General features: G+C 59.4%; 58 protein-coding genes (1 of these 58 only partly in view). 32 read left to right on the plus strand and 26 right to left on the minus strand.

The genetic code is table 11. The features are described 5' to 3' along the window. Positions 1 to 179 carry the 3' portion of a C40 family peptidase gene (locus ACN1C3_RS20495; RefSeq protein WP_419117586.1) on the plus strand. The gene continues 445 nt to the left of window position 1, outside the view, so only the last 179 of its 624 coding nucleotides appear in the window; the start codon falls outside the window, past its left edge; it ends in the stop codon at positions 177 to 179. 53 nt (positions 180 to 232) lie between these two features. Here the strand turns inward: ACN1C3_RS20495 and ACN1C3_RS20500 are convergent, their stop codons facing one another. Next, positions 233 to 1,267, minus strand: a complete 1,035-nt coding sequence (locus tag ACN1C3_RS20500) for a type IV pilus twitching motility protein PilT (protein WP_419117587.1) — start codon at positions 1,265 to 1,267, stop codon at positions 233 to 235. Positions 1,268 to 1,324: 57 nt separating this feature from the next. On the opposite strand from ACN1C3_RS20500, the gene ACN1C3_RS20505 reads away from it, so the two are divergent. The 10 genes from ACN1C3_RS20505 to ACN1C3_RS20550 all read left to right on the plus strand — a co-directional run bounded on the left by ACN1C3_RS20505 (position 1,325) and on the right by ACN1C3_RS20550 (position 8,316). Beyond that, positions 1,325 to 2,011: a YggS family pyridoxal phosphate-dependent enzyme gene (locus tag ACN1C3_RS20505; RefSeq protein ID WP_419117588.1), complete on the plus strand. Its 687-nt coding sequence runs from the start codon at positions 1,325 to 1,327 to the stop codon at positions 2,009 to 2,011. Positions 2,012 to 2,045: 34 nt separating this feature from the next. Continuing rightward, the gene (gene proC, locus ACN1C3_RS20510) at positions 2,046 to 2,864 is read left to right on the plus strand and encodes a pyrroline-5-carboxylate reductase (protein WP_419117589.1); all 819 of its coding nucleotides are present in this window, start codon (positions 2,046 to 2,048) and stop codon (positions 2,862 to 2,864) included. Positions 2,865 to 2,874: 10 nt separating this feature from the next. After that, positions 2,875 to 3,465, plus strand: coding sequence for a YggT family protein (locus ACN1C3_RS20515; RefSeq protein WP_419117590.1), 591 nt, complete (start codon positions 2,875 to 2,877; stop codon positions 3,463 to 3,465). After that, positions 3,465 to 3,761: a DUF167 domain-containing protein gene (locus ACN1C3_RS20520; RefSeq protein ID WP_419117591.1), complete on the plus strand. Its 297-nt coding sequence runs from the start codon at positions 3,465 to 3,467 to the stop codon at positions 3,759 to 3,761. Before ACN1C3_RS20515 ends, ACN1C3_RS20520 begins: the two co-directional genes overlap by 1 nt. Before the next feature lie 203 nt (positions 3,762 to 3,964). Continuing rightward, on the plus strand, positions 3,965 to 5,104 hold the full coding sequence (metX, locus tag ACN1C3_RS20525; RefSeq protein ID WP_419117592.1) for a homoserine O-succinyltransferase MetX: 1,140 nt from the start codon (positions 3,965 to 3,967) through the stop codon (positions 5,102 to 5,104). Positions 5,105 to 5,111: 7 nt separating this feature from the next. Next, positions 5,112 to 5,732: a methionine biosynthesis protein MetW gene (gene metW, locus ACN1C3_RS20530; protein WP_419117593.1), complete on the plus strand. Its 621-nt coding sequence runs from the start codon at positions 5,112 to 5,114 to the stop codon at positions 5,730 to 5,732. A 24-nt stretch (positions 5,733 to 5,756) separates the two neighbouring features. Further along, positions 5,757 to 6,191 (plus strand): DUF4426 domain-containing protein, encoded by a 435-nt coding sequence (locus tag ACN1C3_RS20535; protein ID WP_419117594.1) that lies wholly within the window; start codon positions 5,757 to 5,759, stop codon positions 6,189 to 6,191. Beyond that, a complete protein-coding gene (gene rdgB / locus ACN1C3_RS20540; protein ID WP_419117595.1) occupies positions 6,191 to 6,784 on the plus strand; it encodes an RdgB/HAM1 family non-canonical purine NTP pyrophosphatase in 594 nt (197 codons plus the stop codon). Before ACN1C3_RS20535 ends, rdgB begins: the two co-directional genes overlap by 1 nt. Beyond that, positions 6,781 to 7,983, plus strand: coding sequence for a radical SAM family heme chaperone HemW (gene hemW, locus ACN1C3_RS20545; protein ID WP_419117596.1), 1,203 nt, complete (start codon positions 6,781 to 6,783; stop codon positions 7,981 to 7,983). Before rdgB ends, hemW begins: the two co-directional genes overlap by 4 nt. A gap of 9 nt (positions 7,984 to 7,992) precedes the next feature. Next, positions 7,993 to 8,316, plus strand: a complete 324-nt coding sequence (locus tag ACN1C3_RS20550) for a DUF3392 domain-containing protein (protein WP_419117597.1) — start codon at positions 7,993 to 7,995, stop codon at positions 8,314 to 8,316. Between the two features lie 69 nt (positions 8,317 to 8,385). Here ACN1C3_RS20550 and trmB read toward each other — a convergent pair whose 3' ends face one another. From trmB to ACN1C3_RS20570, 4 genes are all read right to left on the minus strand, one after another. Continuing rightward, complete coding sequence (trmB, locus tag ACN1C3_RS20555) at positions 8,386 to 9,111, minus strand: tRNA (guanosine(46)-N7)-methyltransferase TrmB (RefSeq protein ID WP_419117598.1); 726 nt, start codon at positions 9,109 to 9,111, stop codon at positions 8,386 to 8,388. A 9-nt stretch (positions 9,112 to 9,120) separates the two neighbouring features. Further along, positions 9,121 to 9,915, minus strand: a complete 795-nt coding sequence (locus ACN1C3_RS20560; RefSeq protein WP_150642304.1) for a thiazole synthase — start codon at positions 9,913 to 9,915, stop codon at positions 9,121 to 9,123. A 72-nt stretch (positions 9,916 to 9,987) separates the two neighbouring features. After that, complete coding sequence (gene thiS / locus ACN1C3_RS20565) at positions 9,988 to 10,188, minus strand: sulfur carrier protein ThiS (protein ID WP_419117656.1); 201 nt, start codon at positions 10,186 to 10,188, stop codon at positions 9,988 to 9,990. 90 nt (positions 10,189 to 10,278) lie between these two features. Continuing rightward, positions 10,279 to 10,650, minus strand: coding sequence for a DUF423 domain-containing protein (locus tag ACN1C3_RS20570; protein WP_419117599.1), 372 nt, complete (start codon positions 10,648 to 10,650; stop codon positions 10,279 to 10,281). Between the two features lie 74 nt (positions 10,651 to 10,724). Between ACN1C3_RS20570 and mtgA the strand changes: the two genes are divergently transcribed. Then, positions 10,725 to 11,447, plus strand: a complete 723-nt coding sequence (gene mtgA, locus ACN1C3_RS20575) for a monofunctional biosynthetic peptidoglycan transglycosylase (protein WP_419117600.1) — start codon at positions 10,725 to 10,727, stop codon at positions 11,445 to 11,447. Between the two features lie 143 nt (positions 11,448 to 11,590). On the opposite strand, the gene rpoH is transcribed toward mtgA, so the two are convergent. The 4 genes from rpoH to ftsY all read right to left on the minus strand — a co-directional run bounded on the left by rpoH (position 11,591) and on the right by ftsY (position 15,808). Next, positions 11,591 to 12,445, minus strand: coding sequence for an RNA polymerase sigma factor RpoH (gene rpoH / locus ACN1C3_RS20580; RefSeq protein ID WP_123426423.1), 855 nt, complete (start codon positions 12,443 to 12,445; stop codon positions 11,591 to 11,593). Between the two features lie 113 nt (positions 12,446 to 12,558). Next, entirely contained in the window at positions 12,559 to 13,581 is a 1,023-nt protein-coding gene (gene ftsX / locus ACN1C3_RS20585; protein ID WP_419117601.1) for a permease-like cell division protein FtsX, read from the minus strand. After that, positions 13,578 to 14,249, minus strand: coding sequence for a cell division ATP-binding protein FtsE (ftsE, locus tag ACN1C3_RS20590; RefSeq protein ID WP_419117602.1), 672 nt, complete (start codon positions 14,247 to 14,249; stop codon positions 13,578 to 13,580). Before ftsE ends, ftsX begins: the two co-directional genes overlap by 4 nt. After that, on the minus strand, positions 14,249 to 15,808 hold the full coding sequence (gene ftsY / locus ACN1C3_RS20595; protein ID WP_419117603.1) for a signal recognition particle-docking protein FtsY: 1,560 nt from the start codon (positions 15,806 to 15,808) through the stop codon (positions 14,249 to 14,251). Before ftsY ends, ftsE begins: the two co-directional genes overlap by 1 nt. On the opposite strand from ftsY, the gene ACN1C3_RS20600 reads away from it, so the two are divergent. The 8 genes from ACN1C3_RS20600 to ACN1C3_RS20635 all read left to right on the plus strand — a co-directional run bounded on the left by ACN1C3_RS20600 (position 15,807) and on the right by ACN1C3_RS20635 (position 22,861). Beyond that, positions 15,807 to 15,953, plus strand: a complete 147-nt coding sequence (locus ACN1C3_RS20600) for a hypothetical protein (RefSeq protein ID WP_419117604.1) — start codon at positions 15,807 to 15,809, stop codon at positions 15,951 to 15,953. The two genes, ftsY and ACN1C3_RS20600, sit on opposite strands and share 2 nt — an antisense overlap. 466 nt (positions 15,954 to 16,419) lie before the next feature. Further along, on the plus strand, positions 16,420 to 17,775 hold the full coding sequence (locus tag ACN1C3_RS20605; protein ID WP_419117605.1) for a M16 family metallopeptidase: 1,356 nt from the start codon (positions 16,420 to 16,422) through the stop codon (positions 17,773 to 17,775). After that, positions 17,768 to 19,258, plus strand: a complete 1,491-nt coding sequence (locus tag ACN1C3_RS20610; RefSeq protein ID WP_419117606.1) for a M16 family metallopeptidase — start codon at positions 17,768 to 17,770, stop codon at positions 19,256 to 19,258. The genes ACN1C3_RS20605 and ACN1C3_RS20610 overlap by 8 nt, the downstream gene beginning before the upstream one ends. Then, entirely contained in the window at positions 19,258 to 19,878 is a 621-nt protein-coding gene (rsmD, locus tag ACN1C3_RS20615) for a 16S rRNA (guanine(966)-N(2))-methyltransferase RsmD (RefSeq protein WP_419117607.1), read from the plus strand. The genes ACN1C3_RS20610 and rsmD overlap by 1 nt, the downstream gene beginning before the upstream one ends. 53 nt (positions 19,879 to 19,931) lie before the next feature. Then, positions 19,932 to 20,936: a hydrolase gene (locus ACN1C3_RS20620; protein ID WP_419117608.1), complete on the plus strand. Its 1,005-nt coding sequence runs from the start codon at positions 19,932 to 19,934 to the stop codon at positions 20,934 to 20,936. After that, positions 20,933 to 21,781, plus strand: a complete 849-nt coding sequence (locus tag ACN1C3_RS20625) for an AraC family ligand binding domain-containing protein (RefSeq protein WP_419117609.1) — start codon at positions 20,933 to 20,935, stop codon at positions 21,779 to 21,781. Before ACN1C3_RS20620 ends, ACN1C3_RS20625 begins: the two co-directional genes overlap by 4 nt. 34 nt (positions 21,782 to 21,815) lie before the next feature. Then, the gene (locus ACN1C3_RS20630; RefSeq protein WP_419117610.1) at positions 21,816 to 22,535 is read left to right on the plus strand and encodes an AzlC family ABC transporter permease; all 720 of its coding nucleotides are present in this window, start codon (positions 21,816 to 21,818) and stop codon (positions 22,533 to 22,535) included. Continuing rightward, positions 22,532 to 22,861: an AzlD domain-containing protein gene (locus tag ACN1C3_RS20635; RefSeq protein WP_419117611.1), complete on the plus strand. Its 330-nt coding sequence runs from the start codon at positions 22,532 to 22,534 to the stop codon at positions 22,859 to 22,861. The genes ACN1C3_RS20630 and ACN1C3_RS20635 overlap by 4 nt, the downstream gene beginning before the upstream one ends. Positions 22,862 to 22,912: 51 nt before the next feature. On the opposite strand, the gene ACN1C3_RS20640 is transcribed toward ACN1C3_RS20635, so the two are convergent. Both ACN1C3_RS20640 and ACN1C3_RS20645 read right to left on the minus strand, forming a co-directional pair. Further along, complete coding sequence (locus ACN1C3_RS20640) at positions 22,913 to 23,767, minus strand: sulfurtransferase (RefSeq protein WP_419117612.1); 855 nt, start codon at positions 23,765 to 23,767, stop codon at positions 22,913 to 22,915. Positions 23,768 to 23,800: 33 nt separating this feature from the next. Continuing rightward, a complete protein-coding gene (locus ACN1C3_RS20645) occupies positions 23,801 to 24,472 on the minus strand; it encodes a TetR/AcrR family transcriptional regulator (protein ID WP_419117613.1) in 672 nt (223 codons plus the stop codon). Positions 24,473 to 24,618: 146 nt separating this feature from the next. Between ACN1C3_RS20645 and ACN1C3_RS20650 the strand changes: the two genes are divergently transcribed. The 5 genes from ACN1C3_RS20650 to ACN1C3_RS20670 all read left to right on the plus strand — a co-directional run bounded on the left by ACN1C3_RS20650 (position 24,619) and on the right by ACN1C3_RS20670 (position 29,262). Beyond that, a complete protein-coding gene (locus ACN1C3_RS20650) occupies positions 24,619 to 26,049 on the plus strand; it encodes a coniferyl aldehyde dehydrogenase (RefSeq protein WP_419117614.1) in 1,431 nt (476 codons plus the stop codon). 27 nt (positions 26,050 to 26,076) lie between these two features. Beyond that, a complete protein-coding gene (locus ACN1C3_RS20655) occupies positions 26,077 to 26,622 on the plus strand; it encodes a twin-arginine translocation pathway signal protein (protein WP_419117615.1) in 546 nt (181 codons plus the stop codon). A gap of 94 nt (positions 26,623 to 26,716) precedes the next feature. After that, the gene (locus ACN1C3_RS20660; protein WP_419117616.1) at positions 26,717 to 28,312 is read left to right on the plus strand and encodes a GMC family oxidoreductase N-terminal domain-containing protein; all 1,596 of its coding nucleotides are present in this window, start codon (positions 26,717 to 26,719) and stop codon (positions 28,310 to 28,312) included. Positions 28,313 to 28,427: 115 nt separating this feature from the next. After that, the gene (gene coaD, locus ACN1C3_RS20665; protein ID WP_419117617.1) at positions 28,428 to 28,907 is read left to right on the plus strand and encodes a pantetheine-phosphate adenylyltransferase; all 480 of its coding nucleotides are present in this window, start codon (positions 28,428 to 28,430) and stop codon (positions 28,905 to 28,907) included. 103 nt (positions 28,908 to 29,010) lie between these two features. Then, the gene (locus ACN1C3_RS20670; RefSeq protein WP_150642285.1) at positions 29,011 to 29,262 is read left to right on the plus strand and encodes a YfhL family 4Fe-4S dicluster ferredoxin; all 252 of its coding nucleotides are present in this window, start codon (positions 29,011 to 29,013) and stop codon (positions 29,260 to 29,262) included. Positions 29,263 to 29,410: 148 nt separating this feature from the next. Here the strand turns inward: ACN1C3_RS20670 and ACN1C3_RS20675 are convergent, their stop codons facing one another. From ACN1C3_RS20675 to ACN1C3_RS20685, 3 genes are read right to left on the minus strand one after another with little or no spacing between them, the layout of a single operon-like run. Further along, the gene (locus tag ACN1C3_RS20675) at positions 29,411 to 29,743 is read right to left on the minus strand and encodes a multidrug transporter (protein WP_419117618.1); all 333 of its coding nucleotides are present in this window, start codon (positions 29,741 to 29,743) and stop codon (positions 29,411 to 29,413) included. Between the two features lie 53 nt (positions 29,744 to 29,796). Next, on the minus strand, positions 29,797 to 30,609 hold the full coding sequence (gene mutM, locus ACN1C3_RS20680; protein ID WP_419117619.1) for a bifunctional DNA-formamidopyrimidine glycosylase/DNA-(apurinic or apyrimidinic site) lyase: 813 nt from the start codon (positions 30,607 to 30,609) through the stop codon (positions 29,797 to 29,799). 30 nt (positions 30,610 to 30,639) lie between these two features. Continuing rightward, positions 30,640 to 31,455: an HDOD domain-containing protein gene (locus ACN1C3_RS20685; RefSeq protein ID WP_419117657.1), complete on the minus strand. Its 816-nt coding sequence runs from the start codon at positions 31,453 to 31,455 to the stop codon at positions 30,640 to 30,642. Between the two features lie 180 nt (positions 31,456 to 31,635). Between ACN1C3_RS20685 and ACN1C3_RS20690 the strand changes: the two genes are divergently transcribed. From ACN1C3_RS20690 to ilvD, 3 genes are all read left to right on the plus strand, one after another. Beyond that, positions 31,636 to 32,832 carry a class I SAM-dependent rRNA methyltransferase gene (locus ACN1C3_RS20690; protein WP_419117620.1) on the plus strand — a complete coding sequence of 399 codons (1,197 nt, stop codon included), beginning with the start codon at positions 31,636 to 31,638 and terminating at the stop codon, positions 32,830 to 32,832. Between the two features lie 133 nt (positions 32,833 to 32,965). Further along, entirely contained in the window at positions 32,966 to 34,168 is a 1,203-nt protein-coding gene (locus ACN1C3_RS20695; RefSeq protein ID WP_419117621.1) for an MFS transporter, read from the plus strand. Between the two features lie 258 nt (positions 34,169 to 34,426). Then, positions 34,427 to 36,268, plus strand: coding sequence for a dihydroxy-acid dehydratase (gene ilvD, locus ACN1C3_RS20700; protein WP_419117622.1), 1,842 nt, complete (start codon positions 34,427 to 34,429; stop codon positions 36,266 to 36,268). Between the two features lie 217 nt (positions 36,269 to 36,485). On the opposite strand, the gene ACN1C3_RS20705 is transcribed toward ilvD, so the two are convergent. Beyond that, complete coding sequence (locus ACN1C3_RS20705; RefSeq protein ID WP_419117623.1) at positions 36,486 to 37,541, minus strand: haloacid dehalogenase-like hydrolase; 1,056 nt, start codon at positions 37,539 to 37,541, stop codon at positions 36,486 to 36,488. Between the two features lie 241 nt (positions 37,542 to 37,782). Between ACN1C3_RS20705 and ACN1C3_RS20710 the strand changes: the two genes are divergently transcribed. Continuing rightward, positions 37,783 to 39,174 carry an L-cystine transporter gene (locus tag ACN1C3_RS20710; RefSeq protein WP_419117624.1) on the plus strand — a complete coding sequence of 464 codons (1,392 nt, stop codon included), beginning with the start codon at positions 37,783 to 37,785 and terminating at the stop codon, positions 39,172 to 39,174. Positions 39,175 to 39,291: 117 nt separating this feature from the next. Here ACN1C3_RS20710 and ACN1C3_RS20715 read toward each other — a convergent pair whose 3' ends face one another. Then, a complete protein-coding gene (locus ACN1C3_RS20715; RefSeq protein WP_419117625.1) occupies positions 39,292 to 39,804 on the minus strand; it encodes a dihydrofolate reductase in 513 nt (170 codons plus the stop codon). Between the two features lie 95 nt (positions 39,805 to 39,899). On the opposite strand from ACN1C3_RS20715, the gene ACN1C3_RS20720 reads away from it, so the two are divergent. Both ACN1C3_RS20720 and ACN1C3_RS20725 read left to right on the plus strand, forming a co-directional pair. After that, entirely contained in the window at positions 39,900 to 41,279 is a 1,380-nt protein-coding gene (locus ACN1C3_RS20720) for a DUF2868 domain-containing protein (protein WP_419117626.1), read from the plus strand. Beyond that, the gene (locus ACN1C3_RS20725; protein WP_419117627.1) at positions 41,272 to 42,648 is read left to right on the plus strand and encodes a GTPase/DUF3482 domain-containing protein; all 1,377 of its coding nucleotides are present in this window, start codon (positions 41,272 to 41,274) and stop codon (positions 42,646 to 42,648) included. The genes ACN1C3_RS20720 and ACN1C3_RS20725 overlap by 8 nt, the downstream gene beginning before the upstream one ends. A 125-nt stretch (positions 42,649 to 42,773) precedes the next feature. Here ACN1C3_RS20725 and ACN1C3_RS20730 read toward each other — a convergent pair whose 3' ends face one another. The 8 genes from ACN1C3_RS20730 to ACN1C3_RS20765 all read right to left on the minus strand — a co-directional run bounded on the left by ACN1C3_RS20730 (position 42,774) and on the right by ACN1C3_RS20765 (position 52,619). Continuing rightward, positions 42,774 to 43,304: a hypothetical protein gene (locus tag ACN1C3_RS20730; RefSeq protein WP_419117628.1), complete on the minus strand. Its 531-nt coding sequence runs from the start codon at positions 43,302 to 43,304 to the stop codon at positions 42,774 to 42,776. A 140-nt stretch (positions 43,305 to 43,444) separates the two neighbouring features. Next, positions 43,445 to 44,002 (minus strand): phosphonate degradation HD-domain oxygenase, encoded by a 558-nt coding sequence (locus tag ACN1C3_RS20735; RefSeq protein ID WP_419117629.1) that lies wholly within the window; start codon positions 44,000 to 44,002, stop codon positions 43,445 to 43,447. After that, positions 44,002 to 45,135, minus strand: coding sequence for a TIGR03364 family FAD-dependent oxidoreductase (locus ACN1C3_RS20740; RefSeq protein ID WP_419117630.1), 1,134 nt, complete (start codon positions 45,133 to 45,135; stop codon positions 44,002 to 44,004). Before ACN1C3_RS20740 ends, ACN1C3_RS20735 begins: the two co-directional genes overlap by 1 nt. Before the next feature lie 187 nt (positions 45,136 to 45,322). Beyond that, complete coding sequence (locus ACN1C3_RS20745; protein ID WP_419117631.1) at positions 45,323 to 46,348, minus strand: putative 2-aminoethylphosphonate ABC transporter substrate-binding protein; 1,026 nt, start codon at positions 46,346 to 46,348, stop codon at positions 45,323 to 45,325. A 47-nt stretch (positions 46,349 to 46,395) separates the two neighbouring features. After that, the gene (locus ACN1C3_RS20750; protein WP_419117632.1) at positions 46,396 to 48,120 is read right to left on the minus strand and encodes a putative 2-aminoethylphosphonate ABC transporter permease subunit; all 1,725 of its coding nucleotides are present in this window, start codon (positions 48,118 to 48,120) and stop codon (positions 46,396 to 46,398) included. Then, on the minus strand, positions 48,120 to 49,196 hold the full coding sequence (locus ACN1C3_RS20755; protein WP_419117633.1) for a putative 2-aminoethylphosphonate ABC transporter ATP-binding protein: 1,077 nt from the start codon (positions 49,194 to 49,196) through the stop codon (positions 48,120 to 48,122). The genes ACN1C3_RS20750 and ACN1C3_RS20755 overlap by 1 nt, the downstream gene beginning before the upstream one ends. 263 nt (positions 49,197 to 49,459) lie before the next feature. Beyond that, positions 49,460 to 50,323 carry a LysR family transcriptional regulator gene (locus tag ACN1C3_RS20760; protein ID WP_419117634.1) on the minus strand — a complete coding sequence of 288 codons (864 nt, stop codon included), beginning with the start codon at positions 50,321 to 50,323 and terminating at the stop codon, positions 49,460 to 49,462. A 16-nt stretch (positions 50,324 to 50,339) separates the two neighbouring features. Further along, entirely contained in the window at positions 50,340 to 52,619 is a 2,280-nt protein-coding gene (locus ACN1C3_RS20765) for a heavy metal translocating P-type ATPase (protein ID WP_419117635.1), read from the minus strand. Positions 52,620 to 52,704: 85 nt separating this feature from the next. Between ACN1C3_RS20765 and cadR the strand changes: the two genes are divergently transcribed. Beyond that, complete coding sequence (gene cadR / locus ACN1C3_RS20770; RefSeq protein ID WP_419117636.1) at positions 52,705 to 53,154, plus strand: Cd(II)/Pb(II)-responsive transcriptional regulator; 450 nt, start codon at positions 52,705 to 52,707, stop codon at positions 53,152 to 53,154. Positions 53,155 to 53,279: 125 nt separating this feature from the next. On the opposite strand, the gene ACN1C3_RS20775 is transcribed toward cadR, so the two are convergent. Together ACN1C3_RS20775 and lgt are read right to left on the minus strand one after the other, a co-directional pair. Further along, positions 53,280 to 54,251: a thymidylate synthase gene (locus tag ACN1C3_RS20775; protein WP_419117637.1), complete on the minus strand. Its 972-nt coding sequence runs from the start codon at positions 54,249 to 54,251 to the stop codon at positions 53,280 to 53,282. A gap of 48 nt (positions 54,252 to 54,299) precedes the next feature. Further along, on the minus strand, positions 54,300 to 55,121 hold the full coding sequence (lgt, locus tag ACN1C3_RS20780; protein WP_419117638.1) for a prolipoprotein diacylglyceryl transferase: 822 nt from the start codon (positions 55,119 to 55,121) through the stop codon (positions 54,300 to 54,302). Positions 55,122 to 55,188 lie beyond the last annotated feature (67 nt).

Below are 55,188 nucleotides of genomic sequence, written 5' to 3' on the forward strand. Positions count from 1 at the left end.
GCCACAAGGTCAACCACGTTGCCATCTATCTGGGCAATGACCGGTTCATCCATGCGCCACGTCGCGGCAAAGCGGTGTCCATCGATACGCTGAAGAAGCCGTACTGGGAAAGCCACTACGTCGTCGCCAAACGGGTTCTGCCGAAAGATCCGAACGCCATGCGGATTGTTCAGCGTTGATTTGACTATGGCGAGGGAGCAAGCTCCCTCGCCACACAGCCCCTCACTCCCCCTCAAAAACTATCCGGCATCCTGGCCTTCTCACGGGCGTGCTCGCGGCTGATCAAGCCCTTGGCCACCAGGTCCTTGAGGCACATGTCCAGGGTTTGCATCCCCACCATGCCACCGGTCTGAATCGACGAGTACATCTGCGCGACCTTGTCTTCGCGAATCAAATTCCGGATTGCCGACGTACCAATCATGATTTCGTGTGCCGCGATTCTGCCGCCGCCGACTTTTTTGATCAGACTCTGAGAAATCACTGCCTGCAAAGACTCGGAAAGCATCGAACGGACCATCGACTTCTCATCAGCCGGAAACACGTCCACTACCCTGTCGATGGTTTTCGCCGCAGAAGTGGTATGCAACGTGCCGAACACCAGGTGTCCGGTCTCTGCAGCCGTCAGCGCCAGGCGGATGGTCTCCAGGTCGCGCATTTCCCCCACCAGGATCACGTCTGGGTCTTCGCGCAAGGCCGAGCGCAGGGCAGAGGAGAAACTTCGGGTATCGCGATGCACTTCACGCTGATTGATGAGGCACTTCTTCGATTCGTGGACGAACTCGATGGGGTCTTCGATGGTGAGGATATGGTGATGCCGATGGTTGTTCAGGTAATCGATCATCGCCGCCAGGGTGGTCGACTTGCCTGAGCCGGTTGGTCCGGTGACCAACACCAGCCCACGGGGCACGTCGGTAATCTTGCGAAACACTTCACCCATACCCAGATCGTCCAGGCTCAGGATTCTCGACGGGATAGTCCGGAACACCGCACCAACGCCCCGACTCTGGTTGAACGCGTTGACCCGAAAGCGCGCCACACGAGGTACTTCGAACGAAAAGTCGAGTTCCAGAAGCGCCTCGAAATCCGCCCGTTGCTTGTCGTTCATGATGCCGTAGATCAGTTCATGAACCTGCTTGTGATCCAGCGCTGGCAAGTTGATCCGCCGTACATCACCGTCAACGCGAATCATCGGTGGCAAACCTGCGGAAAGGTGCAAGTCGGACGCACCCTGTTTGGCGCTGAAGGCCAGCAGTTCAGTGATATCCATAGCGCTCCCCAATTCCAGTAGAATGCCGCGAACCTCAGACCCGCTGGCGCACATTGAATGTCCACGATAGCAGACAACATAGCCCTGGTTCAGACACGGATCCACGCGGCAGCGCTCGCCGCGCAGCGTGACGAAAACAGCGTCCACCTGATGGCCGTGAGCAAAACCAAGCCCGCCGAGGCACTGCGCGAGGCTTACGCCGCCGGGATCCGCGACTTCGGCGAGAACTATCTGCAGGAAGCCTTGGGCAAACAGCTCGAATTGGCCGACCTGCCCTTGAGTTGGCACTTTATTGGCCCCATTCAGTCGAACAAGACTCGCGCTATCGCCGAGAACTTCGCTTGGGTGCATTCAGTGGATCGTTTGAAAATCGCACAACGCCTCTCCGAACAACGCCCTGCCGAACTGCCACCGCTGAATATCTGCATTCAGGTCAATGTCAGTGGCGAAGCCAGCAAATCCGGCTGCACTCCAATCGATTTACCCGCCCTGGCCAGCGCCATCAGCGCTTTGCCGCGCCTGAAACTGCGCGGGTTGATGGCGATCCCCGAGCCGACTGAAGATCGTGCCGCCCAGGACGCTGCTTTTGCTGCCGTACAAACCTTGCAAGCCAGCCTGAATCTGCCACTCGACACACTTTCCATGGGCATGAGCCACGATCTCGAATCGGCCATCGCCCAAGGCGCCACCTGGGTACGAATAGGTACCGCATTGTTTGGTGCCCGCGATTACCGCCAGCCCTGAACGTGGCTGACTCACCTCTCTATAAGGACCTCTCATGAGCAAGACTCGTATTGCCTTTATCGGTGCCGGCAACATGGCCGCCAGTCTGATCGGCGGCCTGCGCGCCAAGGGACTGGAAGCGGCGCAGATCTGCGCCAGTGACCCGGGTGCCGAAACCCGGGCCAAGGTCCATGCCGAACACGGCATCGAACTGTTCGCCGACAACGCCCAAGCCATTGAAGGCGCCGACGTCGTCGTACTGGCGGTCAAACCCCAGGCGATGAAGGCCGTTTGCCAAGCCCTGCGCCCAAGTCTCAAATCGAACCAACTGGTGGTGTCCATCGCCGCCGGCATCACCTGCGCCAGCATGAACAACTGGCTCGGCGCTCAGCCAATCGTGCGTTGCATGCCCAACACCCCGGCGCTGCTGCGTCAGGGCGTGAGCGGTTTGTACGCCACGGCTGAAGTCACCGCCGAGCAGCGTCAGCAAGCCGAAGACCTGCTCTCGGCGGTCGGCATCGCCCTGTGGCTGGATCAGGAACAGCAACTGGACGCCGTCACCGCCGTCTCCGGCAGTGGCCCGGCGTACTTCTTCCTGCTGATCGAAGCCATGACCGCCGCCGGCGAGAAGCTCGGCCTGCCACGGGAAACCGCCGCACAACTGACCCTGCAAACCGCCCTGGGCGCAGCGCACATGGCCGTCGCCAGCGATGTCGACGCTGCTGAGCTGCGTCGCCGCGTGACCTCTCCTGCAGGCACGACCGAAGCGGCCATCAAGTCGTTCCAGGCGGGTGGTTTCGAAGCCCTGGTAGAAAAAGCACTTGGCGCCGCTGCGCATCGCTCGGCCGAGATGGCCGAACAACTGGGTCAATAAGGAGCTATTCATGATTGGATTGAACACTGCAGCGGTTTACGTGCTGCAAACCCTCGGCAGTTTGTATCTGCTGATCGTGCTGTTGCGCTTTGTGCTGCAACTGGTGCGGGCGAATTTCTATAACCCGCTCTGCCAGTTCGCGGTGAAAGCGACCCAACCTCTGCTCAAGCCGCTGCGCCGGATCATTCCGAGCATGTTCGGCCTGGACATGTCTTCGCTGGTACTGGCGATCCTCGTACAGCTGGCCTTGATGGCCCTGACCCTGCTGCTGACCTACGGCACCACCGGCAATCCGCTGCAACTGCTGGTCTGGTCGCTGATCGGCGTGACTGCGCTGTTCCTGAAGATCTTCTTCTTCGCTCTGATCATCAGCGTGATCCTCTCCTGGGTCGCTCCGGGCAGCCATAACCCTGGCGCCGAACTGGTCAATCAAATCTGCGAACCGGCTCTGGCACCCTTCCGCAAGATCCTGCCAAACCTCGGCGGTCTGGATATTTCGCCAATCCTGGCGTTCATGGTGCTCAAGCTGCTGGACATGCTGGTGATCAACAACCTTGCCGCTATGACCATGATGCCGGAAATCCTGCGCCTGCTGATCTAATGAGCTATTTCCGCTGGGACGGTGACGACCTGATCCTGGAGTGTCACCTGCAACCTGCGGCCCGCAGCGACGAGTTCGCGGGGCTGCACGGTGAGCGCCTGAAGATCCGCCTCACCGCGCCGCCAGTGGAGGGCAAGGCCAACGCCTACCTGATGGCGTTTCTGGCCAAGGCGTTTGGGGTTTCCAAGAGCCAGGTGAGTCTGATCAGCGGTGAACTGAATCGGCAAAAACGGGTTCGGGTGAACTCGCCGAAGAAGCTGCCGGACTTGCCGGGGCTGGTGCGACAGTCTGAATAACCGCGTCATCTTCTTCGCGGGCAAGCCCGCTCCCACAAGGTCCGCACACAACCTGTGGGAGCGGGCTTGCCCGCGAATGAAGCGACTCGATTTACCGGAAAAAAAACTTCACCCCAATCTCAGCGAAATCACCTCCGACCTTCGCTTGCCGCTAGGGGCAGCGGTCTTTAGACTTACGCCTCATTTAAGCGAGAGCAGGGTCGATGTCCACTGTCTTTCCCCACGATTCTGTTGGTCTGGTGACGCCGCAAATGGCGCACTTCAGCGAGCCCCTGGCCCTTGCCTGCGGTCGCTCCCTGCCTGCCTACGATCTGATCTACGAAACCTATGGCGAGCTGAACGCCACGGCCAGCAACGCCGTGCTGATCTGTCACGCCCTGTCCGGCCACCATCATGCGGCGGGCTTTCACAGTCCCGATGACCGCAAACCCGGTTGGTGGGACAGCTGCATCGGCCCCGGCAAACCGATTGATACCCGTAAGTTCTTCGTCGTCAGCCTGAACAACCTCGGCGGCTGCAACGGTTCCACCGGCCCGAGCAGCATCAACCCGGAAAGCGGCAAGCCATTTGGCGCCGACTTCCCGGTACTGACCGTGGAAGACTGGGTCCACAGCCAGGCGCGCCTTGCCGACTTGCTGGGCATCAGTCAGTGGGCCGCGGTGATCGGTGGCAGCCTGGGCGGCATGCAGGCCTTGCAGTGGAGCATCAGCTACCCCGAGCGCATTCGTCACTGCCTGGCGATTGCCTCGGCGCCCAAACTGTCGGCGCAGAACATCGCCTTCAACGAAGTGGCCCGTCAGGCGATCCTGACCGACCCCGAGTTCCATGGCGGTTCGTTCCAGGAACAGGGCGTGATCCCCAAGCGTGGGCTGATGCTGGCACGAATGGTCGGGCACATCACCTACCTGTCGGATGACTCCATGGGCGAGAAATTCGGCCGTGGTCTGAAGAGCGAAAAGCTCAACTACGACTTCCACAGCGTCGAGTTCCAGGTCGAAAGTTACCTGCGCTATCAGGGCGAAGAGTTTTCCGGACGTTTCGACGCCAACACTTACCTGCTGATGACCAAAGCGCTGGACTACTTCGATCCGGCGGCGAACTTCGACGATAACCTGGCGAAAACCTTCGCTGGCGCCAAGGCAAAATTCTGCGTGATGTCGTTCACCACCGACTGGCGCTTCTCTCCGGCCCGCTCGCGGGAACTGGTGGACGCACTGATGGCGGCCAAGAAGGACGTTTGCTACCTGGAGATCGATGCTCCGCAAGGCCACGACGCCTTCCTGATCCCGATCCCGCGCTACTTGCAGGCCTTCAGCAATTACATGAATCGAATTTCGCTTTGAGGACGCCATGAGAGCCGATCTGGAAATCATCCAAGAATGGATCCCCGCCGGCAGCCGCGTGCTCGATCTCGGCTGCGGTGATGGCGAACTGCTGACCTGGCTGCGGGACCACAAGCAAGTCACCGGCTATGGCCTGGAAAACGACCCGGACAACATCGCCGAGTGCGTCGCCAAAGGCATCAACGTCATCGAACAGGATCTCGACAAAGGACTGGGCAACTTCGCCAGCAATAGTTTCGATGTCGTCGTAATGACTCAGGCCCTGCAGGCCGTGCACTACCCCGACCGGATCCTCGACGAAATGCTGCGTGTCGGCCGTCAGTGCATCATCACCTTCCCCAATTTCGGTCACTGGCGCTGCCGCTGGTACCTGGCCAGCAAAGGCCGGATGCCTGTTTCGGACTTCCTGCCTTACACCTGGTACAACACGCCGAACATCCACTTCTGCACCTTCGCAGACTTCGAAGCACTGTGCCGTGAGCGCGAAGCGCGCGTCATCGATCGGCTTGCCGTCGATCAACAACATCGACATGGGTGGGCCAGTAAGCTATGGCCTAATCTATTAGGTGAGATCGGCATCTACCACGTCAGCAGTCCGGGCCTTGCGGATCACAAGATCGCGGTATAACCACGTATTTCGAGGAGAACGATCATGGGTCGTCTAGCTCTATTTCTGCTCACCGCCTGCTTGAGCGTTACGGCCATGGCGGCCGATGAAATCAAAAGCGAACGCAAGGAAGTGTTTGGTGATGTTACCGTGCATTACAACACCTTCAACTCCACGTACCTGCAGCCGGACATTGCCAAAGCCGCCGAGCTGACCCGCAGCAAGAATCAGGGCGTGATCAACGTGGCCGTGCTCAAGGCCGATAAACCGGCGATAGCCCAGGTCAGTGGTTCGGTGAAGGATCTGACCAGTAAGGTCGTCCCGCTGAAGTTCAAACAGATCACCGAACAAGGCGCGATCTACTACATTGCGCAATATCCTGTGGAACAGCAGGAAACACGAACTTTCACGATCAACGTTCAAACTGGCAGCGATACCAACAGCTTCAGTTTCAACCAAGAGCTTTTCCCGGGCGAATAATGAACTTCACGCAACTCGTACTGGCCAGCCATAACGCCGGCAAACTCAAAGAACTCCAGGCAATGCTCGGCGAGTCGGTGCACTTACGCTCGATCGGCGAGTTCAGCAGCGTCGAACCGGAAGAAACCGGTCTGTCGTTCGTCGAAAACGCCATTCTCAAGGCCCGCAATGCTGCGCGCATTTCTGGTCTGCCTGCTTTGGCCGACGATTCAGGGCTGGCGGTGGACTTTCTCGGCGGCGCACCTGGCATCTACTCGGCGCGCTATGCCGACGGCCAAGGTGATGCGGCCAACAATGCCAAACTGCTGGACGTCTTGAAGGATGTGCCTGAGGCCGAACGCGGCGCGCAGTTCGTTTGCGTGCTGGCACTGGTTCGACACGCCGATGACCCGCTGCCGATTCTCTGCGAAGGGCTGTGGCACGGCCGCATCCTGACCCAAGCCAGCGGCGCACACGGTTTTGGCTACGACCCACTGTTCTGGGTCCCCGAGCGCGATTGCTCCAGCGCCGAACTGAGCCCGAGCGAAAAGAACCTCATCAGCCACCGCGCCCGTGCAATGGATCTGCTGCGCCAGCGTCTGGGCCTGAAATGACCCTGCAATCCCCTGCGCAGCCGCTGATTTTCGGCGGTTCGCAAACGCCCCGCGCGGCCCTGCCCCAACTGCCGCCCCTGGCGCTGTACATCCACATCCCGTGGTGTGTGCGCAAATGCCCTTATTGCGACTTCAACTCCCACACCGCCAGCCCGGTGCTGCCCGAGGAGGAATACGTCGACGCGCTGCTGGCCGACCTCGATCAGGACCTGCATGCGGTCTATGGCCGTGAGCTGAGCTCGATCTTCTTCGGCGGCGGCACGCCCAGCCTGTTCAGCGCAGAAGCCTTGGGCCGCTTGCTCAAAGGTGTGGAACAACGCATACCGTTCGCCAGCGACATCGAAATCACCCTGGAAGCCAATCCGGGAACATTCGAGCAGGAAAAGTTTGTCGCTTACCGCGCGCTGGGCATCAATCGCTTGTCGATCGGTATCCAGAGCTTCCAGGAAGAGAAACTCAAGGCGCTGGGCCGGATCCACAACGGCGACGAAGCCGTACGTGCCGCCGGCATGGCCCGTCAGGCGGGTTTCGACAACTTCAACCTGGACCTGATGCACGGCTTGCCCGATCAGTCCCTGGACGACGCCCTGAGCGACCTGCGCCAGGCCATCGCCCTGAAGCCGACCCATCTGTCTTGGTATCAGCTGACCCTGGAACCGAACACGGTGTTCTGGAACCAGCCCCCGACCCTGCCTGAAGACGACACTCTGTGGGACATTCAGGAAGCCGGTCAGGCGCTGTTGGCCGAGCACGGTTACGCCCAGTACGAAGTGTCGGCCTATGCCCAACCTGGCAGACCCGCACGGCACAACCTCAATTACTGGAGCTTTGGCGACTTCATCGGCATCGGCGCGGGCGCCCACGGCAAGCTCAGCCATCCAGACGGGCGAATCGTCCGTACCTGGAAAACCCGGCTGCCCAAGGACTACCTCAACCCAGCCAAAAGCTTTCAGGCCGGTGAGAAAGCCCTGACCAATGAAGAGTTGCCGTTCGAGTTCCTGATGAATGCCTTGCGCCTGACTGAAGGTGTCGAGGCGCGGCTGTATCCAGAGCGCACCGGTCTGACGCTGGAAAGCCTTGCCGAAGGCCGTCGTGAGGCCGAACAAAGTGGCCTGTTGCAGGTCGAACCGTCACGTCTGGCGGCAACTGAGCGCGGACAGTTGTTCCTCAATGACTTGCTGCAGAATTTTCTGACATAAGGAAATCGAATGGATTTGGTACTCGATCTGCTTGCCACCGTGTCCCGCTGGAGCCGCAGTAACCTATCGGAAATCGCTCTGGCGCTTGTCGGCTGCCTGCTGGTGCTGTTCGGCGCGGACATCAAAGGTTGGGTCGAACAACGCCTGGGCGGCATCGCCGGCGCCTTGCGCGTCCCGCTGATGGCCCTGCTGTGCTTGATCGGCAGCGGCCTGGCATTGATCTACGCAACGCCGTGGATCATCAAAGGCTTGAGCCAGTTCAACAACTACAGCCTGGCGCCAGTGTTGGTGGTGGTGTTGGTATTGATCGGGGTGGTTGCGGACCGCCGCTGACCTCAAACACACCACAAAACAAATGTGGGAGCAGCCGGTCGACGCTCCCACATTGGATTGCGTTATAGCTTAAGCCAGCTTCTCGAACTTCAAATCCCAAACCCCATGCCCCAGGCGTTCGCCACGGCGCTCGAACTTGGTGATCGGGCGTTCGGTCGGGCGCGGCACGCAGCGGCCGTCTTCGGCGAGGTTGCGGTAGCCTGGCGCAACGTCCATGACTTCCAGCATGTACTCGGCATAGGGTTCCCAATCGGTGGCCATATGCAGCACGCCGCCCACTTTCAACTTGCTGCGAACCAGCTCAGCGAAGGACGCCTGAACGATACGGCGCTTGTGGTGACGACTCTTGTGCCAAGGATCCGGGAAGAACAGCAGCAGGCGATCGAGGCTGTTATCCGCAATACAACGATTGAGCACTTCGATCGCGTCGCAATCGTAAACCCGCAAGTTGGTCAGGCCCTGAGTCAGCACGCCATTGAGCAGCGCGCCAACACCCGGCCGGTGCACTTCAACGCCGATGAAATCCTGCTCAGGCGAAGCCGCCGCCATTTCCAGCAGCGAATGCCCCATGCCAAAACCGATTTCCAGGGTGCGCGGTGCAGAACGGCCGAACACCTGGTCGAAGTCCACTGGCGCCTCGGCCAGCGGCAGAACGAACAGCGGCGTACCTTGCTCCAGACCTTTCTGCTGGCCTTCGGTCATACGCCCGGCGCGCATCACGAAACTCTTGATGCGGCGGTGTTGGCGTTCGTCGCCTTCTGCAGGCGCGATAGGCGTGTCGTTTGATTCAGTCATCAATGGCTCTTACTTGATCAGACCATCCAGCGGCGAGGAGGCGCTGGCATAAAGTTTTTTCGGCATACGACCGGCGAGATAAGCCAGACGACCTGCAACAATGGCGTGCTTCATGGCTTCAGCCATCATGATCGGCTGTTGCGCGTTGGCAATAGCCGAGTTCATCAGCACGGCCTCGCAACCCAGCTCCATGGCGATGGTCGCGTCGGAAGCGGTACCGACACCGGCATCCACCAGCACCGGAATATTGGCTTCTTCGAGGATGATCCGCAGGTTGTACGGGTTGCAGATCCCCAGACCCGTACCAATCAGGCCGGCCAGCGGCATCACGGCGATGCAACCGATTTGCTCCAGTTGCCGGGCAATGATCGGGTCATCGCTGGTGTAGACCATTACGTCGAAACCATCTTTGACCAGTATTTCGGCGGCCTTGAGGGTTTCGATCACATTAGGGAACAGGGTTTTCTGATCAGCGAGGACTTCCAGCTTGACCAGGTTGTGACCATCCAGCAGTTCACGGGCCAGACGGCAGGTGCGCACAGCTTCGATCGCGTCGTAGCAACCGGCAGTGTTCGGCAGGATGGTGTAACGATCCGGCGGCAGGATATCGAGCAGGTTCGGTTCACCCGGATTCTGGCCGATGTTGGTCCGGCGCACGGCAACGGTGACGATTTGCGCGCCTGAGGCTTCAATGGCCAGGCGGGTTTCTTCCATGTCACGGTACTTGCCGGTGCCTACCAGCAAACGCGACTGGTAAGTACGACCGGCCAGGACGAAGGGCTTATCGCTACGAACGTTGCTCATGGGAAATCCTCTGATGGGGTGAGGTTCTTGCAGGTTCTTGTAGATAGTTTTGGTGCGCGATGACCAAGAGGCCTAGCCGCCGCCGATGGCGTGTACCACTTCGACCTGATCGCCTTCACTCAGGGAAGTCTCGGCGTGCTGACTGCGCGGGACGATATCCAGATTGAGTTCGACCGCCACCCGGCGTCCAGTCAGATCCAGACGGGTCAGCAGGGCCGCAACGGTTTCGCCGTCGGGCAGTTCAAAGGATTCACCGTTCAACTGAATGCGCATGCCGGATGCCGTCATCATTTTTAGGGGCCAGCATTCTAGCCCGATCAGTCAGGCCGACCCAAGCCATTCGTCTCGAAATGGACTTCTCAGTCAGCTCAACCGCCAGGCGGCCAACCCCAGGCAGACCCAGCCGACCAGAAAGGCCAGACCGCCGAATGGGGTGACAATACCCAGTTTGCTGACACCGGTCAGGGTCAACAGGTACAGGCTACCGGAGAACAGCAAAATGCCGACGGCGAATGAAACACCCGCCCATGTCATCAATCGCCCGGGAATCTGTGTGGCCAGTAGCGCTACCACCAGTAATGCCAGGGTATGCACCAACTGATAGGTGACCCCTGTGTGAAAAATCGCCAGATATTCCGCGCTCAAGCGATTTTTCAGGCCATGGGCGGCAAACGCGCCGAGGGCAACACCGGTAAACCCAAAGAAGGCAGCCAGCATCAGAAAGCCACGCAGCATGAGGAACTCCAGTCAGAATCATTCAACAGGGTCTGTATAATGGCCGGCTCAACGGGTTCGGCCAAGCCATCTCTATGCTGCGTTTACTTTTTCGTCGTTTCACCAAAGCCCTGCTCTGGTTCGCTGTCGGCAGCGTTGTGCTGGTGCTGGTGTTTCGCTTCGTGCCGCCACCCGGGACGGCATTAATGGTCGAACGCAAAGTCGAATCCTGGTTCGACGGCGAGCCTATTGACCTGCAACGCAGCTGGCGGCCATGGAACGAGATTTCCGACGACCTGAAAGTTGCGGTGATTGCCGGTGAGGATCAGAAGTTCGCCGAGCATTGGGGTTTTGATTTCAGCGCGATTCAGGCGGCATTTGCCCATAACGAACGCGGCGGATCGATCCGAGGTGCCAGTACGCTAAGCCAGCAGGTGTCGAAGAATCTGTTTTTATGGTCCGGCCGCAGTTGGCTGCGCAAAGGACTCGAGGCCTGGTTTACCGGACTGATTGAAATCCTTTGGCCGAAACAACGGATTCTTGAGGTGTACCTCAACAGCGTGGAATGGGATGACGGCGTATTCGGCGCCGAAGCCGCCGCGCGCCATCACTTCGGAACCGGTGCAGCCTCGCTGTCGCGCCAGCAAGCCAGTTTGTTGGCGGCAGTCCTGCCTAACCCGCGAGTGTGGAGCGCCAGCCATCCGAGCAGCTATGTTGCACGCCGCGCTGGCTGGATTCGCCAGCAGATGGGTCAGTTGGGTGGGGACAGTTATCTGGCTGGGTTGAACGATTCGCGCAGAGCGCCTTGGGCGCAATAGCCGAGTGCTATCCTGTGAACACAGAAGATTCAGTGTGGGAACGGGCTTGCTCGCGATAGCGGACTGACAGTCACTTAATTGTCGACTGTTATGCCCTCATCGCGAGCAAGCCCGCTCCCACATTAGATCGGTGTCACCCCGCGTTAAGCGGCGATCGACAGTTTGAGCTTGTTCATCGCGCTCTTTTCAAGCTGACGAATACGCTCGGCTGACACGTTGTACTTCTGCGCCAGGTCATGCAGCGTGGCTTTCTCTTCTGCCAGCCAGCGCTGGTAGAGAATGTCGCGGCTGCGGTCGTCGAGCACTTCCAGCGCTTCATGCAGATTGCTGGTGGAATTGTCGGTCCAGTCGGCATCTTCCAGTTGACGCGCCGGATCGTACCGGTGGTCTTCCAGATAGTTGGCCGGCGACTGAAAGGCGCTGTCGTCGTCTGCTTCCGCAGCCGGGTCGAAGGCCATGTCATGGCCGGTCAGGCGACTTTCCATCTCGCGCACTTCGCGCGGCTCTACGCCGAGGCTTTCAGCCACACGATGGACTTCTTCGTTGTTCAGCCAGGCCAAACGCTTTTTCTGGCTACGCAGATTGAAGAACAGTTTGCGCTGAGCTTTAGTGGTCGCGACCTTGACGATGCGCCAGTTGCGCAGGATGAATTCGTGAATTTCAGCCTTGATCCAGTGCACGGCGAACGACACCAGACGCACACCCATTTCCGGGTTGAAGCGCTTTACCGCTTTCATCAGGCCGACGTTGCCTTCCTGGATCAGGTCAGCCTGAGCCAGGCCATAGCCGGAATAGCTGCGGGCAATATGTACAACAAAACGCAGGTGGGCGAGCACCATCTGCCGAGCCGCCCCCAAATCCTGCTCATAGTAGAGACTCTCGGCCAGTTCACGCTCCTGCTCCGGTGTCAGCAATGGAATGCTGTTCACCGTGTGCACATAAGCCTCCAGGTTTGCGCCTGGGACTAAAGCATATGCAGGTTGCAAAGAAGTGGTCATACGAAAAAACCTCCGACTCACATAACTCGTGCAGTTCAGCACTGCGAAAATTGACCGGGAACCGTAGGACAAGTTCCCTAGAAAGCTGAAAGGTCAATACAAGCAAAAAGACACTACTTCGGTGCAAGCTCCCGTAGGTGGCGTGCTACCGCAATCCATGCACCGATATACCCTAACAGCACCGCGCCAAGCAAGAGCGACAGACCATCGGCGGGTGGCACACCGGCCAGCGCAAAATCACTGCCGTACAAACCGGCCAGCCCGACAACCGCATCGTTCAGCCAGTCGAGGCCGAACGCCAATACACCCCAGGAAAAAATCCCTGCACCGAAGCCATAAAGCGCACCCATATATAGAAAGGGCCTACGCACATAGCTGTCAGTGCCGCCGACGAGTTTAATCACTTCTATCTCTGTGCGGCGGTTTTCAATATGAAGACGAATGGTATTGCCTATCACCAAAAGTAATGCAGAAACCAAAAGCACGGTCAGACCGAACACAAAACGGTCGCCCAGCTTGAGAATCGCTGCCAAACGCTCGACCCAGACTAGATCAAGTTGCGCCTGTTGCACCTTCGGCAGCTCGGAAAGTCTTTGTCTTAATGCTTCAAGGGTTGGCTTGTCGACTTCATTCGGAGTCACCAGAACCACGCCCGGCAATGGGTTCTGCGGCAGCTCTTTGAGCGCCTCGCCCAGCCCGGACTGCTTTTGAAACTCTTCCAGCGCCTGGTCACGGCTGATGTATTCGGCATCTGCCACACCCGGCAGGCCTTTGATCTGCTCGCGCAGTTGCTCGCCTTCGTTGGCGCTGGCATCGAGTTGCAGATACAGGGAAATCTGCGCCGCACGCTGCCAGGAGCCGCCGAGACGCTCGACGTTGTTCAGCAGCAGCGACAGGCCCATAGGCAAGCTGAGGGCAACCGCCATCACCAGACAGGTAAAGAAGCTACCAATCGGCTGTTTGCCCAGGCGACGCAGGCTGTCCAGCAGGCTGGCACGATGACTTTCGATCCAGGCACGCAGCAGCGTACTGAAATCCGGGCCGTCATCATCGTCGCGTTTTTTCTTCTGTGGTTGCGGGTCGGCGGCTTTCGGCGCCACGCGCTCGGAAACTTTTGGACTGCGTGTCGCACTCATTCCCCAGCCTCCCCGTCGCCGATCAGACGGCCGCGTTGCAGGGTCAGCATGCGGTGGCGCATACGGGCGATCAACGCCAAGTCGTGGCTGGCGATCAGCACGCTGGTGCCCAGCCGGTTGATGTCTTCAAATACACCCATGATTTCCGCCGCCAGACGCGGGTCGAGGTTACCGGTCGGTTCGTCCGCCAATAGCAGGGCCGGACGGTGAACGATGGCGCGGGCAATGCCGACGCGCTGTTGCTGACCAGTGGACAAGTCGCCCGGGTACAGATCGGTCTTGTCCGAAAGCGCCACTCGCTCCAGGGCCGAGTCCACGCGCTTGGCGATTTCAGCCTTGGACAGGCCAAGAATCTGCAACGGCAAGGCGATGTTGTTGAATACCGTGCGATCGAACAGCAACTGGTGGTTCTGGAACACCACGCCAATCTGCCGACGCAGGAAAGGAATCTGTGCGTTGCTGATCTGACCCAGATCCTGACCGGCGAGCAATAGTTTGCCGGTGGTCGGGCGCTCCATGGCCAGTAACAGCCGCAACAAGGTGCTTTTACCGGCACCGGAATGGCCGGTGACAAACAAGAATTCGCCCCGACGGACTCGAAAGCTCAGCTCATGCAAGCCGACGTGTCCGTTCGGATAGCGTTTACCGACCTGTTCGAAACGAATCATTAACGCTCCCGCTCGGCAAAAAGTGCCTGGACAAAGGGTTCAGCTTCAAAAGTACGCAGATCATCGATGCCTTCACCGACACCGATGTAGCGAATAGGCAGACCAAATTGCTTGGCCAGAGCGAAAATCACCCCGCCTTTGGCCGTGCCGTCGAGCTTAGTCAACGCCAGACCGGTCAGCTCGACCGTCTGATGGAATTGTTTGGCCTGGCTGATCGCGTTCTGACCCGTACCGGCGTCGAGCACCAGCAGCACTTCGTGCGGCGCATCGGCGTCGAGCTTACTAATGACCCGGCGAACCTTCTTCAGCTCTTCCATCAGGTTATCTTTGGTGTGCAGGCGACCAGCGGTGTCGGCGATCAACACATCAATACCACGGGCTTTGGCGGCCTGTACCGCATCGAAGATCACCGAAGCGGAATCGGCGCCCGTATGCTGGGCGATCACCGGAATCTTGTTGCGCTCGCCCCAGACCTGCAATTGCTCGACCGCAGCAGCACGGAAGGTATCACCCGCCGCGAGCATGACTTTTTTGCCTTCGAGTTGCAGTTTCTTCGCCAGTTTACCGATGGTCGTGGTTTTGCCGGCGCCGTTGACGCCGACCACCAGAATCACGAACGGCTTGTTCTGTGAGGTGATTTTCAGTGGCTGCTCGACGGGCTTGAGCATGTTCGCAAGCTCGGTCTGCAGGGACTTGTAGAGCGCATCGGCGTCGGCCAGCTGTTTACGTGCGACCTTCTGGGTCAGGCTCTGGATAATCACCGAAGTCGCTTCAACGCCAACATCGGCGGTCAGCAGACGGGTTTCGATGTCTTCCAGCAGTTCGTCATCGATCAGCTTCTTGCCGAGAAACAGGCTGGCCATGCCCTCGCCGATGCTGGCGCTGGTCTTGGACAGGCCTTGCTTGAGGCGGGCAAAGAAGCCGATTTTGCTTTCTTCACTGCTGGCGCGGGTCGGTTCGGCGACGACAGGCGATTCGATCGGTGCGGCAGTTACTGGCGCAACAGGTGCAGCAACAATCGGTGCTGCGACTGGCACAGGTGCTGGAGCCGGAACAGGGACAGAGACAGGTTCCGGAGCAACAAATGCGGCAATCACAACCTCTGGAACATCGGGCTCAACAACCAACTCAGCAATAACCGGCTCAACAACCGAAACCGGCTCGACAACCAGCAGCTCTACCGCTTGTTGAGCAGCTGTCGGTGCAGGAATCGCCGGTGTGACATGCGGCGCCAGCTCATTCTCGACCAGGCTCACAGGCTCTTCCGCCACCGGCAAGACCAGCCAGGGCTTGTGCTCAGCGTCCGGGGTCTTCGGCGTTTCTGCAACCGGCGCAGGTTCGGCTACTGACTGAAGGACAGGCTCGGCAATCGGCAACATCATCGGTGCCGGCGCTTGTACTACTGATGCAGCTTCTATTACCGGCTCAGGAACGGCCTCAGGAAGTTGCTGTGGTTGTTCGACGACGGTTTCCTGCGGCTTTTTGCGCAACCATCCGAACAGGCTTTTTTTCTCGCCAGCCGCAGCTGGGGTCTTCTTGTCGTCGTTGGAACCAAACATGGATGACGGCTATCTCAAAGTAGCGACGCGCCAATGTGGCGCCTCGGCAAATGAATATTCGATGCAGAACAGACTGCTTTTTACCCAGCTTGTTCACGCGCAACATTTTGTCGAGGAGCCTATCGGCACCTCAAAGGTCGACTAATACGAAGGACTGGAACGGCATCGTCGGCGAAAACGCAGAGTTTAGCTGACAAACTCAAAGCTTCTGCCGGAAACCCAAACAACCTGCTGACCGATCAAAGGCCTGATAGGCGTGGCCGCCAGTAAAACGGATCAGTATCCTAGGGCGTGTCATCACTCATTACCAGTACCGCGTGGCCGCCTGAAAACGGGCCAGGCAAGGCGCAGTCCGCAGGTAATGTGCTTTCCTTGCCAAGGACTGCAACGCAGCATGGCCCGTTTTCAGGCGCCACCCGGAGGGCCGGGCCTGATAGTGTGCAGGGCTGCGTTGCTCGGAGTTTATTTGGAATGACCAAACTGCACTCCTCGCGCCTTGCCCTGCGCACTATCAGGCTCCGGCGCGGTACTGGTAATGAGTGATGACACGCCCCAACCTCTCGCCCGCCGACGCTAAGATCAAGCGGGCAGCCCAACAGGTTTAAAAACGAATGAATGCTCTAGCCCGCCGCGCCGCAGGCCTGCTGCTCAGCACAGTTTGTCTGCCCCTTTCAGCCTTGGCTGCCGATCCACAGCCCACCCACGAGTTCACCCTCGACAACGGCCTGAAAGTGGTCGTGCGCGAAGACCATCGCGCTCCCGTGGTGGTTTCGCAGGTTTGGTACAAGGTCGGCTCCAGCTATGAAACCCCGGGCCAGACCGGTTTGTCCCACGCTCTGGAACACATGATGTTCAAGGGCACCGAGAAAGTCGGCCCCGGCGAAGCCTCGTTGATCCTGCGCGATCTGGGTGCAGAAGAAAACGCCTTCACCAGCGACGACTTCACCGCTTATTACCAGGTTCTGGCCCGCGATCGCCTGGGCGTGGCCTTCGAGCTGGAAGCCGACCGCATGGCCGGCCTGCTCTTGCCGGCTGACGAATTCAGCCGCGAAATCGAAGTAATCAAGGAAGAGCGCCGCCTGCGCACCGACGATAAGCCTATGTCCAAGGCCTACGAGCGCTTCAAGGCCATGGCTTACCCGGCGAGCGGTTACCACACGCCGACCATCGGCTGGATGGCAGATCTGAACCGGATGAAGGTCGAGGAACTGCGCCACTGGTATAAGTCCTGGTATGTGCCGAACAACGCTACGCTGGTGGTGGTCGGCGACGTGACCCCGGACGAAGTCAAAGCCCTGGCTCAGCGCTACTTCGGGCCGGTCGCCAAACGTGACGTCCCGCCAGCGAAGATACCGCTGGAACTGCCCGAGCCCGGCGAACGCCAGATCACCCTGCATGTGAAGACCCAACTGCCGAGTCTGATGCTGGGCTTCAACGTGCCAAGCATCGCCACTGCTGTGGACAAGCGCTCGGTGAATGCCCTGCGGCTGATCTCCGCCCTGCTCGACGGTGGTTACAGTGCTCGCCTTTCGACACAACTGGAGCGCGGCGAAGAGCTGATCTCCGGTGGTTCGTCGAGCTACGACGCTTATACCCGCGGCGACAGCTTGTTCACGCTCTCTGCGTCGCCCAACACCCAGAAAAAGAAAACCATGGCCCAAGCCGAAGCCGGTCTGTGGCGTCTGCTCGACCAGTTGAAAACCACTGCCCCCACTGCTGATGAGCTGGAGCGCGTCCGCGCCCAAGTGATTGCCGGTCTGGTCTATGAACGCGATTCGATTACCAGCCAGGCCACCGCCATCGGCCAACTGGAAAGCGTCGGTCTTTCCTGGAAGCTGATGGATACCGAGCTCGACGAGCTGAAAAGCGTGACTCCAGAAGACATCCAGAACGCCGCCCGCACCTATTTCACCCGCGAACGTCTCAGCGTTGCGCATGTACTGCCCGAGGAGACAGCTCATGAGTGAGCGCAAAAAATCACGCCTGGCCTTGATCGGCCTGGTGGTCGTCGCGCTGGTCGGCTCGCTGGGTTTCTACTTCAGCCGCCCGAGCGAATCCGATGCCAGCCAGGCACTCGATCAGGCCAAGGCCAGTAAGAAACTGCAATCGCTGGCCGAACTCGACGGCAAGGCGCCTAGCCACCGCGCACTGGATGTACACACCTGGAAAACCGCCGAAGGTGCCAAGGTACTGTTCGTCGAAGCCCGCGAACTGCCGATGTTCGACATGCGCCTGACTTTTGCCGCGGGTAGCAGTCAGGATGGCAGCGCACCCGGTCTGGCACTGCTGACCAACGCCATGCTCAACGAAGGCATTGCAGGTAAAGACGTCGGCGGGATCGCCGAAGGTTTCGAAGGCCTGGGTGCCGATTTTGGCAACGGCGCTTATAAAGACATGGCCATCGCCTCACTGCGTAGCCTGAGCGCTGTGGATAAACGCACGCCTGCCTTGAAGCTGTTTGCCGAAGTCGTGGGTAAACCCACATTCCCGGCCGACTCGCTGGCGCGAATCAAAAACCAGATGCTCTCCGGTTTCGAATACCAGAAGCAGAGCCCCGGCAAACTGGCGAGCCTTGAGCTGATGAATCGCTTGTACGGCAATCATCCTTACGCCCACGCCAGCGATGGCACGGCAAAAAGTGTTCCGCTGATCACCCTTGCGCAACTGCGGGCGTTCCATGAAAAGGCTTATGCCGCCGGCAATGTGGTGATCGCGTTGGTCGGCGACCTGTCACGCACGGAAGCCGAAGCCGTTGCCGCACAAGTTTCCGCCTCGCTACCGAAAGGCCCGGCGTTAGCCAAAATCGAGCAACCGGCTGAGCCACAGGCCAGCATCGGCCATATCGAGTTCCCGTCCAATCAGACCAATCTGATGCTCGCACAACTGGGCATTGACCGTGATGATCCGGACTATGCGGCGCTGTCCCTGGGTAACCAGATCCTCGGCGGTGGTGGTTTCGGTACACGGCTCATGGACGAAGTCCGCGAGAAACGCGGCCTGACCTATGGCGTATACTCCGGCTTCACTCCGATGCAGGCCCGCGGGCCGTTCATGATCAACCTGCAAACCCGTGCCGAGATGAGCGAAGGTACGCTGAAACTGGTCCAGGACGTTCTCGCCGATTACCTGAAAACCGGTCCGACCCAGAAAGAACTGGACGACGCCAAACGTGAACTGGCCGGCAGCTTCCCGCTGACCACCGCCAGCAACGCCGATATCGTCGGGCAGCTAGGCGCCATGGGTTTCTACGACCTGCCGCTGAGCTACCTTGAAGACTTCATGCAGCAGTCCCAAAGCTTGACCGTCGACCAGGTCAAGACAGCACTGAACAAACATTTGAGCGCTGACAAGATGGTCATCGTCAGCGCCGGGCCAACCGTTCCACAAAAGCCGTTACCGGCCCCTACTGACAAACCTGCCGAGCAACCGCTCGGGGTTCCGGAGCATTAATGGCCAGCCCATCGCGTCCCAGCAAAAAACCTACTCACAACGTCCATAACGGCGTTGGTCAGCTGCGCATCATCGGGGGCGAATGGCGTAGCCGTCGCCTGAGCTTCCCGGACGCTCCGGGCCTGCGCCCGACGCCGGACCGCGTCCGCGAAACCCTGTTCAACTGGCTCGCACCGTACGTCGCCGGGGCCAAAGTACTCGACCCATTCGCCGGCAGCGGCGCGCTGTTCCTCGAAGCGCTGTCCCGTGGCGCCGCCATGGGCCAGGCGCTGGACAGCAGCAACCTCGCCGTTTCCAGTCTGCGCGAGCACCTGGGAACTCTGCGTTGCACCACCGGCCACGTGCAGACCGCCGACGCCTTGCGCTATCTGGAAACGCAGCCAGCGACAGCGTTCGACCTGGTATTTCTCGATCCGCCGTTCAACCAGAACCTGCTGCCTACCGCCTGTGCATTACTGGAAGAGCGTCAGTGGCTGGCTGACGACGCGTGGATCTATACTGAAAGCGAAACGGCGCCATCGACCCTCGGTCTTCCGACTAGCTGGCGCCTCCACCGTGAACAAAAATCCGGGCGGGTCCACTACGCGTTATGGCAACGGATGGCAGAGACAGTGGGTTAATCGACTGCCCTGAAAGGTGCGTACCGATACGCACCTTTGCACCGAGAACGACCGTGCCCACACTGCCAGATCATTTCACCCCCGCCTTGGGCCTAGGCAATCCGCACCTGCAAACCTTGTGGGGCCCGCTGTGGCGCAAAACTACCCATCTCGACCGGCAACGTGAGCGACTCTGGCTTGAAGATGGCGACTTTCTCGACCTCGACTGGCACGGTCCCCACAGCTCAGGTGCACCTTTGGTGCTGGTGTTGCACGGGCTGACGGGTTCCTCGAATTCGCCCTATGTGGCCGGGCTGCAAAAAGCACTGGCAACTCAAGGCTGGGCCAGCGTGGCGCTGAACTGGCGCGGCTGCTCAGGCGAACCGAACCTGTTGCCACGCAGCTATCACTCCGGCGTCAGCGAAGACCTTGCGGCAGCGATCAAACATTTACGCGCCCAGCGGCCATCGGCGCCGTTATATGCGGTCGGCTATTCACTGGGCGGCAATGTGTTGCTCAAGCATTTGGGGGAAACCGGTCACGACAGTGAGTTGCTAGGTGCAGTGGCAGTGTCGGTACCCTTTCGTCTCGACCAGTGCGCCGACCGTATCAGTCAGGGTTTTTCCAAGGTCTATCAGGCGCATTTTATGCGCGAGATGGTGGCCTACATCAAAAACAAACGACGGCAGTTCCATCATGATGGCCGCCATGAAGGCCTGGCGACTCTGGACGGGCTCGGCTCGCTGGACAATATGCGGACTTTCTGGGATTTCGACGGTCGGGTCACCGCACCGCTGAATGGATTTCTGAATGCCCAAGACTATTACCGTCGCGCCTCCAGTCGCTATTTTCTCGGGGCCATTCGCACGCCGACCTTGATCATTCACGCTGCTGACGATCCTTTCGTGTCCCACCATAGCCTCCCGGAGGCCAATGAACTGTCGCCAAGCACACAGTTTGAGTTGCAGTCCAAGGGTGGGCATGTCGGCTTTGTCGACGGAACCCTGCGCACCCCCGGCTATTATCTGGAACGTCGCATCCCGCAATGGTTGACGGGTGCGGGCAGAGGTAGCGTTTGAACCCTGAAGGCGAGTCGATTCGTTTCTGGCAAGCCGCGCCGTTGGCTGGCGTCGAGCTATTGGCCGCCCGTTACATCGAACACCGTTTTGTGCCCCATGTGCATGACGGCTATGTCATTGGTTTGATCATGGCCGGCGCCCAGCGCTATCGTTATCGCGGCGCGGAACATCTGGCGGGCACCGGAACATTGGTGCTGATCAACCCGGACGAATTGCACACCGGCCACAAAGGCACCGATGACGGTTGGCTCTACCGGGCCTTCTATCCAGACAACGAACAGATTCTTTCACTATTGGCCGAGCTCGAACTCCCGGCCAACAGTCTTCCGGCGTTCGGCGCCACGCTCTATCGCGATCCCGATCTGGTAAGCGGCTTCCGCCAACTGCACCGGTTACTGGAAAGTCCGGCCACGGCCCTGCAGCAGCAAACCGTCTGGCGAGAAATGATGTTGTCGTTACTGCAACGTCACGCTGGGGTGCCGACGCCTGACAAGCCCGGGCGAGAGCATCGCGCCATCGCCCAGGCCAAAGAGCTGCTGCAATCACAACTGGCCTCACCCCCCTCCCTCGAAGAGCTGGCCACGGCGGTTAGCCTGTCACCCTTTCATTTCGCCAGAGTGTTTCGTCGGGCGACCGGCATGCCGCCGCATACCTGGCTGATGCAGCAACGGATTGCCCAGGCGCGGGCAATGTTGCGCGACGGCTGCCTGCCGCTGGAAGTGGCGACGCAATTGGGCTTCGCCGACCAGAGCCATCTGAGCCGGCAGTTCAAGCAGGTTTATGGCGTCGGGCCGGGGGCTTATCGGGCCGCAAGCGCAAGATCGTTCAAGACAGGCTTTTCCTGAGCCGCCTAAGATGCGGGCAACAAGGAGAGTCTTGATGACCCGCAAACAGCTTTACTCCCGAGGTATCCGCGACAGTTTTGCCATGGCCGTGGGCATTCTGCCGTTCGGGCTGATCTTCGGCACGTTGGCCGGAGCCGCTGGCCTGACGTTATGGCAGGCAGTCGGCATGTCGCTGTTCGTCTATGCCGGTTCCGCGCAATTCATCGTCATCAGTCTGTTCGGCGCGGGCGCCAGTACCGTGGTGATTCTGTTGACGACCTTTATCGTCAACCTGCGTCATGTGCTTTACAGCGCCACCTTGCAGCCTCATGTCAGCCAGTTGCCGCAGCGGTGGCGGGTGTTGTTGGCGTTTTGGCTGACAGATGAAACCTTCGCGGTGGTTCAACGTTTTTATTTGCTGCACGGCGATCGGCCGCTGGCGCACTGGTATTGGCTGGGCGTGACCAGTTCGCTGTATGTGTGCTGGGTATCGAGTTCACTGCTGGGTGTGCTGTTCGGTCAGGCCGTGCCGGATCTGGCCAGTTGGGGTCTTGAGTTCGCCATGTTGGCGACCTTTATCGGCATCGTCGTGCCGTTGCTGCGCAATAAACCGCAAGTGGCGGCTGCGCTGGCAGCGAGTGCCGTGGCGTTGGCGACTTATAGCTGGCCTTACAAACTCGGGCTAATGGCCGCCGCATTCAGCGGAATTGCCGTGGGCGTAGTGCTGGAGCGTCGACAGCTGGCGACCCGGACGGGCAAGGAGTTGCACTCATGAATTACTGGTGGCTGATTTTCGGCATGACCGCAATTACCTTTGTGCTGCGCTACAGCTTGTTCGCCTGGCCAAACCTGACTTTCCCGCCGCTAGTGCGTCAGGGTTTGCACTATGTGCCGACATCGGTACTCACGGCCATTGTGGTACCGGGAATGCTGTTACCTGACGGTGAGCATTGGGCGCTGAGCCTGAGTAATGCGTATTTGTTGGCGGGGCTGGTCGCGATTGGCATTGCCGCGTTGATCCGGCATTTGCTGGCGACCATAGGCGGCGGGCTGCTGGTGTTCTTTTTGTTGCGCTGGATGATGGGACAATTGCCGGCTTGATCCGCAGTGATCGTTCCCACGCGGGGTGGAGCGTGGGAACGATCGTTTTCTTCAATCGCCCTTCGCAACCGCCCGCTTTGGATCAGTAATCCACTCACTCCACGATCCTGCGTACAAACTGGCCAGCGGATACCCTGCCAAGCACAACGCAAACAGATTATGGCAAGCCGTCACGCCGGAACCGCAGTAGGCCACCAGCTCTGTGGGTGAGCGATCACCCAGCTTCGCAGCGAAACGTTGCTTGAGCTGGTCAGCCGGCAGGAAACACCCGTCACTGCCCAGGTTTTCGCTGAACGCCGCGCATTGAGCACCGGGGATATGCCCGGCCACTGGGTCGATCGGCTCCACTTCGCCACGGAATCGCGGCTGGGCACGAGCATCGAGCAAGGTCAGGGTCGGCCGACCGAGGCGCTTTTGCAGCTGTTCGGCGCTCAATAGCAGCGAGTTATCTGGAGTTCCGACAAAGCTGCCCTGCGCATTGCCAGGCGCGTCCAGACTCAGCGGCAAACCGGCCGCGTGCCAGGCCTTCAAACCGCCGTCGAGGATGAACACACCGTCGCGCTTGCCCAGCCAGGCCAGCAGCCACCACGCCCGCGCGGCGAATGCGCCGGGGCCATCGTCATACAGCACGATGTCGCTATCAGCATTGATACCCCAGGCCTGCAAGCGTTCAACCAGCCGCTCAGGATCCGGCAACGGATGGCGTCCGGTCACACCCTTGATCACCGGGCCGCTGAGGTCACGCTCCAAATCGGCGAACGATGCACCAGCGATATGCCCTTCGGCGTAACTGCGCTGGCCATAGTCCGGGTCTTCCAGGGCAAAACGACAATCCAGAATCACCAGCCCGGCCTGTTCCTTTTTCAGGTCCAGAGCTTGAGGGCTGATCAGTTGCGCAATCGGCATAGCGAACTCCAGTGATGATGTCTGAGGTTGATCCTACTGCACTTCTTCCAGTGCCTGCGCCAGCGGCACATAAAACTCGTCGAACAGTGCTTTCACGGCTTCCCGAGCCTGATCCGTGACAAATCCAGCTTCCAGTACCAGCACCTGATAGACCCCACGCTTAATGGCTTCTTCACTCAGGTGCGTGGAATTTTCCCGCGTGGTGCACAGAAAGCGCACCCAGGAGGTGAGGATGATCCAGGCGTTGAGGGTCAGGGATTCGATCTGGACCTTGTCCATGCAGAGAATACCGGCCTCAACGAAGCCCTCATAAATAGCTCCGCCCTGAATCAAGCAACGCTGGGAAAAACGTCGATAACGGTCGGCCAGTTCCGCATCGCTGTCGAGCAGATGTTCGAGGTCTCGGTGCAGGAATCGGTAGCGCCACATGGCGGCGAGCAGCGCCTGTAAGTAATAACGCTTGTCTTCAACCGTGGCAGCGCGCCCTTGGGGTGGGCGCAAGAAACTGTCCACCAGGCTTTCGTACTCACTGAACAGCACGGCGATGATCGCCTGCTTGTTAGGGAAGTGGTAGTACAGGTTGCCCGGGGAAATCTCCATGTGGGCCGCGATATGGTTGGTGCTGACGCTGCGCTCGCCCTGTTGATTGAACAGCTCCAGGCTGTTCTGGACGATGCGCTCGCTGGTTTTTATCCGTGGGGCCATGGGCTTGGGCTTTAATTCAGAGTGCGTTGCCGAACATCTTACGACCTATCCCGGATCGGATAAATCAAAGCTGTTGAGTGATGTCATTTGACATTTTAGAGCATAGACTCTAAAAACAAGCCACTCGAATAAAAACCGGAGCCTCCATGCCCGCCGACATTGCCTACCTGCAAGATTCTCAACCGCAACTGGATGAGCTCCACAGACTGTTTACCGTCCAACGCCAAGCCTATGCAGCCAATCCAATGCCACCGGCGGCGCAACGCCAGCAATGGCTCAAGGTCCTGCGTGAGGTATTGAGCGACGAGCGCCAGGCATTGATCGACGCCATCAGCCAGGACTTCAGCCACCGCAGTGCGGATGAAACCTTGCTCGCCGAATTGATGCCCAGCCTGCACGGCATTCATTACGCCAGCAAACACCTCAAAGGCTGGATGAAACCATCCCGACGCAAAGTAGGTGCAGCTTTCCAGCCCGCCTCGGCCAAGGTCATCTATCAGCCGCTAGGCGTGGTTGGGGTGATCGTGCCGTGGAACTACCCGCTTTACCTCGCCATCGGCCCCTTGGTCGGCGCGTTGTCCGCCGGCAATCGGGTGATGCTCAAACTCAGCGAGTCGACGCCGGCCACCGGACAACTGCTCAAGGAATTGTTGGCGCGGGTCTTCCCAGAAGACCTGGTCTGCGTGGTATTGGGGGAAGCCGAGATCGGCATGGCCTTTTCCAAGCTGCGCTTCGATCACCTGCTGTTCACCGGCGCCACCAGCATTGGCAAACACGTGATGCGCGCCGCGGCGGAACACCTGACCCCTGTGACCCTTGAACTGGGCGGCAAGTCCCCGGCGATTGTTTCCGCCGACGTGCCGCTCAAGGATGCCGCCGAGCGCATCGCCTTTGGCAAAACCCTGAACGCCGGACAAACCTGTGTCGCGCCGGATTACGTGCTGGTGCCGGAGGACCGCGTTGGCGCCTTCGTCGAAGCCTATCGCAAGGCCGTTCGCGGGTTTTATCCCAAGCTTGCGGATAACCCGGACTACACCGCGATCATCAATGATCGACAAATGGCACGGCTCAACGGTTACCTCGGCGACGCCACCAGCAAAGGCGCGCTGCTGATCCCGCTGTTCGACCAGGGCCAAGGCCGGCGCATGGGCCATAGCTTGTTGCTGAACGTCAACGACGAGATGACCGTAATGCAGGACGAAATCTTCGGTCCGGTGCTGCCCATCGTTCCCTACACCGGCCTGGATCAGGCGTTTGCCTACATCAACCAACGGCCGCGTCCGCTGGCGCTCTACTTCTTTGGCTACGACAAAGGCGAGCAAAGTCGCGTGCTCAACGAGACCCACTCCGGTGGCGTATGCATCAACGACACACTGCTGCACGTCGCTCAGGACGATATGCCGTTCGGCGGTATCGGCGCGTCGGGAATGGGTCATTACCACGGCCATGAAGGCTTCCTGACGTTCAGCAAGGCCAAGGGCGTGCTGACCAAGCAGCGGCTGAATGCGGCGAAGTTGATTTATCCACCTTACGGAAAATCCATCCAGAAGCTGATTCAGAAGCTGTTTATCCGCTAACCATACTGCCGCCGGGTAATAACAATAATGAACCCAAGCCTGTCTGAATCACCTGAGTTGTCACGGCGTGGTCTATTGAAATTCAGCCTGTGCGCCAGCGCCTTTCTGGCCACTGCCGGGCTTGGCGCCAGCCTCAGCGGCTGCTCGGCCAGCACCCCGGCCAGCGGTTTCGCGACTCTGCGCAGCAGCGACCTGCCATTTCTACGGGCACTGCTCCCAGTGATGCTCGAGGGTACGGTGGCCGTCGAGAAAATCCCTGCAGCCATCGACAGTACCTTGCAAAGCCTGGATCGCGGCCTTGATCACCTGTCGCCGGAAATGCTCAAGCTGACCCAGCAGCTGTTCGATGTACTCGGCATGGCCATCACCCGTGGACCGTTGACCGGGATCTGGGGCAGTTGGGAGAACGCCAGCGGCGATGCGATCCGGCACTTTCTCAAGCGCTGGGAAAACAGCTCACTCAGCCTGTTGCGTATGGGCCACAGCTCGCTTGTGCAATTGGCGATGATGGCCTGGTATGGCCGAGCGGAGTCGTGGGCGCACTGCGGGTATCCGGGGCCGCCGAAGGTTTGAAATTTGCGGCGCCCCATTCGCGGGCAAGCGAACGTCGCCCGGCCCTTCCCACACGGCCACCTGCGCTTAACCCATAACAACAAGAGAACCTGAGATGCCCGTACCTGATCTGTTTCGCGAGGGCCTGGCCCGTGGCTGGAAAACCTATGACGGCTCGCAACTCGAGCAGGACCTGACGCTAGAAGCGGATGTGGCGATCATCGGCAGCGGTGCCGGCGGCGGTACCACGGCGGAGATTCTCAGTGCTGCCGGCTACAAGGTACTGCTGATCGAAGAAGGCCCGCTCAAGACCAGCAGCGACTTCAAGATGCTGGAAGATCAGGCCTACACCAGTCTCTACCAGGAAGGCATCGGGCGCATGAGCAAAGACGGCGCGATCACCATCCTGCAAGGCCGTGCGGTCGGCGGCACCACGCTGATCAACTGGACCTCAAGCTTTCGCACCCCGGAACCTACTCTGGAGCACTGGGCCAAGGAACACGACGTCAAAGGCCACAGCCCCGCCGAGATGGCGCCCTGGTTCGAAAAAATGGAGCAGCGCCTCGGCATCGCGCCCTGGATCATGCCGCCCAATGCCAACAACGATGTGATCAAGACTGGCTGCGAAAAGCTTGGTTACAGCTGGCATGTGATCCCGCGTAATGTTCGCGGTTGCTGGAACCTCGGTTACTGCGGCATGGGTTGCCCGACCAACGCCAAACAATCGATGCTGGTCACCACCATTCCGGCGACCCTGGAAAAAGGCGGCGAATTGCTTTATTTGGCCCGCGCCGAACGCCTGTTGATCAAGGACGACAAAGTCACCGGCCTGCAATGCGTGGCCATGGATGCGCGCTGCGTCGCGCCAACCGGGCGCAGCATCACCGTCAAAGCACGGCACTATGTGCTGGCCGGCGGCGGGATCAACAGCCCGGCCTTGCTGCTGCGCTCCAAGGCCCCCGATCCTCACAAACGACTCGGCGAACGCACCTTCCTGCATTTGGTAAATATGTCCGCCGGGCATTTCGACGAGGTGATCAACCCGTTCTACGGCGCGCCCCAATCGATTTATTCCGACCATTTTCAATGGCAGGACGGCACCACCGGCAAGATGTCCTACAAACTGGAAGTACCACCACTGCACCCGGCGCTGGCTACCACCTTGTTCGGCGGTTTCGGTTCCGACAACGCATTGCGCATGGAACAACTGCCCCACACCCACGCCATGCTCGCGCTACTGCGCGACGGATTTCACCCGGACAGCCCCGGCGGCAGTGTTGAGCTCCGTGGTGACGGCACGCCAGTGCTCGACTATCAGGTTTCACCTTATGCCTGGGATGGTCTGCGCCGGGCCTTCCACAGCATGGCGCAAATCCAGTTCGCTGGCGGCGCCAAAGAAGTCATGCCTCTGCACAGCGATGCCCGTTATGTAAAAAACCTGGCCGAAGCCCGCACGCTGATCGACGGTCTGAGCCTTGAGTTGTATCGCACGCGCCTGGGCAGCGCTCACGTGATGGGCGGTTGCGCCATGGGCGAAGACCCGAAAAATGCCGTCTGCGACAGCCTCGGCCGGCATCATCAGTTGAGGAACCTGTCGATCCACGACGGTTCGCTGTTCCCCACCAGCATTGGCGCCAACCCACAATTGTCGGTCTACGGACTGACGGCGCAACTGGCAACTTCTCTGGCCGAACGTTTAAAAAGTTCGTAAAAAAGCACATCATTCGTACTGTCTATAGTGCTTTCTTCCCCTAAAGGCGACTTGGCCGACCGGGAAGGCTGCGATACCATCCGACTCCCCAACGGACTCCCGCCAGGACGACGCGATGAACCGAGTGTTGTACCCAGGTACCTTCGACCCTATTACCAAGGGCCATGGCGATCTGGTCGAACGCGCCGCGCGCCTGTTCGACCATGTGATCATTGCCGTCGCCGCCAGCCCGAAGAAAAACCCGCTGTTTCCCTTGGAACAGCGTGTGGCGCTGGCTCGCGAGGTCACCCAACATTTGCCGAACGTCGAAGTCGTCGGCTTCTCCACGTTGCTTGCGCACTTCGCCAAGGAAAAGAACGCCAATGTGTTCCTGCGCGGCCTGCGAGCGGTATCGGACTTCGAATACGAATTCCAGCTGGCCAACATGAACCGCCAGTTGGCGCCGGATGTGGAAAGCCTGTTCCTCACCCCGTCGGAGCGTTATTCGTACATTTCCTCGACCCTGGTTCGTGAAATCGCGGCCCTGGGCGGCGATATCACCAAGTTCGTCCATCCGGCCGTCGCTGACGCCCTGCACGAGCGCTTCAAGAAGTAGCCAGACAGTCCATCGCGCCCGCGTGCACTGCGGGCGCCAATGCGGCACAATTGCAGCATTAGTTTTCATATGCCTGGGCCAGCCGCCCCGGCAGGAGTGCCCCATGTCCCTGATCATCACCGACGATTGCATCAATTGCGACGTCTGCGAACCCGAGTGCCCGAACGCCGCCATCTCCCAAGGCGAGGAGATCTACGTGATCGACCCGAACCTGTGCACCCAGTGCGTCGGCCATTACGACGAACCGCAGTGCCAACAGGTCTGTCCGGTCGATTGCATCCCGCTGGATGAAGCCCATCCGGAAACCGAAGAACAACTGATGGCCAAGTACAAGATTATTACTGGCAAGGTGTAAGGCTGAAGTTATTGGGTGTCCTCCAGAACCCCATCGCGAGCAAGCCCGCTCCCACATTAGATCTTCAGCGAACACGGATTTTGTGTACGCCCGAGATCGAGTGTGGGAGCGAGCTTGCTCGCGATGGGGCCAACAGCCACACCATCAATCACTCCCGCTGGTCATCCCCTTCCCCGGTACACCCCAGGCAACGCGCAAACGCCGCTTTGCCCGGGTCGAGCACCAACGCCTGGCCCGCCTCGCCGATCCCGCCACCAAAAGCGGTAAACGGCAACGACACCACAAACACCCCCGCGCCGATAACCGTCGCCACAACCAGCAACGGTCGGGCGATCAGCAGGTCGCCGATCATGGCGAAGGCCGGTGGGTTCTGAATGGTATAGCTCGGGTCGCCGCTGCTGCCGTCAGACGCCAGGACCGGCAGTGTTTGCAGGCCAACACTCAAGACCAGCGCAACGGTGAGGGGACGAATCGGGTTCATGGCACGGTCCTTCAGCAAGCAAACAAAAACTCACTATAGACCGTGCGGTTTCTTCAGCTCTGGCAACGTGGGCAATAGACGCTGGTGCGCTGCCCCAAACGAACCTCTCGCAGGCCCGTGCCACACACTTTGCAGTGCTCATTGCCACGGCCGTACACGAACAATTCCTGTTGGAAGTAGCCCGGCTGACCGTCACCGCCGATGAAGTCACGCAATGTGGTGCCGCCGCGCTCGATGGCGTGAGTCAGAATGCGTTTGATCTCGATGGCCAGTTTCAGATAGCGCGTCCGGGAAATGCCCTTGGCTTCGCGTCGCGGATCGATGCCGGCAGCGAATAACGCTTCAGTCGCATAGATATTGCCCACGCCCACCACCACCGCGTTGTCCATGATGAATGGCTTGACCGCCATGGAGCGCCCGCGGGACAGCTGGAACAATCGCTCACCGTCAAACAGGTCGGTCAACGGCTCCGGCCCCAGGCGAATCAACAACTCGTGATTGAGCGGATCGAGGCTCCAGAGCATTGCACCGAAACGCCGAGGATCGGTGTAGCGCAAGGCCAGGCCCGACTCCAGTTCGATATCCACATGTTCATGCTTGGCGGCCGGCATGCCGGCTTCCACCAGCCGCAAATTCCCCGACATACCCAAATGACTGATCAGCGTCCCGACCTCGGCGTTGATCAACAGATACTTGGCACGCCGATCGACCGTCACGATGCGCTGCCCGGACAGACGCACATCGAGATCTTCCGGAATCGGCCAACGCAATCGGCGATCACGGACGATCACGCGACTGACGCGCTGGCCTTCCAGATGCGGTGCGATACCGCGCCGGGTGGTTTCGACTTCAGGTAATTCAGGCATGGGGCTCTCAGATCAAAAAATAGCCGACGCTCAACGATGAGCGCCCAACTCGCGAATCGACTCTTTCAGGTTTTCGAAGTCGTAGTCCGAGAGTCCAACATAATCGAGTACCAGGTGGCCGATGCTGTTCCACTCGTGGTCATCAATCTGATTACCCAGTACCCGGTACGAGGCACAGATGTGTTCAGCCATCTTCAAAATCGCCAACAGGTTTTTCAACTGGCTATTACGCGAAGACTCATCGCTGAAAATCGCCAGTGCATTATGGTGATTGGCGATGGCGTTGGTCACGTATTCCGGCAGGCGCCAGGACTTCGCGGTGTAATAACCGACCACGGCATGGTTAGTGTTGAACACGCGGTTCTCCGTGTCCACCACACGGCATTGCGCGTTGGCACTGGCATAAGACTCTTCGAGCACCGCCATGTAGTTGGGGAAACGCTTGAGCATCAACGGCACGCCGCAGTCGTGGAACAAACCCAATGCATAAGCCTCATCCCCCGCCTGCGAGCCGATGCGCTTGGCCAGGTTCAGGCAGGTCATCGCCACATCCTGAGCGGTGTCCCAAAAACGGTTCAGGGTAACGATGGTTTCGTCATTCATCTCGCCCTTGATCGACTGCGCGTTGATCAGGTTAATGATCGAGCGACTGCCCAACAGGTTTACCGCGCGCTGGATCGAGGCAATCTTGTTGCTCAACCCGTAATACGGCGAGTTGACGATCTTCAGCAGTGCACCAGAGAGGCCAGGATCCTGGGAGATCAACCGGGCGATCACTTCCAGATCCGAGTCAGGCATGTACTGCTCCATCTGCAAATCCACCATGATTTGCGGCTGAGGCGGCACGCTGATGCCTTGCAGGGCCTGTTGAATCTGTTCGGCAGAAAGCTCTTGGGACATAAGTACGCACTCTAGGCTAGGCGGCAATTCTAACCCTTTTAGAAGCAGCTCCTGCAGTACATCGCCCCGCGCGGCCATCTCCTACACAACGCGCTATACTCCCGCTCTTTTTTCCGGAGCGACGTCATGTCCCTGCCAAGCCTGCGTCTCAAAGCCAACGCCGACCGTCGCCTGCGCAACGGTCACCTGTGGGTCTACAGCAACGAAATCGATGTAGCCGCCACCCCACTGCACGGCTTCAAGGCGGGCGATCAAGCTATTCTGGAAGCCGCTGGTGGCAAGCCATTGGGCATCGTCGCCATGAGCCCGAACAACCTGATCTGCGCACGTTTGCTGTCTCGGGACATCAAGTTGCCGCTGGACAAGTCGCTGCTGGTACACCGCATTAATGTGGCCCTGTCCCTGCGCGATCGTTTGTTCGACAAGCCGTTCTATCGTCTGGTTTACGGTGATTCTGACCTGCTGCCGGGCCTGGTGGTCGACCGTTTCGGCGATATCCTGGTGGTCCAGATCGCTTCGGCGACCATGGAAGCCCATAAAGACGACGTGATCGCGGCCCTGACTCAAGTGCTCAAGCCCAGCGGCATTCTGTTCAAGAATGACTCCGCCGCCCGTGATGCCGAAGGCCTCAACCGCTACGTCGAAACCGTCTTCGGCCTGGTGCCAGAGTGGGTTGCCCTGGAAGAAAACGGTGTGAAATTCGAAGCGCCAGTCATCCAGGGACAGAAAACCGGCTGGTTCTACGATCACCGTATGAACCGCGCGCGTCTGGCACCTTATGCCAAAGGCAAACGCGTACTGGACCTGTATAGCTACATCGGCGGTTGGGGCGTGCAAGCGGCCGCGTTCGGCGCCAGTGAAGTGTTCTGCGTCGACGCTTCGGCCTTCGCCCTCGACGGTGTCGAGCGCAACGCCGCGCTGAACGGCTTTGCAGAGAAAATGACCTGCATCGAAGGCGACGTTTTCGAAGCCCTGAAAGAACTGAAAGCCAGCGAAGAGCGCTTCGACGTGATCGTCGCCGACCCACCGGCCTTCATCAAACGCAAGAAAGACCTGAAGAACGGCGAAGGCGCCTATCGCCGCCTGAACGAGCAAGCCATGCGCCTGCTCAGCAAGGACGGCATCCTGGTCAGTGCGTCGTGCTCCATGCACTTGCCGGAAGACGACCTACAAAACATCTTGCTGACCAGCGCCCGCCACCTGGACCGCAACATCCAAGTGCTCGAACGCGGCGGCCAGGGCCCGGACCATCCGGTACACCCGGCAATTGCCGAAACGCGTTACATCAAGAGCATTACTTGCCGGTTGTTGCCTAACAGCTAACAGCTCCCTGTCGGTAGGAGCGAGTCAGCTCGCTCCTACCGCAGTTTCAGAATGCTCCCGCGCCACGCGCATTGACTTGCCCCCTCATCAAATCAATCCTCGTCTCCCCCTCACGGATCGAGCGCATTGTTTGATGACTTACATCACACACTCCAGAGAAAAGTCATCGATCATCCTGCTGCTGATGACCATGACACTGCTGGCTGTTTTCCCTCTTGACGTAGTCCTGCCCTCCTTCCCTGCCCTCTCCAGCCACTTCCAGATCTCGCCGCCGGACGCTGCCTTATCCGTCAGCCTGTTCGCCGTCAGCCTGGCGGTGTCCGTGATGCTGGTCGGGCCTCTGTCGGACATGTGGGGCCGCAAGAAACTGCTGCTGGGAGGCATTGCTATCGCGGCAATTGGAGCGGCTGGCTGCGTGGTCGCCAGCGACTACCGCTGGTTTCTGGTGTTTCGCATGGTTCAGGCGATTGGTTGCGGGGCATTTTCGTTGTCACAGGCGCTGATACAGGACCTATTCGCCGGTCGTGAACGGGAGCGCCTCAGGATCTGGATGGTGACGTGGGGCGGAGTGTTTATTTCAATTTCGCCACTGCTGGGAACCTGGCTGCAATCGCACCTTGGCTGGCAAGGCAGTTTTTATGTATTCATCACACTGGCGGTTATTGTCTGGCTCGGCGCCTACCAGTTGCTCAAGGAAATCCCACCTGCCCACATGGCACCACACAGGGGGTTCTTCAGTGCTTATTGGCGCTTATGTTCGGATGTACGCTTCATGGGTTACTGGTTGATTTCGGCCTTGGCCTTCGCCTGTCATTTTTCGTTCATTGTTTCTTCGCCCATCATTTTCATGGAGCGTCTGGCGCTCTCGCCGTATGAATTCGCCTGGGCGTTGTTGCTGTATGGCGTGGCGTATGTATTCGGCGGAATATTAGCCAGTGTGCTGCATCGATACCTGCAAGCCAGTACCCAGATCATTATCGGCTTGGGCCTGATCGCCGTTTCAGGCGGGCTCATGCTGTGGCTGACTCACCAGTTCGGTCTCTCAGCGGCTACGGTGTTGATCTCCATGCTGGTTTGCACCATTGGAACCACCATTGCCAGGCCAATCGTCAATTCCAAAGCCATGAGTCTCTACCCGGAGAATGCCGGGGCCTCCACCTCGGTCGGGGCCATGCTGATTTTCATGTTCGGCGGTGTGATCAGCTCGGTGATCAACCTGGCGCCCGAGGACCTGACCACGACTCTGGCCCTTGGCTTCCTGACGCTGAGCGTTGCAGGACTTGGAGTGAACGCATTGATCTGCCACAAGACTCAACAGGCACTCAATACAGGGTGATACCTGCCAGTCGTCATCCCGCACGCCCCGTCACCTCTGCTTCAACACTTCCCGCCATTCCTTCCTGGCGCCAGCGGTGTAGAATCGAGAGATTCATCGCCAGTCATCCCCCGGCGGGTTTATGAGCTCAGGCTGAAACGTGCGGCGATCCCGCAGCGTTATCGGCATCTTCCGGGCACACGGCCATTTCTGTGTGTTCCAGACGTCAATAGAAGCTCACTTCCCTTTTGATACCTGATTAACCGCCCGGAGTGCTCCATGCCTGATTACCGCTCGAAAACATCCACCCACGGCCGCAACATGGCCGGTGCTCGCGCATTGTGGCGCGCCACGGGGATGAAGGATGACGACTTCAAAAAGCCGATCATCGCCATTGCCAACTCGTTTACCCAATTCGTACCGGGCCACGTCCACCTCAAGGACATGGGCCAACTGGTCGCCCGCGAGATCGAACGTGCCGGCGGCGTCGCCAAAGAATTCAACACTATTGCGGTGGATGACGGCATCGCCATGGGCCACGATGGCATGCTCTATTCGCTGCCAAGTCGCGAGATCATCGCCGACTCCGTCGAGTACATGGTCAACGCCCACTGCGCCGACGCGATCGTCTGCATCTCCAACTGCGACAAGATCACTCCCGGCATGCTGATGGCTGCTTTGCGCCTGAACATCCCGGTGATCTTCGTTTCTGGTGGGCCGATGGAAGCGGGTAAAACCAAGCTCGCCAGCCACGGTCTGGACCTGGTTGACGCCATGGTCATCGCCGCCGATTCCAGCGCTTCTGACGAGAAAGTCGCTGAATACGAGCGCAGCGCCTGCCCGACCTGCGGTTCGTGCTCCGGCATGTTCACCGCTAACTCGATGAACTGCCTGACTGAAGCGTTGGGTCTGGCCTTGCCGGGCAACGGTTCGGCACTCGCCACTCACAGCGATCGCGAGCAGTTGTTCCTGCAAGCGGGCCGCACCATCGTCGATCTGTGCCGTCAGTACTACAACGAGAATGATGAGTCGGTATTGCCGCGTAACATCGCCAACTTCAAAGCGTTCGAAAACGCCATGACGCTGGACATTGCCATGGGCGGTTCGACCAACACCATCCTGCACTTGCTGGCCTCGGCTCAAGAAGCCGAGATCGACTTCAACCTGCAGGACATCGACCGTCTTTCGCGCAAAGTTCCGCAGCTGTGCAAGGTCGCGCCGAACATCCAGAAATACCACATGGAAGACGTGCACCGTGCGGGCGGGATTTTCAGCATCCTCGGCGAACTGGCCCGTGGCGGCTTGTTGCACACCGACCTGCCGACCGTTCACAGCAAGACCCTGGCTGACGGCATCGCCAAATGGGATATCACCCAGACTGACGATGAAGCCGTTCACACCTTCTTTAGAGCAGGCCCGGCCGGTATCCCGACCCAGACCGCATTCAGTCAGTCGACCCGTTGGGAAACTCTGGATGACGACCGTGAAAACGGCTGTATCCGCAGTGTCGAGCACGCTTACTCGCAAGAAGGCGGCCTGGCCGTGCTCTACGGCAACATTGCTCTGGATGGCTGCGTGGTGAAAACCGCCGGCGTCGACGAGTCGGTTCATGTGTTCGAAGGCAACGCAAAAATCTTCGAAAGCCAGGACAGCGCCGTACGCGGCATCCTCGCCGACGAAGTGAAAGCCGGCGACATCGTGATCATCCGTTACGAAGGCCCGAAAGGCGGCCCGGGCATGCAGGAAATGCTCTATCCGACTTCCTATCTGAAGTCCAAAGGCCTGGGTAAAGCCTGCGCCTTGCTCACCGACGGGCGCTTCTCCGGCGGCACCTCGGGTCTGTCCATCGGTCACGCTTCGCCTGAAGCGGCTGCGGGCGGTGCGATTGGCCTGGTACGCGACGGCGACAAAGTGCTGATCGACATTCCAAACCGCTCGATCAACCTGTTGATCAGCGACGACGAAATGGCCACGCGCCGTGCCGAGCAGGACAAGAAAGGCTGGAAACCGGTCGAAGTGCGTCCACGTAAAGTGACCACCGCACTGAAGGCCTACGCCTTGCTGGCCACCAGTGCCGACAAAGGTGCTGTGCGTAACAAGGCAATGCTCGACGGTCTGTGATCACGGGTAGCTGAACAAAAAATGCCCCGCCAAGTGCGGGGCATTTTTTTGCGTTGACCTCGGTTAAATGTGGGAAGGGCCGGGCGACGTTCGCTTGCTCGCGAAGAGGCCATCAAATTCAACATCGAAGGTGAATGACACACCGCTTTCGCGAGCAAGCCCGCTCCCACATTTGTTCTGTGTTGCCTTTGAGAGTGAGCTAGGCCGCGACTCGGTCTTACTGGATGTCTTCAGGCTTCACGATCACCCAGTTCTTGTCCGCCGTGACCCCTAGGCCTTCTTTGGCTTGAGCCGCAGCGTGCTTGGCCATCATGCCGTTGAGCTGGGCCATGTATTTGTCTTTACGGTTGACCCACAGGTGCACGCCACCCTTGGCCACGTCGACGCTGTGGAACAACATGTAACCATCGCTGGATGGCGTATCGCCGCCGACCAGAACCGGTTTTTTCCACTCATCGATGTAGGTCAGGATCGCTGCCTGCTTGCCGGCCATCCAGGTCGCTGGAGTCCACAGGTACGGCGTCAACTCGAGGCCCAGGTTGGCTTTTTCGTCATACTTGCCAGCGGTGATCTGTTTGCGTGCAGTGGTCAGCTCGCCGGTCTTGCGATCCTTGAGCATCGTGGTCACGCCGATCACGTTTTGCGGTTTAACGTTGTAGCCATACTTCGGATCGGACGCGACCATCCGCACCAGCTCTTCGGAAGCGGCGGTCATCACATAGACGTCGATACCGTTTTCCATCAGCTTGTTGTACAGCTCGGCCTGGCCGGTGTAGACCTTCGGCGGCTGGACGTCGATGGTCTTGACCACATCGCCATCGTAATAGGTGCTCGGCACCGGTTTACCGGAGGCCATCAGCTCATCGACGTAGCCTTTGAGTTCTTTGAGGGTGAAGCCCGAAAACACTTGCGCAACCCATGGATAGCAGACCATGTCATCGATTTCGCAGAGGCGGTAATAGTAGCTGAACAGGCTTTCCTTATGGTCGGCGGTGTCCTTGAACGGGATCAGCTTCAGGGAGGGATCGAGGGTCTCGCGGGTGATCAGGCCCTTGTTCTCCATGAACGGCAACAAGGACTCTTCCAGGTCATAGCGGTAACTGGTGTTGTCCATGTCGAACACCGCGAAGTTACCCTTGTTGGCGTTGGCCGCGATCATCGCGTCCAGTTGTTTGGCCTGAGCTTCTGGCCAGTGCTTCAACTCGGTGGCAAACCCTTGACCGGCAAGGCCCAGACACAGCGCGGCGGCAAACAATCTCGGAGCGAGCTTCATGTGCGTTTTCTCCCTGAATGAAAGTCATCGACGCTAACAAATCCGTATGACAGTCCTCACCTCTGCGCGACTGCTTGCGTTCTGATCACGTCACCGACATTCGCCTAAGCGTCAGCGGCTTATTCCAAAAACGACAGTTGCCATTCCATCCAGGTATTAATTCATTAGATATCAAGCTGTTAGGCTTGCCGGTTCGCAATCGCAGACACAGGCGATTGGCACAAGTCTTTATGGAGCTTCAATGAATCTGCCGCTGATCCTCAATCTGCTGGTATTCCTCGCCTTGCTGCTGGGCCTGGCACAAACCCGTCACACTTCGTGGAGCCTGGCCAAGAAGGTCCTGTTCGCACTGGTATTGGGTGTGATCTTCGGTGTCTCACTGCACTCGATTTATGGTTCGGACAGCCCGACCCTGAAAGCCTCGATCGGCTGGTTCGATCTGGTGGGCAACGGTTACGTGCAATTGCTGCAGATGATCGTGATCCCGCTGGTGTTCGCCTCGATCCTCAGCGCCGTGGCCCGTCTGCACAATGCTTCGTCGCTGGGCAAGATCAGCTTCCTGACAATTGGCACGCTACTGTTCACCACCGCGATTGCGGCACTGATCGGCATCGGCCTGACCAACCTGTTCGGCCTGACCGCTGAAGGTCTGGTGGCTGGCACCCAGGAACTGGCGCGCCTGCAAACCATTCAGAGCGATTACGCGGGCAAGGTCGCTGACCTGAATATCCCGCAACTGCTGCTGTCGTTCATCCCGCAGAACCCGTTCGCTGATTTGGCCCGGGCCAAGCCGACGTCGATTATCAGCGTGGTGATCTTCGCTGCGTTCCTTGGAGTCGCTGCGCTGCAATTGCTCAAGGATGATGTCGAGAAAGGCCAGAAAGTGGTGAACGCCATCGACACCCTGCAAGCCTGGGTGATGCGTCTGGTGCGACTGGTGATGAAGCTGACGCCATACGGTGTACTGGCGCTTATGACCAAAGTGGTCGCCGGCTCCAACCTGCAAGACATCATCAAGCTCGGCAGTTTCGTGGTGGTGTCGTACATCGGCCTGGGGCTGATGTTCGTGGTTCACGGCCTGCTGGTATCGCTGGCCGGGATCAACCCGCTGCGCTTCTTCCGTAAAGTCTGGCCGGTGCTGACCTTTGCCTTCACCAGCCGTTCGAGCGCCGCCAGCATTCCGCTGAGCATCGAAGCGCAGACTCGCCGTTTGGGCATTCCGCAGTCGATCGCCAGCTTCGCCGCTTCGTTCGGCGCGACCATTGGCCAGAACGGCTGTGCAGGACTGTATCCGGCGATGTTGGCGGTGATGGTCGCGCCGACCGTGGGCATCAACCCGCTGGATCCGTTGTGGATTGCGACGCTGGTGGCGATTGTGACCTTGAGTTCGGCCGGAGTTGCCGGGGTCGGCGGTGGTGCAACCTTTGCCGCGCTGATCGTGCTGCCGGCCATGGGTTTGCCGGTGTCACTGGTGGCGCTGCTGATCTCGGTCGAACCGCTGATCGATATGGGCCGCACCGCATTGAACGTCAGCGGATCGATGGCTGCCGGCGCGATCACCAGCCAGATCATGCAGCAGACCGACAAAAGCCTGCTGGATGCGGATGAACATGCCGAGTTGGCTCAGGCTTAAGCGGCGCCTGATAGACCGCTTTCGCGAGCAAGCCCGCTCCCACACTGGATCGCAGTCGTACACAAACTAAGTGTTCACTGAAGATCTAATGTGGGAGCGGGCTTGCTCGCGAAGCTTCTAAGCCTTTTCCCAAACCTCGAAGTTGTACGCTGGCTTGTCATCCACTGCCGGGTTTTCGGTACTGGACACCAGTTTCCACTGCGCCAGATCAAACGCCGGAAACCACGCATCACCTTCCGGGCTTAGCGCCACGCGGGTCAGGTACAGGCGATCGGCGTGTTCCATTCCTTGCGCATACAATTGCGCGCCGCCAATCAACATCACCTCATCGACACCCTGCTCGAGCGCCCATTCTTGAGCCCGGACCACGGCGGCCTCAAGCGAGGGATAGACTTCGGCACCTTCCAGGCGCAGATCCGCCTGACGGCTGACCACGATATTCAATCGACCAGGCAGCGGGCGACCAAGGGAATCCCAGGTCTTGCGACCCATGATGATCGGCTTGCCGAGGGTGGTAGCTTTGAAGTATTTGAAATCCCCGGGCAAGTGCCAGGGCATGCTGTTGTCGACGCCGATCACGCGGTTTTCACCGAGGGCTGCGATCAGGCTGAGGGGGAGAGTTTTTTTCATGTCGGCGAGGATACCAGAGGCTCACGCGCTCGCAACGTACCCCGATCAGCGCACAGCGGTTATGCTCATGGCGAACTTGAGCAATGGGATGCCGCGTGACTGCACTCACCCCGCTGGAAAACCTCTGGCTGACTGAAACCGTGCGCCTGCGCGAAGAACATGCAGGCCCTCTGGAAGACCTCGAAGCCAATCGCCTGGCCCGCAGCGCTGGCGGCGACCTGCCGACCCGAATCCAGAACCGTGCCCTGTGGCTGGCCGAGCGCGATGGGCTCACCAGCGCACTGCGTCATTGGCTACAAGGCGCGCGACTGGCGTTGATCGTGTTGGCGGTGCTGGCCATCGTCAGCGGCACAGGTCTGGCGTTCGCCGCATTGGGCGACGGCCAGGTGCCGGTCAATGTGTTCTGGGCCTTGGGCAGCCTGCTCGGTTTGAATCTGATTCTGCTGCTCAGCTGGGCCCTGGGTCTGCTGTTTGCCGGTGAGCACGGCGCCAGTCTCGGGCGTTTATGGTTGTGGCTCAGCGAAAAACTCGCCCGGGATGCCAAAGCCGCACAGCTGGCGCCCGCCCTGCTGCTGTTGCTGCAACGCAAGAAACTCAACCGCTGGGCCGTCGGCGTGTTGGTCAACGGTTTGTGGCTGCTGGCGTTGCTCAGCGCTCTGGCAATTCTGCTGATGCTGATGGCGACCCGGCGCTACGGTTTCGTCTGGGAGACCACCATTCTCAGTGGCGAGACTTTTGTCATCGTGACCCAAACCCTCGGCGCCCTGCCCGCTCTGCTGGGCTTCAGCGTGCCGACCGTGGAAATGATCCGCGCCAGCGGCGATGCCGCACTGAACATCGAAAGCGCCCGACAAGCCTGGGCTGCATGGTTGGTGGGTGTGTTGCTGGTTTACGGCGTATTGCCGCGACTGGCTCTGGCGTCGTTCTGTTTATGGCGATGGAAAAGCGGCCGCTCGACATTGCGCCTAGACCTGAACCTGCCCGGCTACAGCCAACTGCGTGAGCGGCTGATGCCCAGTAGCGAGCGACTCGGCGTCAACGATCCAGCGCCCGAGCAGTTGCATCATGCTCAGGGCGGCATCAGCGCACTGGACAGTGACGGCGCCCTACTGGTGGCCATCGAACTGGACGATCAGCACCCATGGCCACCGAAACTACCAAAAACCGTTAAAGACGCCGGCATCCTCGATAGCCGCGAATCCCGGCAAAAGCTGCTGGAACAAATGACCCGCTTTCCGCCAGCACGCGTGGCCATTGCCTGCGACCCGCGCCGTTCGCCGGATCGCGGCAGCCTGGCACTGATCGCCGAACTGGCCCGCAACGCGACAGCGACCCGCATCTGGTTACTGCAAGCACCGCCCGGTCAGGCGCTGGACGCCGAACGCCTCGGCGACTGGCATGCCGCCCTGCAACAGTTGGAACTGCCGTTCGCCGATTGTGCACCGATGAATTGGCTGGAGACGGGTCATGACTGAAACCGGGAAGCAGCCACTGAAACTGGCCGTGGTCGGCCACACCAATGTTGGCAAAACCTCATTGCTGCGCACCCTGACCCGGGATGTCGGTTTCGGCGAAGTCTCCCATCGGCCAAGCACCACCCGACACGTCGAAGGTGCACGCTTGTCGGTCGACGGCGAAGCTTTACTGGAGCTGTACGACACGCCGGGGCTGGAAGATGCCATCGCCCTGCTCGACTATCTGGAGCGTCTGGAACGTCCCGGCGAGCGCCTCGACGGTCCGGCGCGACTGGCGCGATTTCTCGACGGCAGCGAGGCGCGTCAACGTTTCGAACAAGAAGCCAAAGTCCTGCGTCAGTTGCTGGCCTCGGATGCAGGGCTGTACGTGATCGACGCCCGCGAGCCGGTGCTGGCCAAGTACCGCGATGAACTGGAAGTGTTGGCCAGTTGCGGCAAGCCGCTGTTGCCGGTGCTGAATTTCGTCAGCAGCGCCAACCACCGAGAACCCGACTGGCGCGAAGCCCTGGCTCGGCTCGGGCTGCATGCGCTGGTGCGTTTCGACAGCGTCGCGCCGCCAGAGGATGGCGAGCGCCGTCTCTACGAAAGCCTGGCGCTGCTGATGGAGAGTGCTCGCGGTCAGCTCGAGCGGTTGATCACTGACCAACAGGCACAACGCAAAGCACGCCAACAAAGCGCGGCACGCTTGATCGCCGAGTTGCTGATCGACTGCGCTGCGTGTCGACGCAGCGTGGCCAGCAAAGCCGAGCAAGAACGGCATGCCATCAGCGAATTGCACAACGCCATTCGCCAACGGGAACAACGCTGCGTCGAAGCGCTGCTCAAGCTCTACGCCTTCCGCCCACAGGGTGCTGCAGCCAGTGATTTACCCCTGCTGGATGGCCGTTGGGGCGACGACCTGTTCAACCCGGAAACCCTCAAGCAGCTTGGGGTACGGGTGGGTAGTGGAATCGCAGCGGGCGCGGCGGCCGGTGCCGGAGTGGACTTGCTGGTGGGCGGTCTGACCCTGGGCGCCGCCGCACTGGCCGGGGCGATCGCTGGCGGCGCACTGCAAACCGCCCGCACCTATGGCAGCCGCTTGCTCGGCAAGATCAAAGGCCAGCGCGAACTGACCGTCGACGACAACGTGCTGCGATTGTTGGCGTTGCGCCAGCGGCAGCTACTGCAAGCCCTGGACCAGCGCGGACATGCAGCGATGGACAGCATCCAGGTCGCCACCCCACAAGACAAAACCTGGCGAGAAGGGAAATTGCCGGAAGCCCTGAACAAGGCCCGGGCGCATCCGCAGTGGTCGTCGCTCAATCCGCATTCGCGGTTGAGTCAAGCGGATAGGCAGGAGCAGATTGAGGTGTTGGCGCAGCAACTCTGATCGTTCCTTCACTTCCGCGTGGGAACGCAGCCCGTAACGCTCCGCGTCACAGAGGACGTGGAGCGTCCATAGAGGCATTCCTTTGCTGCGCGTGGGAACGATCACTCTCTGTGACTAGCGACCGATCATTTCCATTTGAATTTCAGGTATTCATTGCTCAGTAACGATACGAGGCGCTGATCCACGGCATCGATATCGCCGTCGTTGTCCATATCGAAATGAACAAGCCAATCCAGCTTTCCATCATTGTTGGTGTCGTACGCAGACGCGGTATAGACAATGGTTTCATCCGTCGGCTCGCCCGCCCCCTCGTGGAAGTGCAGGCGCACGGTATCGGGAGAGCCATCCTGGGCGAAGTCCTCGACATAAATCTTGAGATAACGCGCCCACGTATCGCCCGGGTTGAACCAACTCAGTTGCAGGTAGGCATCTGCAAACTTCTTGAGCAACCTTTCATCCTTGGTGTTCTCTTCGCCGTCGTTATTGACGTCACCGACCTGAAAATCCACCTTGCCGTCTGCCGTGATATCCAGTGCATAAGCCTTATGAATCAGCTTGTCTTCGGAATCTTTTATCGCTTCGAAAAAATGTAGCAGAACGGTATCCGCCCTCTGATTGCCACTGCGATCCTGAGCGGTAATTTTCAAATAGCGCATGTTTGTTTCTCTTACGTTGAAAGGTCGACAACGCTAGTCCACCCTCCCACGGTTGCTCGATAGGACGTATCTGAATTTTTAGTAAGAAACTTCGCCAATCAATGAAGGCAAACGATCGCAGATCATGAATTCAACAGCGGCTACACCGCCAATAACCTCAAAGCCTTTTCCTTCAACACACTCAGATCCATCACCGGCACCCACATGTCCTTGGCCTGCTCATCCCAGTGCCTTATCCGCAGGCTGACAGCGCACAGCGGGTTTTGCTCGAAAGCTTCGGCCTCCTCCAAGGTCATTACCCCACCCTGATATTCCAGGGTCCAGCGGCTGGCTTCGCTGAGTCGGTTGTAGTACCCCTCCTCTTTCAACGTCAGATAACGCTTGGCCTGGACGTGATACTCCACCAACCGCGCCATGCGCTCGCTGAAGCCTGCGCGACGCAAATAATCCGCCCCCAACCGTTCATGGCTGACGACGCCAAACCCGCCCATGTTCTCAGCGCCATGCCCGCAGATATGCCCGATGTCATGAAAGAACGCCGCCAGCACCACTTCATCATCGAAGCCCTCGGCCATCGCCAGCTGCGCGGCTTGGGACATGTGCTCAAGCTGCGATACCGGCTCGCCGATGTAATCGTTGTCACCGAATTGCTCGTACAAGCCGAAGACCTCGGCGATCACCTGTTCACTGCGATTCATCAACGTTCCCCCAACAAGGTCGCGACGTTACGCTCAGCCATTGCCGGCCCGACGCTCATGCCCACGCCGGTGTGCATCAACGCCACGCTCACTCCCGGTGCCGCACGCAGAAACGAAAACGGCCCGGGCCCGCGAGAACCATAGACGCCCTGCCAGCGTTCAACCACTTGCACCTTGAAGCCCAGGGTTTGTTCGGCCAGTTCGATCAGCCAGTTGTCGACCTGCTCGGCGTTGAACGGCGAGGGATCGCTGCCGTAATGGTGAGAGTCGCCAATGATCAGCTCGCCATAGGGCGTCGGGCTGATGAGCAAGTGAATGCCGTGCTCATGCAAATGGGGTGAATCGCGAAGAATCTGTGCCTGCACCGGCGCGGCTTCCGGTAAGTCGACGAAGGCGCCGTAGTGCACACAACTCAACCCGGTCAGCAGCGCGTGTTGCAGATTCAGATTGATCTGCGGCCGCGCGCGGAGCATTTGCAGGCGGCAAATTTGCGGGGTCAATTCAGCGATCTGCTCGGCCAGTAGCGTCTGATAATCGTGCCCGGAACAGACGATGATTTGCTCGCCACGAAAGGTGCCGGCAGTGCTGTGCAATTGGCCGGGTTCGATGTCGCGTACCAGTGTAGAAAAGTGAAACTCCACACCCAGCTCGCGGCGCAAATATTCAATCAGCGCCGGTATCGCTTCGCGGGAATACAGTTGCTGATCATCAATACCATGCAGCGCTGCGCGGTGATGACTGAACTGGCCACCGTACAACTCGCGCAATGCTGCGCCGCGCAGCAGCTCGACGCGGTAGCCATGCTCCACCGCGCGTCCAGCGCAGAAGGCCTGGAGTAATTGTTCTTCGGCTTCGGTGCGGGCAAACAGGTAAGAACCGTTGCGCTTGAGCTGCAAGCCGGCCACCTGCGCCCATTGGCCCCAGATTTCGCGGCTGGCTCGCGCCAGTTCCAGCATCGGTCCCGGCGGTTGGCCCGTGACCAGCGCCTGACCGAAGTTGCGCACCGAGGCACCCAACGGTGTGGCGCTACGCTCGAAGACCTTGACCCGCAAGCCGCGTTTGGCTGCGGCATAAGCGTGGGATAAACCAAGAATCCCCGCGCCGACAATCAGCATGTCGCTGTGATTAGCCATGTTTTTTCCTGGAGAAATCTTAAGCACGACCGAGATCCCCTGTGGCGAGGGAGCTTGCTCCCGCTGGACTGCGAAGCAGTCCCCAAACCAGCATACGTAGTCCCTTCAGGAAGAATGCGTTCACCGGCTTTACGACCGCTTCGCGGCCGAGCGGGAGCAAGCTCCCTCGCCACAGGGATTTGCACAGCTACTTAGCGACAACTTTTTCCGACTTGCCGTCATAGCGCTTGCGCCATTCGGTGAGGATGTTGTCGCGATTTTTCGAGGCCCAGGCAAAGTCGTTCTTGATCAGGCGCTGCTCGTAGTCAGCCGGCAATTCGGTCTGCGGTTTGGCGATACCCGGCTGAGCCAGAACGGCGAAGTTCTCTTTGTACAACTCCATCGCTGCCGGGCTTGCAGAGAAGTCGGCGAGCTTCTTCGCAGCATCGATGTGTGGCGTGCCTTTGATCACCGCCGTGGCTTCGATTTCCCAGCCCAGGCCCTCTTTCGGCAAGATGATATCCAGCGGCGCACCCTGGCGTTTCAACTGCACGGCCGGATACTCAAAGGAAATGCCGATCGGGAACTCACCCGCAGCAGCCAATTTGCACGGCTTGGAACCGGAGTGAACGTATTGGCCGATGTTTTGGTGCAAGTCGTCCATGTACTGCCAGCCCTGCTTCTCGCCGAAGGTCTGCAACCAGGCGCTGACATCGAGGAAACCGGTACCGGACGACGCCGGGTTCGGCATGACGATCTTGCCTTTGTACTCAGGTTTGGTCAGGTCCTGCCAGCTCACGGGTTTGGTCAGCCCCTGCTTCTCGGCCTCAACGGTGTTGAAGCAAATGGTCGCCGCCCAAACGTCCATTCCGACCCAGGCCGGTGGGTTGGCAGCGTCGCGATAGTTGTCGCCGATCTTGCCCAGATCCTTGGGCGCGTAGCTTTGCAGCATGCCTTGCTGGTCGAGGATAGCCAGGCTCGACGCCGCCAGCCCCCAGACCGCATCAGCTTGCGGACGAGCCTTTTCGGCCAGCAGCTTGGCGGTGATGATCCCGGTGGAGTCGCGCACCCACTTGATCTCGACGTCCGGGTTGGACTTCTCGAAGGCTTCTTTATAGGTCTTCAGTTGCTCAGCTTCGAGAGCGGTGTAGACCGTCAATTCGGTTTTCGCTGCGAAGGCATTCAGGCTGAAAGCAGTGAGGACAGCAGCGGCAAGAGCCAAGGGCTTGAACATGGTGCGGTTCCTTTGTGAGTGCGGATCAGGGTGAGTTGTGGAGCGAATCAAATGCCGGGCGCGGTTTGCCGCCAGGCCTGGGAGCGGCGTAGCAACCCCCGCGAGGCCCAGGCCAGCAGCAGCGAGACGCCCGCCGAGGTGAACAGAATCAGCGTCGACATGGCTGCCGCGCCGCCCACGTTGCCGGCGTCGTCCATGTTCAGCACTGCCACCGCCGCGAGGATGGTGTCGGGGCTGTAGAGAAAGATCGCGGCCGAGACCGTGGTCATCGCCGAGACGAACAAATAGCGGACGATGTCCAGTAACGCTGGCAAGCAAATCGGCACGGTGACCCGCAGGTAATGCCGATAGAGCGGCGCCTTGAGCGATAGCGCAGCGGCTTCAAACTCGGCGTCGAGCTGACGCAGCGCAGTGGTCGCGGTCATTTGCGCGGTGGTCAAATAGTGAGCAATGGTGCAGACCACCAGCAGGGTCATGGTCCCGTAGAACACATGCAGCGGGTTGCCATTGAGGTTGAAGAAAAACACGTAGCCCAGGCCGAGCACCAAACCGGGCACCGCCATCGGCACAAAACTGAGCATGCGCAGAGCCAGGTTTAAACCACGTTGACCTTTGGTTTTCTCCATCAAGTAGGCACCGGTGAAGATCAGCACGCTGCCGATCAACGCCGTGCACAAAGCCATCTTCACGCTGTTGCCATAGGCCAGCCAACCGCCACCTGCGGTGTCGTTGAACTGGTAGTGATTGAGCGACAGCGACAGGTTGTACGGCCAGAATTTGACCAGCGAGGAGTACACCGCCATGCCGAACACCAGCAACAGCACCGCGCAAATCAGCAGGACGATAGCCAGGTAGCAAGCGTCTCGCCGCCGCGACGGCGCTGGCTGAAAGACCTGCGCCCGACCGCTCATGGAATCGCCATGACGACGGCGCAACCAGGCATCGACGCCGAAGCTGAACAGCGCCGGCAGCAACAGCACCATGCCAATCAAGGCGCCACGACCAAACTGCTGCTGGCCGACCACTGCTTTGTAGGCTTCCAACGCCAGCACTTGGTAGTCGCCACCGACCACCACGGGCACGCCGAAGTCGGTGATGGTCAGGGTGAACACCAGACAAAACGCAGCGAAAACGGCCTGACGGGTTGCCGGCCAGGTGATGCTGCGAAAGGCCTTGGCCGGGCTCGCCCCCATGCTCGATGCGGCGTCGAACAAACGCGCATCGGCCAGGGACAAGGCCGACAGCAGAATCATCAAGGCGTGAGGAAAGGTGTAAATCGCTTCACCAAGGACAATGCCCCAGAAGCCGTAGATGTTTTCCGAGACCAGACCACGGAGCATGCCCTGGTTGCCAAACAGATAAACCAGGGCGATCCCCGGCAGCATCGACGGCGCCATCAGCGGCAACAACGACATTGCACGCCAGATGTCTTTGCCCGGAATCAAGGTGCGCTGCAAGGCATAGGCAAACAGATAGGCCAGCGGTACGACGATGGCCGCAACGCTGAGAGAAACTTTCAGGCTATTGCCCAGCAGCCAGTGGAAGTTGGCGCTGGTCACCAGTTCGCGCGCGGCCACCAGCCCACCGCCCTGCCCGGCTTCGGCGCTGAAGCCACGCCAGAAAATCGCCAACAACGGCATCAGCACCGCAACGCCCAACAGGCACAGCAGCAAGACTTTGCCACCGACGACGAACACCCGATCACCAATCTCGGCGCGGGTGGTCTGCCGAATCTGCTTGTGCGGTATCGGCAGGGCAACGTGGGCGCTCATCAGGCAAACACCTGCAAGCTGCGCGGCGGCAAAGCGACCATGATGTCTTGCGCACCCAATCGCGGCATGGCTTCTGGCGCCAGTTCGGCGAGCAGTGAATGACCGGGCAACTGGTTGAGTTCGAAACTCATGCGGCAGCGGTTGCCGAGGAAGGTGATTTCACGAACCCGCGCCGGGAACAGGTTTTCTTCATGCACCGGCGGGTTGACGCTGATGGCTTCCGGACGGCAGAACAAACGGCCCGAGGCGGCCCGGCCGGAACCTTCGGCCAGGCGCATATTCATTCCACCGACCTGAGCATGGCTGTCGCTGTTGCGCTGGAACGGCAGCCAGTTACCCTGGCCAACAAACTCGGCCACGAACGGCGTCGCCGGTTTGTCATAGATGTCCTGCGGCGTGGCGTACTGCTCGACCTTGCCGTTGTTCATCACGGCAATCCGGTCGGCCATCAGCATCGCCTCGTCCTGATTGTGGGTGACCATCAGGGTGGTGATGCCCAAGTTGCGTTGCAGTTGGCGCAACTCGGTGCACAGATGCTCGCGAACCCGAGCGTCGAGGGCCGACATGGGTTCGTCGAGCAACAACAAGGACGGTGCCGGCGCCAGGGCCCGAGCCAAGGCCACACGCTGTTGTTGGCCGCCGGACAACTGGCCGGGGTATTTCTTCTCGCTGCCGATCAGGCCGACCAGTTCGAGCATCTGCCCGACGCGCTGGCGCACTTCATCGCGGCCACTGCCGGCGAGGCCGTAGGCAATGTTGGCTTCGACGGTGAGATTGGGAAACAGCGCGTAGGACTGAAACAGAATGCCGTAGTCCCGGGCTTGCGGTGCAAGAAGGGAAACGTTGCGGTCGCCGAGGTACAACTCGCCGCTGTCCTGACGCTCAAGACCGGCGATGCAGCGCAGCAGTGTGGTCTTGCCGCAACCGGACGGACCGAGCAGGCACACCAGCTCGCCGGCGGCGACGTCCAGCGAAACGTTATCCAGCGCGGTGAACGCACCGAAGCGTTTCTGAACACCGCGCACCTTCATCGGCGCACCGGGGTTGGTCAGGGCAGTTGCGATCGAATGGTTCATGGACGGACCTCATCAAGCAGATGAAGGCCATCCTAGGGACCGAATGCGTAGGACTTGTGGCAACGAGGCAAAAGTTGCCGATAGTGGTATTGGTGGATTTTGGTTTGATGATCGACTTGAGTTTTAGGGTGTCTGGTCTGTAGCTATCGCGAGCAAGCCCGCTCCCACATTAGATTTGTGCCGATCAATCCATTGAGGGCTGACACAGATCAAGTGTGGGAGCGGGCTTGCTCGCGATTCGATCTCAAAGCCACTGCACATCCTCAACAGCCCGCCATTTCCTGCGCCAACCCCAGAAACGCCGCCGGCAAGCGCGCGCCTTTTCGTTCCTTGAGGCAATACAGGTATTCGACAATCTGCGGCGCCCCCTCGAAGGTCAGCACTCGTAGTTGCGGGTCGTGAGGCACTTCGTGGCGGGCGATGATGCTGATGCCAATGTTGCGCAGCACCGCTTCACGGATCGATTCGCGGCTGCCGATTTCCAGCAGCGGGCCGAAACTGACGTTGGCGTTCTGCAGCAGGTCTTCGGTCAGTCGACGAGTGGTCGAGCCCGCCTCGCGCATCAACAGGGTATGCCCGGCCAATGCACTGAGCGGCACATGCTCATGGGCGGCCAGCGGATGATTGCGATGCACCGCGAGCACCAGCGGATCGCTGCCCAACACCCGGCGAATCAGTCGCGCGTCTTCCAGCAATTGCGAAGAGGCGGCGATGTCGACCCGGTATTCCTCCAGGGACTCCAGCACCTGCTGCGAATTACCGATCTCCACCGAGACCTCAACCTGGGGCAAGCGCTCGCGGAAGGTCTTCACCAGATCGAGAATGTAATAAGGCGCCGTGGCGGCGATGCGCAGCGTGCCTTGCACCTGGCCACTGTTGCGCAGGAAAAACTCGATATCGGCTTCCTGCTGCAACAATACTTTGACCATTGGCAGGAGCCGCGCGCCATCATCACTGACGCTCAAGCGGCGGCCGCCGCGGTAGAACAATTCAACTGAATACTGGCTTTCCAGATGACGAATCTGCGTCGTCACCGTCGGCTGGCTCAGGCCAAGCTTTTTTGCCGCCTGGGTAATGCTGCCCAGGCGGGCGACCATGTAAAAAGCCTTCAGCTCGGCACTCAGCACTGCATCCTCTCATTGTCTATTTGCGCAACAGACGCAAACCATTGAACACCACCAACAGGCTCACGCCCATGTCGGCAAACACCGCCATCCACATGGTGGCGAAGCCTGCGAAGGTTACCCCAAGAAAGAGTGCCTTGATGATCAACGCCAAGGCGATATTTTGCTTGAGGATACTCGAGGTCTGCCGCGAGAGCCGGATGAATGCCGGGATCTTGCGCAGATCATCGTCCATCAGGGCGACATCAGCAGTCTCAATCGCAGTATCAGTGCCGGCCGCGGCCATGGCGAAACCGATCTCGGCACGGGCCAGCGCCGGCGCATCATTGATGCCGTCGCCGACCATGCCGACCCGCTGGCCTTGAGCGTACAAGGCCTCGACGGCTTGCAACTTGTCGGTCGGCAGCAGATTGCCCTGCGCCTGATCGATGCCAACCTGGGCAGCAATCGCCTGGGCGGTGTGCGGGTTGTCGCCAGTCAGCATCAGAGTCTTGATGCCCAACTCGTGCAGCTGCTGGATCGCCTCGCGGCTGGATTCCTTAACCGTATCCGCCACAGCGAACAGCGCCAGCGGACCCGACGTGTCGAGCAGCAGCACCACGGACTTTCCCTGTTTTTCCAGGGCGAACAGCTTCTCTTCCAGCTCGGGCGAACACAGGCCCAACTCTTCCACCAAACGATGGTTGCCCAAATGGTAGAGCTGACCACCGATTTCACCGCGCACACCGCGACCGCTCAGGGCTTCAAAGTTGTCCACAGCATGCAGCGTCAGCTGTTTATCCACAGCTGCATTGGCGATGGCCAAAGACACCGGGTGATCCGAGCGCCCGGCCAGGCTGGCGGCAATACCCGGGGCGATCTCGTCGGCGATCGGATCAAGGGACAGATAATCGGTCTGCACCGGTTTGCCGTGGGTGATGGTGCCGGTCTTGTCCAGCGCCAGGTAATCGAGCTTGTGACCGCCCTCCAGGTACACGCCGCCCTTGATCAGAATGCCTTTGCGCGCCGCTGCCGCGAGGCCGCTGACGATGGTCACCGGAGTGGAAATCACCAGGGCGCATGGGCAAGCGACCACCAGCAGCACCAGTGCGCGATAGATCCACTCGAACCAGACACCGCCCATGAACAACGGCGCAATTACCGCCACGGCTAAAGCAAAGATGAACACCACCGGCGTGTAGACCTTGGCGAAGGTGTCGACGAAACGTTGAGTCGGCGCCCTTGCGCCCTGGGCCTGTTCTACTGCATGGATGATCCGCGCCAGCGTCGAGTTGTTCGCCGCCGCCGTCACTTTGAATTCCAAGGAGCCGGATTGATTGATGGTCCCGGCGAAGACTTTATCGCCGATGGTTTTCTCGATCGGCAGGCTTTCACCGGTGATCGGTGCCTGATCGATGGTCGAGTTACCGGAGACCACTTCACCGTCTAGAGCGATACGCTCGCCCGGACGAACCCTGACCAACGCGCCCAACTCGATGCTTTTCACTTCACGTTCAAGCCAACTGCCGTCAGCCTGCTGCACCGTGGCCTGTTCCGGCGTCATCTGCATCAAGCCACTGATTGCATTGCGCGCGCGGTCGAGGGATTTGGCTTCGATCAACTCGGCCACGGTGAACAGGAACATCACCATCGCCGCTTCCGGCCACTGACCGATCAATACCGCACCCGTCACCGCAATGCTCATCAGCGCGTTGATGTTCAGGTTGAAGTTTTTCAGGGCGATCCAACCCTTCTTATAAGTCCCCAAACCGCCACTGAGGATCGACACCAGCGCAATGAACGCCACCACCCAAGTCGGTGCCGCATGAGTGAAGTGAATCACTTCGGCGGCCAAAGCGCCGACGCCGGACAACGCCAGCGGCCACCAGGGCTTTTTCGCAGGGATTGGGATCGCTATCTCAGCATCGGTGCCCTGCTCGATGGGCTCGGCTTGCATGCCAAGGGATTTGATCGCCTCGACAATGGGTGCGGTGGACGGTAGGTCGTGAGTGACGCCCAACACCCGATTGATCAGGTTGAATTCCAGTTGCTGCACACCCGAAAGCTTGCCGAGCTTGTTCTGGATCAGCGTCTGCTCGGTCGGGCAATCCATGGCTTCGATGCGGAAACTGCTCAAGCGTGCGCCGACCGTGGAGGCTTCGCTCAGCTTGATAACCGACGGTGCCGCAACCGCCGAGCAGCAGGCGTGCTGATGACTGGCGTGATCGTGCTTATCGACTGGCTGGAATTTTTGCCCGTGATCGTGACCAGCATGCTGATGGTCAGCATCGGGTTTGTGGGTGTGGATGGAGTCGCTCATTGGGTCGCGTCCGAAAAGGTGTCTGTTGCCAAGTGAACACCCTGTAGCCACTATAGGGTCAAGCATCCATCGGAGATGATTCGAAATGAAAATTGGTGAGCTGGCGAAACTGACTGACTGTCAGGTCGAAACCATCCGTTATTACGAACGCGAAGGCCTGCTACCTCCACCTGCGCGCAGTGAAGGCAATTACCGGCTGTACACCCAGGCCCACACCGAGCGACTGACCTTTATCCGCAACTGCCGCACCCTCGACATGACCCTCGAGGAAATCCGCAGCCTGCTGGGTCTGCGTGACAGTCCGCAAGGCCAATGCGAAAGCGTCAACGCCCTGATCGACGAACACATCCACCACGTCAAAGCGCGGATCGACGGCTTGCTGGCCTTGCAGGAACAACTGCTCGACCTGCGCCAACGCTGCAGCGAAGGGCCGGATATCGATCAGTGCGGGATTTTGCAACGGCTGGAAGTGAGTGGTTCAGTGGTGGCGAGTGAAGCCGAGCATTCGCATGTCGGCAGAAGCCACGGGCATTAAGGACACCATATAACCAATGTGGGAGCGGGCTTGCTCGCGAAAGCGGTGCGTCAGACAACATTTCTATCGACTGACACTCCCTCTTCGCGAGCAAGCCCGCTCCCACATTTACTCGGTGCTAAAGCTTAAACAGCCATCGGCGCGGTCATCGGCGCGTGGTGTTGGTAGCCTTCAAGCGAGAAATCGCTCGGTTCGATCAGCTCCAGCCACTCAGGCTGGTACACACCGGTCTTGGCAAACTCCGGCACACGCTCGGAAATCACCAGTTTCGGCATCGGGAACGGCTCACGGGTGAGCTGTTCGTTGAGCATGTCGAGGTGGTTTTCGTAGACGTGGGCATCACCGATGAAATAGGTGAACCAGCGCGGCGTGTAGCCGGTCAGGCGACCGATCAGGCTTAGCAGTGCCGCGCCCTCGGTCAGGTTGAACGGCGTGCCAAGGCCCAAATCGTTGGAGCGGATGTAGAGGGTCAGGGAAATTTCCTTCGTCTCGACATTCGGGTGGAACTGATACAGCAGATGGCACGGCGGCAAGGCCATTTCATCGAGCTGGGCGCAGTTCCAGCCGTGGAACAGAATCCGTCGGCTGCCCGGGTCCTTGATGATGGTGTCGACGCACTGGCGAATCTGGTCGATGGCCTTGTACAGCACCACATAGGCCTGACCATCTTCTTCGCCTTCAGCGATCTGCCGGTAGCCTTGGCTCAGCGCCAGGTCGATCGCCGCCTGATTGCTGGTGCTGATCTGCTTGTACGCCGGCCATTTGCGCCATTGCACGCCGTAGATCTCGCCCAGGTCGTCATCACCCTGACGGAACGGATTGGCCAGCCACTGCGCGTTTTCGTTGGCGTTCTGATCCCAGACCTTACAGCCCAGAGCACGGAATTCAGCGGCGTTGTTCACCCCACGCAGAAATCCGACCATCTCGCCGATGGCCGACTTGAAGGCCATCTTGCGGGTGGTGATCGCCGGAAAACCTTCCTTCAGGTCATAGCGCAGCATGGCGCCGGGAAAACTGATGGTGTTCACGCCAGTGCGGTTGGCCTGCTTGGTGCCGTTCTTGATGACGTGGGCGACCAGATCGAGATATTGCTTCATGAATTACCTGTGTCCTTGAACCCGGAGCCGTCGCCCCGGGGTTCGAATTTAAAGCGCAGCGTCTTTCGTAGCCGGAGCCGCCGGGGCGCGGTGATAAGCCAGCCAGATCAGGAACAGACCGCCGACGATCATCGGCACGCACAGCACCTGACCCATGGTCAGCCAGTTCCACGCCAGATAGCCGAGCTGGGCGTCAGGCACCCGGACAAACTCGACGATGAAGCGGAAGATTCCGTAGAACAACGCGAACATACCGGACACGGCCATGGTCGGCCGCGGTTTGCGCGAAAACAGCCAGAGGATCGCGAACAGCGCGACGCCTTCCAGTGCGAACTGGTAGAGCTGCGAAGGGTGGCGTGCCAGTTGCGCAGGATCGCTGAACGGCGGAAACACCATCGCCCAAGGCACGTCAGTCGGCTTGCCCCACAACTCGGCGTTGATGAAGTTGCCAATACGCCCGGCACCCAGGCCAATTGGAACCATCGGCGCGACGAAGTCCATCAGCTCGAAGAACGACTTGCCGTTGCGCTTGCCGAACCACCAGGCCGCCAACATGACCCCGATAAAGCCGCCGTGGAACGACATCCCCCCTTTCCACACTTCAAAGATCAGCGTCGGATTGGCCAGGTAAGCACTCAGATCGTAGAACAGCACATAACCCAGTCGGCCGCCGACAATCACCCCCATCGACATCCAGAAGACCATGTCGGAGAGTTTCTCCTTGGTCCAGGTAGGGTCGAAACGGTTCATCCGACGCGACGCCAGCAGCCAGGCGCCGCCGATGCCGACCAGGTACATCAAGCCGTACCAGTGGATTTTCAGCGGGCCGATGGCCAGGGCCACCGGGTCAATCTGCGGGTAAGGCAGCATTACGACTCCTCATTAGAGTTCAAACCTGAACATTCCGGCCTGGACCATGCCAGACCAGGATTAAGCC

The sequence above is a fragment of the Pseudomonas sp. H11T01 genome (assembly GCF_048515765.1).
GTDB lineage: Bacteria > Pseudomonadota > Gammaproteobacteria > Pseudomonadales > Pseudomonadaceae > Aquipseudomonas.

Bases quoted from the DNA above. Each gene is read 5' to 3' on its own strand.
- ACN1C3_RS20500 (WP_419117587.1), bottom strand. From the start codon at position 1,267: ATGGATATCACTGAACTGCTGGCCTTCAGCGCCAAACAGGGTGCGTCC.
- ACN1C3_RS20505 (WP_419117588.1), top strand. From the start codon at position 1,325: ATGTCCACGATAGCAGACAACATAGCCCTGGTTCAGACACGGATCCAC.
- proC (WP_419117589.1), top strand. From the start codon at position 2,046: ATGAGCAAGACTCGTATTGCCTTTATCGGTGCCGGCAACATGGCCGCC.
- ACN1C3_RS20515 (WP_419117590.1), top strand. From the start codon at position 2,875: ATGATTGGATTGAACACTGCAGCGGTTTACGTGCTGCAAACCCTCGGC.
- ACN1C3_RS20520 (WP_419117591.1), top strand. From the start codon at position 3,465: ATGAGCTATTTCCGCTGGGACGGTGACGACCTGATCCTGGAGTGTCAC.
- metX (WP_419117592.1), top strand. From the start codon at position 3,965: ATGTCCACTGTCTTTCCCCACGATTCTGTTGGTCTGGTGACGCCGCAA.
- metW (WP_419117593.1), top strand. From the start codon at position 5,112: ATGAGAGCCGATCTGGAAATCATCCAAGAATGGATCCCCGCCGGCAGC.
- ACN1C3_RS20535 (WP_419117594.1), top strand. From the start codon at position 5,757: ATGGGTCGTCTAGCTCTATTTCTGCTCACCGCCTGCTTGAGCGTTACG.
- rdgB (WP_419117595.1), top strand. From the start codon at position 6,191: ATGAACTTCACGCAACTCGTACTGGCCAGCCATAACGCCGGCAAACTC.
- hemW (WP_419117596.1), top strand. From the start codon at position 6,781: ATGACCCTGCAATCCCCTGCGCAGCCGCTGATTTTCGGCGGTTCGCAA.
- ACN1C3_RS20550 (WP_419117597.1), top strand. From the start codon at position 7,993: ATGGATTTGGTACTCGATCTGCTTGCCACCGTGTCCCGCTGGAGCCGC.
- trmB (WP_419117598.1), bottom strand. From the start codon at position 9,111: ATGACTGAATCAAACGACACGCCTATCGCGCCTGCAGAAGGCGACGAA.
- ACN1C3_RS20560 (WP_150642304.1), bottom strand. From the start codon at position 9,915: ATGAGCAACGTTCGTAGCGATAAGCCCTTCGTCCTGGCCGGTCGTACT.
- thiS (WP_419117656.1), bottom strand. From the start codon at position 10,188: ATGCGCATTCAGTTGAACGGTGAATCCTTTGAACTGCCCGACGGCGAA.
- ACN1C3_RS20570 (WP_419117599.1), bottom strand. From the start codon at position 10,650: ATGCTGCGTGGCTTTCTGATGCTGGCTGCCTTCTTTGGGTTTACCGGT.
- mtgA (WP_419117600.1), top strand. From the start codon at position 10,725: ATGCTGCGTTTACTTTTTCGTCGTTTCACCAAAGCCCTGCTCTGGTTC.
- rpoH (WP_123426423.1), bottom strand. From the start codon at position 12,445: ATGACCACTTCTTTGCAACCTGCATATGCTTTAGTCCCAGGCGCAAAC.
- ftsX (WP_419117601.1), bottom strand. From the start codon at position 13,581: ATGAGTGCGACACGCAGTCCAAAAGTTTCCGAGCGCGTGGCGCCGAAA.
- ftsE (WP_419117602.1), bottom strand. From the start codon at position 14,249: ATGATTCGTTTCGAACAGGTCGGTAAACGCTATCCGAACGGACACGTC.
- ACN1C3_RS20600 (WP_419117604.1), top strand. From the start codon at position 15,807: ATGGATGACGGCTATCTCAAAGTAGCGACGCGCCAATGTGGCGCCTCG.
- ftsY (WP_419117603.1), bottom strand. From the start codon at position 15,808: ATGTTTGGTTCCAACGACGACAAGAAGACCCCAGCTGCGGCTGGCGAG.
- ACN1C3_RS20605 (WP_419117605.1), top strand. From the start codon at position 16,420: ATGAATGCTCTAGCCCGCCGCGCCGCAGGCCTGCTGCTCAGCACAGTT.
- ACN1C3_RS20610 (WP_419117606.1), top strand. From the start codon at position 17,768: ATGAGTGAGCGCAAAAAATCACGCCTGGCCTTGATCGGCCTGGTGGTC.
- rsmD (WP_419117607.1), top strand. From the start codon at position 19,258: ATGGCCAGCCCATCGCGTCCCAGCAAAAAACCTACTCACAACGTCCAT.
- ACN1C3_RS20630 (WP_419117610.1), top strand. From the start codon at position 21,816: ATGACCCGCAAACAGCTTTACTCCCGAGGTATCCGCGACAGTTTTGCC.
- ACN1C3_RS20635 (WP_419117611.1), top strand. From the start codon at position 22,532: ATGAATTACTGGTGGCTGATTTTCGGCATGACCGCAATTACCTTTGTG.
- ACN1C3_RS20640 (WP_419117612.1), bottom strand. From the start codon at position 23,767: ATGCCGATTGCGCAACTGATCAGCCCTCAAGCTCTGGACCTGAAAAAG.
- ACN1C3_RS20645 (WP_419117613.1), bottom strand. From the start codon at position 24,472: ATGGCCCCACGGATAAAAACCAGCGAGCGCATCGTCCAGAACAGCCTG.
- ACN1C3_RS20650 (WP_419117614.1), top strand. From the start codon at position 24,619: ATGCCCGCCGACATTGCCTACCTGCAAGATTCTCAACCGCAACTGGAT.
- ACN1C3_RS20655 (WP_419117615.1), top strand. From the start codon at position 26,077: ATGAACCCAAGCCTGTCTGAATCACCTGAGTTGTCACGGCGTGGTCTA.
- ACN1C3_RS20660 (WP_419117616.1), top strand. From the start codon at position 26,717: ATGCCCGTACCTGATCTGTTTCGCGAGGGCCTGGCCCGTGGCTGGAAA.
- coaD (WP_419117617.1), top strand. From the start codon at position 28,428: ATGAACCGAGTGTTGTACCCAGGTACCTTCGACCCTATTACCAAGGGC.
- ACN1C3_RS20670 (WP_150642285.1), top strand. From the start codon at position 29,011: ATGTCCCTGATCATCACCGACGATTGCATCAATTGCGACGTCTGCGAA.
- ACN1C3_RS20675 (WP_419117618.1), bottom strand. From the start codon at position 29,743: ATGAACCCGATTCGTCCCCTCACCGTTGCGCTGGTCTTGAGTGTTGGC.
- mutM (WP_419117619.1), bottom strand. From the start codon at position 30,609: ATGCCTGAATTACCTGAAGTCGAAACCACCCGGCGCGGTATCGCACCG.
- ACN1C3_RS20690 (WP_419117620.1), top strand. From the start codon at position 31,636: ATGTCCCTGCCAAGCCTGCGTCTCAAAGCCAACGCCGACCGTCGCCTG.
- ACN1C3_RS20695 (WP_419117621.1), top strand. From the start codon at position 32,966: ATGACTTACATCACACACTCCAGAGAAAAGTCATCGATCATCCTGCTG.
- ilvD (WP_419117622.1), top strand. From the start codon at position 34,427: ATGCCTGATTACCGCTCGAAAACATCCACCCACGGCCGCAACATGGCC.
- ACN1C3_RS20705 (WP_419117623.1), bottom strand. From the start codon at position 37,541: ATGAAGCTCGCTCCGAGATTGTTTGCCGCCGCGCTGTGTCTGGGCCTT.
- ACN1C3_RS20710 (WP_419117624.1), top strand. From the start codon at position 37,783: ATGAATCTGCCGCTGATCCTCAATCTGCTGGTATTCCTCGCCTTGCTG.
- ACN1C3_RS20715 (WP_419117625.1), bottom strand. From the start codon at position 39,804: ATGAAAAAAACTCTCCCCCTCAGCCTGATCGCAGCCCTCGGTGAAAAC.
- ACN1C3_RS20725 (WP_419117627.1), top strand. From the start codon at position 41,272: ATGACTGAAACCGGGAAGCAGCCACTGAAACTGGCCGTGGTCGGCCAC.
- ACN1C3_RS20730 (WP_419117628.1), bottom strand. From the start codon at position 43,304: ATGCGCTATTTGAAAATTACCGCTCAGGATCGCAGTGGCAATCAGAGG.
- ACN1C3_RS20735 (WP_419117629.1), bottom strand. From the start codon at position 44,002: ATGAATCGCAGTGAACAGGTGATCGCCGAGGTCTTCGGCTTGTACGAG.
- ACN1C3_RS20740 (WP_419117630.1), bottom strand. From the start codon at position 45,135: ATGGCTAATCACAGCGACATGCTGATTGTCGGCGCGGGGATTCTTGGT.
- ACN1C3_RS20745 (WP_419117631.1), bottom strand. From the start codon at position 46,348: ATGTTCAAGCCCTTGGCTCTTGCCGCTGCTGTCCTCACTGCTTTCAGC.
- ACN1C3_RS20750 (WP_419117632.1), bottom strand. From the start codon at position 48,120: ATGAGCGCCCACGTTGCCCTGCCGATACCGCACAAGCAGATTCGGCAG.
- ACN1C3_RS20755 (WP_419117633.1), bottom strand. From the start codon at position 49,196: ATGAACCATTCGATCGCAACTGCCCTGACCAACCCCGGTGCGCCGATG.
- ACN1C3_RS20765 (WP_419117635.1), bottom strand. From the start codon at position 52,619: ATGAGCGACTCCATCCACACCCACAAACCCGATGCTGACCATCAGCAT.
- cadR (WP_419117636.1), top strand. From the start codon at position 52,705: ATGAAAATTGGTGAGCTGGCGAAACTGACTGACTGTCAGGTCGAAACC.
- ACN1C3_RS20775 (WP_419117637.1), bottom strand. From the start codon at position 54,251: ATGAAGCAATATCTCGATCTGGTCGCCCACGTCATCAAGAACGGCACC.
- lgt (WP_419117638.1), bottom strand. From the start codon at position 55,121: ATGCTGCCTTACCCGCAGATTGACCCGGTGGCCCTGGCCATCGGCCCG.